Genomic DNA, 40749 nt, shown 5'->3' on the forward strand with positions numbered 1-40749 from the left:
CGGGGAGCCGCAGGACGTCCTGATCGACGGCGAGGTCATCGAGGCGGTCGGCGCCGGGCTGTCCACCGAGGGCGCCGAGGTCGTCGAGGCCGACGGCAAGGTCCTCCTCCCGGGCCTGGTCGACCTGCACACCCACCTGCGCGAGCCCGGCCGCGAGGACTCCGAGACCGTGCTGACCGGCACCCGCGCGGCCGCCTCCGGCGGCTACACCGCCGTGTTCGCCATGGCCAACACCTTCCCGGTCGCCGATACGGCCGGGGTGGTCGAGCAGGTCTGGCGGCTGGGCAAGGAGCACGGCTACTGCGACGTGCAGCCCATCGGTGCCGTGACCGTCGGTCTGGAGGGCAGGAAGCTCGCCGAGCTGGGCGCGATGCACGAGTCGGCCGCCGGGGTGACCGTCTTCTCCGACGACGGCAAGTGCGTCGACGACGCGGTGATCATGCGCCGGGCGCTGGAGTACGTGAAGGCCTTCGGCGGCGTCGTCGCGCAGCACGCGCAGGAGCCGCGGCTGACCGAGGGCGCCCAGATGAACGAGGGCGTCGTCTCCGCCGAGCTGGGCCTCGGCGGCTGGCCCGCCGTCGCGGAGGAGTCGATCATCGCGCGGGACGTGCTGCTCGCCGAGCACGTCGGCTCGCGCGTCCACATCTGCCACCTGTCGACCGCCGGGTCCGTCGAGATCGTCCGCTGGGCCAAGTCCCGCGGAATCCAGGTCACCGCCGAGGTCACCCCGCATCACCTGCTGCTCACCGACGAGCTGGTGCGCACCTACAACCCGGTCTACAAGGTCAATCCGCCGCTGCGCACCGAGCGGGACGTAATGGCGCTGCGCGAGGCGCTCGCCGACGGCACGATCGACATCGTCGCCACCGACCACGCCCCGCACCCGCACGAGGACAAGGACTGCGAGTGGGCCGCGGCCGCCATGGGCATGGTCGGTCTGGAGACCGCGCTGTCGGTGGTCCAGGAGACGATGGTCGACACGGGGTTGCTCGACTGGGCGGGCGTCGCCGACCGCATGTCCTTCAAACCCGCGCGGATCGGCCGGGCCACCGGCCACGGCCGTCCCGTCTCGGCAGGCGAGCCCGCCAACCTCACGCTGGTCGACACGGCATACCGTGGGCAGGTGGACCCCGCGGGCTTCGCCTCGCGCAGCCGCAACACCCCGTACGAGGGACGTGAGCTGCCGGGCCGTGTCACCCACACATGGCTCCGGGGCAAGGCCACGCTCGTCGACGGGAAGCTCACGTGACACCTGTAATCCTGCTCGCCGCCGCAAAGAAGTCGGCGGAAGTCACCGACTGGGCCGCCCGCGTCGGCTGGCTCGTCGGCCTCGCCCTCTTCGTCGCTCTCGTCTACTGGCTGATGCGCGAGGGCTGGAAGTGGCGCGGCACGCTCCAGGGCGACCTGCCCGACTTGCCGAGCGCGCCGGAGGCGCCGGGCGAGGCGAAACTGACGATGAGTGGCCGCTACCACGGATCCACCACCGCCGGGCAGTGGCTGGACCGCATCGTGGCCCACGGCCTCGGCGCCCGCAGCCGGGTCGAGCTCACGCTGACGGACGCGGGCCTGGACGTCGTACGCCCCGGGGCCACCGACTTCTTCGTGCCCGCCGAGCAGCTGCGCGGGGCCCGGCTCGACAAGGGCATCGCCGGCAAGGTCCTCACCGAGGGCGGACTGCTCGTAGTGACCTGGACGCACGGCGACAAGCTGATCGACTCCGGCTTCCGCTCCGACCGGGCGGCCGAGCACACCGAGTGGGTCGAAGCCATCAACTCCATGATCGAAACGAACACCACGGAAGGCGCCGAGCGATGACCACCTCCACCAGGGGAACCGCGAAGGTTCCCGCCGTACTCGTCCTGGAGGACGGCCGGATCTTCCGCGGCCGTGCCTACGGGGCCGTGGGGGAGACGTTCGGCGAGGCCGTGTTCTCCACCGGCATGACCGGCTATCAGGAGACCCTCACCGACCCGTCGTACCACCGGCAGGTCGTCGTGATGACCGCCCCGCACGTCGGCAACACCGGCGTCAACGACGAGGACCCCGAGTCGCAGCGGATCTGGGTCGCCGGCTACGTCGTGCGCGACCCCGCGCGCGTGCCGTCCAGCTGGCGCGCCAAGCGCTCGCTGGACGAGGAGCTCGTCGCGCAGGGCGTCGTCGGTATCAGCGGCATCGACACGCGGGCCCTGACCCGCCACCTGCGCGAGCGCGGCGCCATGCGCGTGGGCATCTTCAGCGGGGAGGCGATCCAGGACGACGCCGCGCTGCTCGCCCGCGTCCAGGAGGTGCCCCCGATGGAGGGCGCCGACCTGTCCGCGGAGGTCGCCACCAAGGAGACGTACGTCGTCCCCGCGCTCGGCGACAAGAAGTTCACCGTCGCCGCGGTCGACCTCGGCATCAAGGGCATGACCCCGCACCGCATGGCCGAGCGCGGCATCGAGGTGCACGTGCTGCCCGCCACCGCCACGCTCGAGGACGTGTACGCGGTGAACCCTGACGGGGTGTTCTTCTCCAACGGGCCGGGCGACCCCGCCACCGCCGACCACCCCGTCTCCGTCATGCAGGGCGTCCTGGAGCGCGGCACGCCGCTGTTCGGCATCTGCTTCGGCAACCAGATCCTGGGCCGCGCCCTCGGCTTCGGCACCTACAAGCTGAAATACGGCCACCGCGGCATCAACCAGCCGGTGCAGGACCGCACGACCGGCAAGGTCGAGGTCACCGCGCACAACCACGGCTTCGCTGTCGACGCCCCGACCGACCAGGTCTCCGACACCCCCTTCGGCCGTGTCCAGGTCTCCCACGTCTGCCTCAATGACAACGTGGTGGAGGGCCTGCAGCTGCTCGACAAGCCGGCCTTCAGCGTCCAGTACCACCCCGAAGCGGCCGCAGGTCCGCACGACGCCGCCTACCTGTTCGACCGCTTCGTATCCCTGATGGAGGGCCAGCGTGCCTAAGCGCACCGATATCCAGTCCGTCCTGGTCATCGGCTCCGGCCCGATCGTCATCGGCCAAGCCGCCGAGTTCGACTACTCCGGCACCCAGGCGTGCCGCGTCCTCAAGGCCGAGGGCCTGCGGGTGATCCTCGTCAACTCCAACCCGGCGACGATCATGACCGACCCGGAGATCGCCGACGCCACCTACGTCGAGCCGATCACCCCGGACTTCGTCAAGAAGATCATCGCCAAGGAGCGGCCGGACGCGCTGCTGCCCACCCTGGGCGGCCAGACGGCCCTCAACACGGCCATCAAGCTGCACGAGAACGGCGTACTGGAGAAGTACGGCGTCGAGCTGATCGGCGCCAACGTCGAGGCGATCCACAAGGGCGAGGACCGCGACCAGTTCAAGGAGGTCGTGGAGGCCGTCCGGCAGAAGACCGGGCACGGCGAGTCCGCCCGCTCCGTGATCTGCCACTCCATGGACGAGGTGCTGGCCGGCGTCGACCAGCTCGGCGGCTACCCGGTCGTCGTCCGCCCGTCCTTCACCATGGGCGGCGCCGGCTCCGGCTTCGCGCACGACGAGGAGGAGCTGCGCCGCATCGCCGGCACCGGCCTCGCGCTCTCCCCGACCACCGAGGTGCTCCTGGAGGAGTCCATCCTCGGCTGGAAGGAGTACGAGCTGGAGCTGATGCGCGACAAGCACGACAACGTCGTGGTCGTCTGCTCCATCGAGAACTTCGACCCCATGGGCGTGCACACCGGCGACTCCATCACCGTCGCCCCGGCGATGACGCTCACCGACCGCGAGTACCAGACCCTGCGCGACATCGGCATCGCCGTCATCCGCGAGGTCGGTGTCGACACCGGCGGCTGCAACATCCAGTTCGCGGTGAACCCCGAGGACGGTCGCGTGATCGTCATCGAGATGAACCCGCGCGTGTCGCGCTCGTCGGCCCTGGCCTCCAAGGCGACCGGCTTCCCGATCGCCAAGATCGCGGCCAAGCTCGCCGTCGGCTACACCCTCGACGAGATCCCGAACGACATCACGCAGGAGACCCCGGCCTCCTTCGAGCCGACCCTGGACTACGTGGTCGTCAAGGCGCCCCGCTTCGCCTTCGAGAAGTTCCCGCAGGCGGACTCCACGCTGACCACCACCATGAAGTCGGTCGGCGAGGCCATGGCCATCGGCCGCAACTTCACCGAGGCCTTGCAGAAGGCGCTGCGCTCGCTGGAGAAGAAGGGCAGCCAGTTCACGTTCGTGGGCGAGGTGGGCGACAAGTCCGCCCTGCTCGACGAGGCCCGGCGCCCCACCGACGGCCGGATCAACACCGTCATGCAGGCCATCCGCGCGGGCGCCACGCCCGAGGAGGTCTTCGAGGCGACGAAGATCGACCCGTGGTTCGTGGACCAGCTGTTCCTGATCAAGGAGATCGCGGACGAGCTGGCCGCGGCGCCCGAGCTCACCCCCGAACTGCTGGCCGAGGCCAAGCGGCACGGCTTCTCCGACCAGCAGATCGGCGAGATCCGCGGCCTGCGCGAGGACGTCGTGCGCGAGGTGCGGCACGCGCTCGGCATCCGCCCGGTCTACAAGACGGTCGACACCTGCGCCGCCGAGTTCGCCGCGAAGACGCCGTACTTCTACTCCTCCTACGACGAGGAGACCGAGGTCGCGCCCCGCGAGAAGCCCGCGGTGATCATCCTGGGTTCCGGCCCCAACCGCATCGGCCAGGGCATCGAGTTCGACTACTCCTGCGTCCACGCCTCCTTCGCGCTGCACGACGCCGGGTACGAGACCGTGATGGTCAACTGCAACCCGGAGACCGTCTCCACGGACTACGACACCTCCGACCGGCTGTACTTCGAGCCGCTGACGCTGGAGGACGTCCTCGAGATCGTCCACGCCGAGCGGCAGGCCGGCCCGATCGCGGGTGTCGTGGTCCAGCTGGGCGGCCAGACGCCGCTGGGTCTGGCGCAAGCGCTGAAGGACAACGGCGTGCCGATCGTCGGCACGTCCCCCGAGGCGATCCACGCGGCCGAGGACCGGGGCGCCTTCGGTCAGGTCCTGGCGGAGGCGGGCCTGCCGGCCCCCAAGCACGGCACCGCCACCACCTTCGCCCAGGCCAAGGCCATCGCCGACGAGATCGGCTACCCGGTCCTCGTCCGGCCGTCGTACGTCCTCGGCGGGCGCGGTATGGAGATCGTCTACGACGAGACCCGCCTGGAGGCCTACATCGCCGAGTCGACCGAGATCAGCCCCTCGCGGCCGGTGCTCGTCGACCGGTTCCTCGACGACGCCATAGAGATCGACGTCGACGCCCTCTACGACGGCGAGGAGCTGTACCTCGGCGGCGTCATGGAGCACATCGAGGAGGCCGGCATCCACTCCGGCGACTCGGCGTGCGCCCTGCCGCCCATCACGCTCGGCGGGTTCGACATCAAGCGGCTGCGGGCCTCCACGGAGACCATCGCCAAAGGTGTCGGCGTCCGCGGCCTGATCAACATCCAGTTCGCGCTCGCCGGGGACATCCTCTACGTCCTCGAGGCCAACCCGCGCGCCTCCCGCACCGTCCCCTTCACCTCGAAGGCGACCGCGGTGCCGCTGGCGAAGGCCGCCGCCCGGATCTCGCTGGGCGCGACCATCGCCGAGCTTCGGGAGGAGGGCCTGCTGCCGAAGAACGGCGACGGCGGCACGATGCCGCTGGACGCGCCGATCTCCGTCAAGGAGGCCGTGATGCCGTGGTCGCGCTTCCGCGACATCCACGGCCGGGGCGTCGACACGGTCCTGGGCCCGGAGATGCGCTCCACGGGCGAGGTCATGGGCATCGACTCCGTCTTCGGCACGGCGTACGCCAAGTCGCAGGCGGGGGCGTACGGTCCGCTGCCGACCAAGGGCCGCGCCTTCATCTCGGTCGCCAACCGCGACAAGCGGTCGATGATCTTCCCGGCGCGTGAACTGGTCGCCCACGGCTTCGAGCTGCTCGCCACCTCCGGCACGGCCGAGGTGCTCAAGCGCAACGGCATCCACGCCACCGTGGTGCGCAAGCAGTCCGATGGCACCGGCCCGAACGGCGAGAAGACCATCGTCCAGCTCATCCACGACGGCGAGGTCGACCTCATCGTCAACACCCCGTACGGCACCGGCGGCCGCCTCGACGGCTACGAGATCCGTACGGCGGCCGTGGCGCGGTCCGTGCCGTGCCTGACGACCGTCCAGGCGCTCGCCGCGGCGGTCCAGGGCATCGACGCCCTCAACCACGGTGACGTGAGCGTACGGTCGCTCCAGGAACACGCCGAGCACTTGACCGCGGCCCGCCACTAGCAGCCCCGAGGGGGACACCGGAAACGGTGTCCCCCTCTTCGTGAGGACTCCTGAGACATGTACAAGCTGTTCTTCCGTCTGATCTTCCAACGGATGGATCCCGAAGCGGCGCACCACCTGGCCTTCCGCTGGATCCGCCTCGCCGCTCGCATCCCCGTGCTGCGCACGTTCGTCGCGGCCGCTCTCGCCCCCCGCTACAAGGAGCTGCGCACCGAGGCCTTCGGGCTGCGGATGCACGGGCCCTTCGGGCTCGCCGCCGGCTTCGACAAGAACGCCGTCGGCATCGACGGGATGGCCATGCTCGGATTCGACCACGTCGAGATCGGCACGGTGACGGGGGAGCCGCAGCCCGGCAACCCCAGGAAGCGGCTGTTCCGCCTCGTCGCGGACCGGGCGCTGATCAACCGCATGGGCTTCAACAACGACGGCTCGCTGGCCGTCGCCGCGCGCCTGGCCTCGCGCACGCCCGTCTTCAAAACCGTCGTAGGCGTCAACATCGGCAAGACCAAGGTCGTGCCGGAGGCCGAGGCCGTCGGCGACTACGTGAAGTCCACCGAGCGGCTGGCGCCGTACGCCGACTACCTGGTGGTCAACGTCTCCTCGCCGAATACCCCCGGCCTGCGCAACCTCCAGGCCACCGAGGCGCTGCGCCCGCTGCTGGGCGCCGTCCGCGAGGCCGCCGACCGCGTCGTGCCGGGGCGCCGCGTGCCGCTGCTGGTGAAGATCGCGCCCGACCTCGCCGACGAGGACGTCGACGCGGTCGCCGACCTCGCCGTGGAGCTCGGCCTGGACGGGATCATCGCCACGAACACCACCATCGCGCGCGAGGGACTCGGTCTGAAGTCCGAACCCTCCCTCGTCAAGGAGGCCGGCGGCCTGTCCGGCGCCCCGCTCAAGGCGCGCTCCCTGGAGGTGCTGCGCCGCATCTACGCGCGCGTGGGCGACCGCATCACCCTCGTCGGCGTGGGCGGCATCGAGAACGCCGAGGACGCCTGGCAGCGCATCCTGGCCGGCGCCACGCTGGTCCAGGGCTACAGCGCCTTCATCTACGAGGGGCCCTTCTGGGGCCGCGCCATCCACAAGGGGCTCGCCGCACGCCTGCGCACGAGCCCGTACGCCACCCTCGCCGACGCGGTCGGCGCCGACGTGAGGAAGGCAGGGGAGACCGCATGAGCGCTCTGGAACCCTTCGGCGCACGCCTGCGCCACGCCATGGACGAGCGCGGCCCGCTGTGCGTCGGCATCGACCCGCACGCGTCCCTCCTCGCCGAGTGGGGCCTGAACGACGACGTGGCCGGTCTGGAGCGGTTCAGCCGCACGGTCGTCGAGGCGATGGCCGACCGGGTCGCCGCCCTGAAGCCCCAGAGCGCCTTCTTCGAGCGCTTCGGCTCGCGCGGCCTCGCCGTTCTGGAGAAGGCGGTCGAGGAGGCGCGGGCGGCCGGGGCGCTGGTCGTCATGGACGCCAAGCGCGGCGACATCGGCTCGACCATGGCCGCCTATGCCGAGTCCTTCCTGCACAAGGACGCGCCGCTGTTCTCGGACGCGCTGACCGTCTCACCGTACCTCGGCTACGGGTCGCTGAAGCCCGCCGTCGAGCTGGCGCGGGAGAGCGGCGCGGGCCTGTTCGTGCTGGCGCTGACCTCCAACCCGGAGGGCGGCGAGGTCCAGCACGCGGTCCGGCCCGACGGCCGCACGGTGGGTGCGACCATGCTCGCGCACCTGGCGGAGGAGAACGCCGGTCAGACCCCGATGGGCTCCTTCGGCGCGGTGGTGGGCGCCACGCTCGGCGACCTGTCGTCGTACGACCTCGACATCAACGGACCGCTTCTCGCGCCCGGAATCGGCGCCCAGGGGGCGACGCCGGCCGATCTTCCGCGGGTGTTCGGCGCGGCGGTACGCAACGTGGTCCCCAACGTCAGCCGGGGTGTGCTGCGTCACGGTCCCGACGTCGTCGCGCTGCGTGACGCCGCGGAACGCTTTGCGGAGGAGATCCGGGCGGCGGTGGCGATCGGCTGAGTCCTCCGACAAGTGCTTCCAGGCCCGCTTGGGTCTGGATACATTCTCAAATCCGGGGCAGTATGTCCTAAATGCCCGTCCTGGCGGAGGCTGACCAGGACTTTTCCGCTGTTCTCGCTGACTCTGGCGGACTTGCCCGCTAGTCTCCGTCGAGAGTGAACGGGCAAGCGTGTTGCTCGTGGCTCCCCAGGTGTGGGGCGACTAGGTTCCTCACCGGTCCGTATCCGACAGTTCGACATCCGAGGTGACGTAGGCGTGGCTCTTCCGCCCCTTACCCCTGAACAGCGCGCAGCCGCGCTCGAAAAGGCCGCCGCGGCTCGCCGGGAGCGGGCCGAGGTCAAGAATCGACTCAAGCACTCCGGCGCCTCCCTGCACGAGGTCATCAAGCAGGGCCAGGAAAACGACGTCATCGGCAAGATGAAGGTTTCCGCCCTTCTTGAGTCCCTGCCGGGCGTGGGCAAGGTCCGCGCCAAGCAGATCATGGAGCGACTCGGCATCTCCGAGAGCCGCCGCGTGCGCGGCCTCGGTTCCAACCAGATCGCCTCCCTGGAGCGTGAATTCGGCAGCACCGGATCCTGAGTCCCGGGCACCCCGGGATTGCTGGAATAATCGCTGCATGAGTGAACGTCCGCGGCTGACCGTGCTCTCCGGCCCCTCCGGGGTCGGCAAGAGCACGGTCGTCGCCCATATGCGCAAGGAGCACCCCGAGGTCTGGCTCTCGGTGTCGGCGACGACCCGCAAGCCCCGCCCCGGCGAGCAGCACGGAGTCCATTACTTCTTCGTCACTGACGAGGAGATGGACAAGCTGATCGCCAACGGCGAGCTGCTGGAGTGGGCCGAGTTCGCCGGCAACCGCTACGGCACGCCGCGTGCGGCCGTGCTGGAGCACCTGGAGGCCGGGGTGCCCGTCCTCCTCGAGATCGACCTCCAGGGCGCCCGGCAGGTCCGCGAGTCCATGCCCGAGGCCCAGCTGGTGTTCCTGGCTCCTCCCTCCTGGGAGGAACTCGTGCGCAGACTCACCGGACGGGGGACCGAGCCGCCCGAGGTGATCGAGCGCCGTCTTGAAGCGGCGAAGATCGAGCTGGCGGCCGAGCCGGAGTTCGATGTGACCCTGGTCAACACCTCCGTCGAGGACGTGGCGCGCGAGCTGCTAGCCTTGATGGACGTTGTGTGATCGTGACTGATCTTTTCCCATCCATCGGAAGGTAGAGCGTGTCCTCTTCCATCTCCGCGCCCGAGGGCATCATCAACCCGCCGATCGACGAGCTCCTCGAGGCCACCGACTCGAAGTACAGCCTCGTGATCTACGCGGCCAAGCGAGCCCGCCAGATCAACGCGTACTACTCGCAGCTCGGCGAGGGCCTCCTCGAGTATGTCGGTCCGCTCGTCGACACCCACGTCCACGAGAAGCCGCTCTCCATCGCCCTGCGCGAGATCAACGCGGGTCTGCTGACGTCCGAGGCCGTCGAGGGCCCCGCGCAGTAAGTCACATCTGCAGACTGCAGTAGGTTTTCCACAGGCCCGGCAGGGGGCACCTCCCAGCGGTAGCTGGGGGAGCGACTGTCGGGCCTGTGGTGTGTCATAGACGCGTACGCCGAGAGCCGCGGCGTGCGTGTGTCGAGTGCGGGGAGGCCCGGTGGGCAAGCCGAAGGTCGTTCTGGGGGTCAGTGGCGGCATCGCCGCGTACAAGGCGTGCGAGCTGCTGCGCAGACTGACCGAGTCCGGGCATGACGTCCGCGTCGTGCCGACCGCGTCCGCGCTGCACTTCGTCGGCGCCGCCACCTGGTCGGCCCTGTCCGGCAACCGCGTCTCCACCGAGGTCTGGGACGACGTCCATGAGGTCCCGCACGTCCGCATCGGCCAGCACGCCGACCTCGTGGTCGTGGCGCCCGCGACGGCCGACATGCTTGCGAAGGCGGCCCACGGCCTCGCCGACGACCTCCTGACCAACACGCTCCTCACCGCCCGCTGCCCCGTCGTCTTCGCCCCGGCCATGCACACGGAGATGTGGGAGCACCCGGCCACCCAGGAGAACGTGGCGACGCTGCGCCGCCGCGGCGCCGTCGTCATCGAACCGGCGGTCGGCCGCCTGACCGGCGTCGACACCGGCAAGGGCAGGCTGCCCGACCCCGCCGAGATCTTCGAGGTCTGCCGCCGGGTGCTCGCCCGGGGCGTCACCGAGCCGGACCTCGAGGGCCGGCACGTCGTCGTCAGCGCCGGCGGCACCCGCGAGCCCCTCGACCCCGTTCGCTTCCTCGGCAACCGCTCCTCGGGCAAGCAGGGCTACGCCCTCGCGCGGACGGCGGCGGCCCGGGGCGCCCGGGTGACGCTGATCGCCGCGAACACCGGCCTGCCGGACCCGGCGGGCGTCGACGTCGTCCAGGTCGGGACGGCCGTACAGTTGCGCGAGGCGGTGCTGAAGGCGGCCGCGGACGCCGACGCGGTGGTCATGGCCGCCGCCGTCGCGGATTTCCGCCCCGCGACCTATGCGACCGGGAAGATCAAGAAGAAGGACGGCGAGGACCCCGAGCCCATCGCCCTGGTGCGGAATCCGGACATCCTCGCGGAGATATCGGCCGACCGGGCGCGGCCCGGACAGGTGATCGTGGGCTTCGCCGCCGAGACCGACGACGTCCTCGCCAACGGGCGGACGAAGCTGGCGCGCAAGGGCTGCGACCTGCTCGTGGTGAACGAGGTGGGGGAGCGCAAGACCTTCGGCTCGGAGGAGAACGAAGCCGTGGTACTGGGGGCCGACGGCAGCGAAACACCCGTCCCGCACGGCCCGAAGGAGGCCCTGGCCGAAACAGTGTGGGACCTGGTGGCGGCCCGGCTCGGCTGAATGCTTCAGTCGGCTGAAGCCTCGCACTTTGGCGTGCGGCGGCTCTGGCCAAGGTCGCTCGGCATTGGGCAGAATGCCCGTGCCGCAGGTCACAGCGCTCCCGAGAGGCGAGACGGGTGGGCCGGTGGTCGAGCGCGACAGATAAACTGTCCTCGGACGACGCAGGCGCAGCCCCCTGCCGTCCGCCCATGATCAGCCAGCAGCCGCTGCAACCCCAGGGAGCGTTGTGTCCCGTCGCCTGTTCACCTCGGAGTCCGTGACCGAGGGTCACCCCGACAAGATCGCTGACCAGATCAGCGACACCATTCTCGACGCGCTTCTGCGCGAGGACCCGACCTCCCGCGTCGCCGTGGAGACACTGATCACCACCGGCCTGGTGCACGTGGCCGGCGAGGTCACGACGAAGACCTACGCGGACATCGCGACGCTGGTCCGCAACAAGATCCTCGAGATCGGCTACGACTCCTCCAAGAAGGGCTTCGACGGCGCCTCCTGCGGCGTGTCGGTGTCGATCGGCGCGCAGTCGCCGGACATCGCGCAGGGCGTGGACGCGGCGTACGAGACCCGGGTCGAGGGCGACGACGACGAACTGGACCGGCAGGGCGCCGGTGACCAGGGCCTGATGTTCGGCTACGCGTCGGACGAGACGCCGACGCTGATGCCGCTGCCGATCTTCCTGGCGCACCGCCTGTCCAAGCGCCTGTCGGACGTGCGCAAGAACGGCACGATCCCCTACCTGCGCCCGGACGGCAAGACGCAGGTCACCATCGAGTACGACGGCGACAAGGCGGTCCGCCTGGACACCGTCGTGGTCTCCTCGCAGCACGCCTCCGACATCGACCTGGACTCGCTGCTGGCGCCCGACATCCGCGAGTTCGTCGTGGAGCCGGAGCTGAAGGCGCTGCTGGACGACGGCATCAAGCTGGACACCGAGGGTTACCGCCTGCTGGTCAACCCGACCGGCCGCTTCGAGATCGGCGGCCCGATGGGCGACGCCGGCCTGACCGGCCGCAAGATCATCATCGACACCTACGGGGGCATGGCCCGCCACGGCGGCGGCGCCTTCTCCGGCAAGGACCCGTCCAAGGTGGACCGCTCGGCGGCGTACGCGATGCGCTGGGTCGCGAAGAACGTCGTGGCGGCGGGCCTGGCCTCCCGCTGCGAGGTCCAGGTCGCCTACGCCATCGGCAAGGCCGAGCCGGTCGGCCTGTTCGTGGAGACCTTCGGCACGGCCAAGGTCGACGCCGAGAAGATCGAAAAGGCGATCGACGAGGTCTTCGACCTCCGCCCGGCCGCCATCATCCGCGACCTCGACCTGCTCCGCCCGATCTACGCCCAGACCGCGGCGTACGGCCACTTCGGCCGCGAGCTCCCCGACTTCACCTGGGAGCGCACGGACCGCGTGGACGCCCTGCGTCAGGCTGTGGGTCTGTAAGTCCGGCGAGGCTCGTGCCGAGGCCCGGTTCCCTGCGGGATGCGGGGGCCGGGCCTCGGCACATCTGCGGAGCAGGGCCGGCCTGCCAGGACTGCGGATCCGTACGCTGCTGATCACCCCTCACCGGTGAGGAACTCGGACGCCGTCGGTTGTCAGTCCCATTTGGTAAGAATGGCAAGTGTGAGCAGCGAGAACGGGTCGGGGGACGGCGGGGCCGCAGGGGCGCCGCCGGAGCAGCTCGCGCTCATTCGGGAGAGTGTGCGGAAGGCGAAGGCGCCGCGCGCCAAGCCGCGGACCTGGCGGGGGTCCGCGCTCGCCGAGGAGCTGCCCGTTGCGCGGGTGCTGGTCGACAAGGGCGTGCTGCACCTCGACCGGTACTTCGACTATGCCGTGCCTGCGGAGCTGGACGCCGACGCGCAGCCCGGGGTGCGGGTGCGGGTGCGGTTCGGGGCCGGGCGGCACCGGGTGCGGGAAGGGCGGCGCGAGGGCGGCGGGCTCATCGACGGGTTCCTCGTCGAGCGGCGGGCCGAGTCCGACTATTCCGGGCCCCTGGCCGCGCTTGCCCAGGTCGTGTCGCCCGAGCCCGTGCTCAGCCCCGAGCTGCTGGCGCTGGCGCGGGCTGTCGCCGACCGGTACGCGGGCAGCGTCGCCGACGTGCTGCAGCTTGCCGTGCCGCCGCGCAGCGCGCGGGCCGAGCAGCGGCCCTCGCCCGCGCCGCTGCCGCCGCCCGCGGTGCCCGAGCCGGGGTCCTGGACGCGGTACGAGCGGGGCGCCGCGTTCCTGGAGGCGCTGGCCTCGGGCCACTCCCCACGCGCCGTGTGGAACGCGCTGCCCGGCCCCGAGTGGAGCGAGGAGCTGGCCCGGGCCGTCGCCGCGACGCTCGCCTCGGGACGCGGCGCGCTCGTCGTCGTACCGGACGGAAGAGCAGCGGCCCGGGTCGACGCCGCGCTGACATCCCTCCTGGGCGAGGGACGGCATGTCCTGCTCACCGCCGACGCGGGACCGGAGAAGCGGTACCGGCAGTGGCTCGCGGTGCGGCGGGGTTCCGTTCGGGCCGTCGTCGGGACGCGGGCCGCCATGTTCGCGCCGGTGCAGAATCTCGGGCTCGTCGCGCTCTGGGACGACGGGGACGACAGCCACAGCGAGCAGCACGCGCCGCAGCCCCATGCGCGGGAGGTGCTGTTGCTGCGCGCCGCCCAGGACAAGTGCGCCTTTCTGTTGGGCAGTTGGAGCTGCACCGTGGAGGCCGCGCAGCTCGTGGAGAGCGGGTGGGCGCGGCCCGTCGTCGCGGGGCGGGAGCAGGTACGGCGCGCCGCTCCGCTCGTCCGCACCGTGGGCGACGCAGATCTCGCACGGGACGAGGCCGCACGGGTCGCGCGGCTGCCCTCGCTCGCCTCGCAGGTGGCCAGGGACGGGCTGCGGCACGGACCCGTGCTGGTGCAGGTGCCCCGGCGGGGGTACGTGCCGCGGATGGCCTGCGCGCAGTGCCGGGAGCCCGCGCGGTGCCGGCACTGCTCGGGGCCGTTGGAGGCGCAGGACGCCGGGGCGCTGCGGTGCGCGTGGTGCGGGCGTGAGGAGTCCGCCTGGCACTGTCCGGAGTGCGGTGCGTTCCGGTTGCGGGCCCAGGTCGTCGGGGCCCGGCGGACCGCCGAGGAGCTCGGGCGGGCCTTCCCCGCCGTGCCGGTGCGGACGTCGGGACGCGAGCACGTGCTGGACACGGTGCCTGGGACCCCCGCGCTGATCGTGAGCACCCCGGGCGCCGAGCCGGTCGCCGAGGGCGGATACGCGGCGGCGCTGCTGCTGGACGGCTGGGCCATGCTGGGGCGGCCCGACCTGCGGGCGGGCGAGGACGCGCTGCGACGGTGGATCGGGGCGGCCGCGCTCGTACGGCCGCAGGGGGCGGGCGGGACCGTGGTCGTCGTCGCCGAGCCGACGCTGCGGCCCGTGCAGGCGCTGGTGCGGTGGGATCCCGTCGGGCATGCGGTCCGGGAGCTCGCCGAGCGGGCCGAGCTGGGGTTCCCGCCGGTGTCGCGGATGGCGGCCGTGTCGGGGCCGGCGGAAGCGGTGGCGGAGTTCCTCGCCGCGGTCGAACTGCCGGGCGAGGCGGAGGTGTTGGGCCCTGTGCCGCTGCCGGTGACACCGGCGGGGCGGCCGCGACGGGCGGGGGCGCCGCCTCCCGGCGAGCACTGGGAGCGGGCGCTGATCCGGGTGCCGCCCGGCAGCGGAGCCGCACTGGCCTCCGCGCTCAAGGCCGCCCAGGCGGCGCGGATGGCGCGGGGGAGCGGGGAGGCGGTCTGGGTGCGGATCGATCCGCCGGACATCGGATGACACCACCGTGGCCGGTACGGCGGCCTGGCTGAGTGCCGGGTTGTGCGTGGGCGTGGCCGTGCGCTGGGTGGGGCGTGGGCTTGGCCGTGCGCTCGGTGGGGCGTGGGCTTGACTGAGTGTTGGGTGGGCCGTGCTTGGTCGAGTGCCGGGTCGGCCGTGGGTCTGGCTGTGTGCTGGGCCGATCGTCGTTGGCCGAGTGCCGGCTTGGCCATGGGCTTGGCCGAGTGCCGGGTCGGGCGTGGGCGTGGCTGTGCGCTGGGTGGGGCGTGGGCGTGGCTGTGCGCTGGGTCGGGCGTGGGCGTGGCCGAGTGCCGGGTCGGCCGTGGGTCTGGCTGTGTGCTGGGCCGATCGTCGTTGGCCGAGTGCCGGCTTGGCCATGGGCTTGGCCGAGTGCCGGGTCGGGCGTGGGCGTGGCTGTGCGCTGGGTGGGGCGTGGGCGTGGCTGTGCGCTGGGTCGGGCGTGGGCGTGGCCGAGTGCCGGGTCGGCCGTGGGTTTGGCTGATCGCCGGGTCGGTCGCGGTGTCCGGGTTCGCCGCCGCCCTCCCGGATGCGTGCCGGGAGGGCGCGGTGGGGGCGGTCAGCCGTTGCGGGGGCCGGGGAAAGCCGTCGGCCTGGCCTCGTCGCGGAGGGACGGGCTGCCCGCCGTCGGCTGGGTCGGCATGGAGCGGGCCGCGGGGACCGTCGGCACCGTGGTGATCCCGGTGCCGACGTTGACCGTGCGGCTGCTCGACGGATCCGGGGTCCGCTCGGCCTCGGCGGCCGGCTGGGCGGCGGCGCGGCGCGCGCCGTAACGACGGTGGACCGCCTGCTTGGTGACACCGAGGGCCGAGCCCACGGCGTCCCACGAGAAGCCGAGTGAGCGGTCGAAGTCCACGGCCGCCGTGACCAGGGTCTCGACACTGTCCCGCAGTTCCTGGGCGAGACGGACCGTCGGGGCGGGGGCGCGTCCGTAGACGACGAAGCCCGTGGAGGGGCCGGAGCGGCGCGGGCGGTAGACGTTGCCCAGCTGGGCGGTGAGCGTGCGCAGCGCGTCCACCTGCCGGCGGACCCGCTCGATGTCCCGCACCAGCAAGTGCAGGCTGGCCCGGGCCTGGGCGTCGTGGGTTGCGTGGTCGGCCATGAACAAGCCTCTCGAACCGGCGTTGAAAGGAATTGGGCCGCGAATGCGGCCCGATGTGGTCAACTCTTTCTTGACCAACGCGTTTTCGCTCCGCTGGTCACGCTGTGGGGGCGCGGCGGCATATGCGTACGCCCCCCGGGGCCGGTGTGTGCGCTGGGTTCCTCGTCGTCGGCGGGTTTTGGTCCGTGGCCATAGACTTGTGCGCTGCCTGCTGTCCACCCCGCCCGAGAGGCCCAAGCCCGCCCATGAAGCTCGTCTTCGCCGGTACCCCCGAGGTCGCCGTTCCCGCCCTGGACGCTCTGATCGCCTCCCGGCGGCACGAAGTGGCCGCCGTCGTCACGCGGCCCGACGCGCCGGCCGGGCGCGGGCGCAGGCTGGTCGCGAGCCCCGTCGCCGAGCGGGCGGAGGAGGCCGGCATCGAGGTGCTCAAGCCCCTCAAGCCGCGGGACCCCGAGTTTCTGGAGCGGCTCAAGGAGATCGCCCCGGACTGCTGCCCCGTCGTCGCCTACGGCGCCCTGCTGCCCAAGGCCGCCCTGGACATTCCGGCCCACGGCTGGGTCAACCTGCACTTCTCGCTGCTGCCCGCCTGGCGCGGCGCCGCGCCCGTGCAGCACGCCATCATGGCGGGGGACGAGATCACCGGTGCCTCGACCTTCCTCATCGAGGAGGGGCTCGACTCCGGGCCCGTCTACGGGACCGTCACGGAGGAGATCCGGCCCACCGACACCAGCGGCGACCTGCTCACCCGGCTCGCCTTCGCCGGGGCCGGGCTGCTTGCCGCGACCATGGACGGCATCGAGGACGGCACCCTCAAGGCCGTACCGCAGCCGGCCGAGGGCGTCACCATCGCGCCGAAGATCACCGTCGAGGACGCCCGGGTCGACTGGGCCGCCCCCGCCCTGCGCGTCGACCGGGTGGTGCGCGGCTGCAACCCGGCCCCCGGTGCCTGGACCACGTTCCGTGGCGAACGGGTCAAGCTGATCCAGGTCGCTCCCGTCCCCGAGCGGACCGACCTCGCCCCGGGCGCGCTCTCCGTCGGCAAGAACAACGTCCACGTCGGCACCGGCTCGTACGCCGTCGAGCTGCTGTGGGTGCAGGCCCAGGGCAAGAAGCCGATGCGGGCCGCGGACTGGGCACGCGGCGTGCGCATCGCGGAGGGCGAGACCCTCGGGGGTGACGCCTGGCGCAGGCTGCGGCCCCCGGCGGGTGACGCCCTGGGCTGGTCGCGGCCCCCGTGCGGGTAACGCCCCGCGCAGGCCGCGCCCCCGTGCGGGCAACGCTCTGCGCACGGCGTCAGTGACGGGACGTACGCTGGGTGCACAGCGCACCCAGACATCCGGAGCACCTTTTTCGTGAGCGACACCTCCCGTCGGCCCCGCAAGCCCGCCAAGCCCTACCGCCGGCCCCAGAAGGACCCCGTCCGCATCCTCGCCTTCGAGGCGCTGCGCGCCGTGGACGAGCGGGACGCGTACGCCAATCTCGTCCTGCCGCCGCTGCTGCGGAAGGCACGGGAGAAGGGCGACTTCGACGGACGGGACGCCGCGCTCGCCACCGAGCTGGTGTACGGCACGCTGCGGCGGCAGGGCACGTACGACGCGATCCTCGCCGCCTGCATCGACCGGCCGCTCAGGGAGGTCGACCCGCCGGTGCTCGACGTGCTCAGCCTCGGGGCGCATCAGCTCCTCGGCACGCGGATCCCGTCGCATGCCGCCGTGTCCGCCACCGTCGAGCTCGCGCGGGTCGTGCTCGGCGACGGGCGGGCCAAGTTCGTCAACGCCGTGCTCCGCAAGGTCACGCAGGACGACCTCGACGGGTGGCTCGAGAAGGTCGCGCCGCCCTACGACGAGGATCCCGAGGACCACCTCGCCGTCGTGCACTCGCACCCCCGCTGGGTCGTCTCCGCCCTGTGGGACTCGCTCGGCGGCGGCCGCGCCGGGATCGAGGACCTGCTGGAGGCCGACAACGAGCGGCCCGAGGTGACGCTCGTCGCCCGGCCGGGCCGTGCCACCACCGAGGAGCTGCTGCGCGAGGAGGCCGCGGTGCCGGGGCGCTGGTCGCCGTACGCCGTGCGGCTCACCGAGGGCGGCGAGCCGGGAGCCGTGGACGCCGTACGGGAAGGCCGTGCGGGCGTGCAGGACGAGGGCAGCCAGCTGGTCGCGCTGGCCCTCGCGGGCGCGCCCCTGGAGGGGCGGGACGAGAAGTGGCTCGACGGGTGCGCCGGGCCAGGCGGCAAGGCGGCCCTGCTCGCCGCGCTCGCCGCCCAGCGCGGGGCCGTTCTGCTCGCCTCCGAGAAGCAGCCGCACCGGGCCGGGCTGGTCGCCAAGGCCCTCGACGGCAACCCCGGGCCCTATCAGGTCATCGCCGCCGACGGGACCCGGCCGCCGTGGCGGCCCGGCAGCTTCGACCGCGTGCTGGTGGACGTGCCGTGCACCGGGCTCGGCGCCCTGCGCCGGCGGCCCGAGGCACGCTGGCGGCGCCGCCCGGAGGACCTGGACGGCTTCGCCCCGCTCCAGCGCGGCCTGCTGCGCACGGCCCTGGAGTCCGTACGCGTCGGCGGTGTCGTCGGCTACGCCACCTGCTCGCCCCACCTCGCCGAGACCCGCGCCGTGGTCGCCGATGTGCTCAAGCAGTTCCCCGGGGCCGACCTGATCGATGCCCGTCCCTATCTGCCGGGCGTACCGGCCCTCGGCGACGGCCCCGACGTACAGCTGTGGCCGCATCTGCACGGGACGGACGCGATGTACCTGGCCCTCATCCGCCGGACCGGCTGACCGGCGCCTCCTCCTGAAGCGACAGCAGGGCTGCCGGCGTCCGCGCGCCAGCCGGTGCGGCCACCACACGCGTCGGCCCACGTCCAGGAACAGCCACGTCACCAGCACCGACCGCACCACGAACGTGTCCAGGAGCACGCCCAGCGCCACCGCGAAGCCGATCTCCGCGAAGGCCACCATCGGCAGCGTGCCGAGGGCGGCGAAGGTGCCGGCGAGGACCAGGCCGGCCGAGGTGATGACCGCACCCGTCGCCGCGAGGCCCGTCACCACGCCGGGGCGCGTGCCCTGGCGGGCCGCCTCTTCGCGGATGCAAATGGTCAGGAAGATGTTGTAGTCGATGCCCAGGGCCACCAGGAACACGAAGACGAACAGCGGGAAGTCGGTTTGCTCGCCCGTGTAGTCGCAGAGGTGCCGGAAGGCGAGTGCGGCGGTACCCAGGGCGGCGGCGAAGGAAAGGACCACCGTCGCGATCAGCAGCAGTGGCGCCTCCAGGGCGCGCAGCAGCACGCACAGGATCAGCAGGACGACCGCCAGGACCGCCGGGATGATCAGGACGTTGTCGTGCGTCGTCGCCGCGTCCATGTCGAGCAGGGCCGCGGTGCCGCCGCCCACCTGCGCATCGGCGCCGGGTACGGAGTGCACGGCGTCCCGGACCCGCTCCACGGTGTGCTTCGCGGCCTCGCTGTCGGCCGGGGCGGTCGTCGTCGCCTCGAACAGCACCTTGCCGTCGTACGACGGTTTCGTCCCGGGCGGGACGGTGATGCCGGCCGGCACCACGCCCTTGGTGGAGGCCACGGCCTGGCGCACCCGGTCGCCCTGGGACTGGTTCGACACGATCACCATCGGATCGCCGCTGCCCGCAGGGAAGTGGCGTGCCGAGACCTCCTGGCCCACGATCGAGTCGGGCCGGCCGGTGAAGGCGTCCGCGTTGCTGCTGCCCTGCGCGCGCAGCTGCAGCAGGCCGAAGGACAGCGCGGCCAGCACGACCGCGGTGGCCGCCCAGACGGCCCGCGGGCGGCGGGCGATACCTGCGGTGCCCCGTCACAAATCCGATGAGTCCCTGGCGCACGTGGCGCCCTTGCCCGTACGTCATGGCCACCCCCGTAGCCCGGCGTGGAGCCGGTGGGCCGCCCAGCATGGCACGTGCCGGGCCGCACGGCACCCGGTTTCCCATGCTGGTACATACCGATGCCGTCCAGCCGGGGACCGCCGCGAACAACCGTGCCCGGGCATGGCAGGCTTGGGGCATGGCCGTGCAGATCTACCCCAGCATCCTGTCCGCCGACTTCGCGCGCCTCGCCGAGGAGGCGAAGGCGGTCGAAGGGGCCGACTGGCTCCACGTCGACGTCATGGACAACCATTTCGTGCCCAACCTCACGCTCGGCGCGCCCGTCGTAGAGTCCCTGGCCCGGGCGACGGACACTCCGCTGGACTGCCACCTGATGATCGAGGACGTCGATCGGTGGGCGCCCCAGTACGTCGAAGCGGGTGCTTCTTCCGTCACCTTCCACGTCGAGGCGGCCGCCGCACCCGTCCGGCTCGCCCGCGAGATCCGGGCCAAGGGCGCCCGGGCCTCCATGGCGCTCAAGCCCGCCACCCCCATCGAGCCGTACGAGGACCTGCTGCCCGAGCTCGACATGCTGCTGATCATGACGGTCGAGCCGGGCTTCGGCGGCCAGGCCTTCCTCGACATCATGCTCCCGAAGATCCGCCGCACCCGCGAGCTGATCAACAAGCACGGTCTGGAGCTGTGGCTGCAGGTCGACGGCGGGGTGTCGGCCTCGACGATCGAGCAGTGCGCGGACGCCGGCGCGGACGTCTTCGTGGCCGGCTCGGCGGTCTACGGAGCGAAGGACCCTGCCGAAGCGGTACGTGCACTGCGCACCCAGGCGGAGGCGGCCACGGCCAAGGCGTCATGGGCATGCGACCACTGAGCCACAGCTACGTGAACGGCGCCCATCAGGGCGGATCAAGTGCGCCGGATCTGCAAGGATGAACGGCGAATCCAGAGTGTGAACAGCAGTGAGGAGATCGCCGTGTCGGGTATGTCGGCGGGCCGGTCAGCCATGCGGATGGGACCCGCTGAGCTGGTGCAGGCGGCGGCCATGGCCCGCCGCTTCTACCTCGAGGGCAAGTCCAAGATCCAGATCGCGGAGGAGTTCGGCGTCAGCCGCTTCAAGGTGGCCCGGGTCCTGGAGACCGCCCTCGAACGGGATCTCGTACGCATCGAGATCCGCGTGCCGGCCGAACTGGACGCCGAGCGCTCCGACGCGCTCCGCGCCCGTTACGGCCTCAGGCACGCCGTCGTGGTCGAGTCCCCGGCCGAGGCCGAGGAGACGCCCGACCCCGAGAACCTCGGCGAAGTCGCCGCCGACCTGCTCGGCGAGCTCGTCAACGAGGGGGACGTGCTGGGGCTGGCCTGGGGCCGGTCCACCATCCACATGGCGGCCGCCCTCGACCGGCTGCCGCCGTGCACCGTGGTGCAGCTGACGGGCGTGTACGACGCCGGGACCTCCGAGCGCGGCTCGGTCGAGGCCGTCCGCCGCGCCGCCCAGGTCTCGGGTGGCGACGCCCACCCCATCTACGCGCCGATGCTGCTGCCGGACGCGGCCACCGCGGCGGCGCTGCGCAACCAGACCGGGATCGCCCGGGCCTTCGAGTACTTCGACAAGGTCACGGTCGCCTGTGTGTCCATCGGCTCCTGGGAGCCGGGCATCTCGACGGTGCACGACATGCTCAGCGAGGAGGAGCGCGCCCACTACGCCTCCCTCGGGGTCGCCGCCGAGATGGCCGCGCACCTCTTCGACGCCGAGGGCCGCCGGGTCGGACGGGACCTGGGGGAGCGGTGCATCACGGTCAAGGCCGACCAGCTCCGCCGTATCCCCGAGGTCGTCGCGATCGCGGGCGGGCAGCGCAAGGCGGCGGCGATCGACGCGGTGCTGCGGTCGGGCCTCGTCACCAGCCTGGTCACGGACACGTCGGCCGCGGACTACCTGATGACGGCGGGACCCACCCCGAAGCCGGCTCTCCATCGCGCGGACCCCGACGGCCCCTGATGGACCACATCGCGCGGACCCGGACGGCTCCTGACGGGCCCCGACGGCAGGTGGTGAGGGGGCGCCGTGGCAGCATCGGCGGCATGTTGCTGCGGTTCGTCCCCCGTCTGCTCACCGGGTTCACGGTCTGTCTCGCCGTCCTGCTGACGGGCTGCTCGTCGACCGCGACGCACACGAGCGCCTCGACGCCGTCGTGGGCGGGGACCATGGCCACGGTCCAGGAGTCCCGGCTGCCCGCCGAGGCCCGCAGGACGCTGGACCTCATCGACAGGGGCGGCCCCTTCCCGTACGCCCAGGACGGTGCCGTCTTCGGCAACGTCGAACGCCTGCTGCCCCGACATCCGCGCGGTTACTACCACGAGTACACGGTGAAGACGCCGGGCTCGCGGAACCGCGGGGCCCGGCGCATCGTCACCGGGCGGGGCGGCGAGATCTACTACACCGATGACCACTACCAATCGTTCAGGGCGGTACTGAGATGACGGACGATCTGGCGGGGCGGCACCTGGTGACGCTGGACCTCGACGGCGTGCGGGACAAGGCCGGCCTGATGGACCGGTGCGCGTCGGCCCTGGGGCTGCCCGACTGGTTCGGCCGCAACTGGGACGCGCTCGCCGACTCCCTCTCCGACCCCTCCGTCTGGCCCGAGCGGGCCGTGGCGCAGGGCCTGCTGGTCGTCGTACGGGGCTGGCAGCCGTACGCGAAGGCCCGGCCGCAGGAGTGGGAAACCGCCCAGGAGGTGTTCGCCGAGGCGGTCGACCGGACACCGGCGCTCTGTGTGGTGCTCGCGCTCGGGTGCGCGGCCGGCTGACCCGCTCGCCATGGAGGTTCCTCCGAAGCGCGCTGTGACCAGCCTGGATGATTCCACCGGGCAGCACGTTCCGGTCGTCATGGGACAATGAAGTACGTGCTTCTTCCCCCCTGGCTGACCTGTCCGGGGGCCACCTTGAGATCGACTGGGATGTGTAGCACGTGCGTTTCCTCAATGACATCCAGCCCGCGTACGACCTGACGTACGACGACGTCTTCATGGTGCCGAGCCATTCCGCGGTCGGCTCGCGTCAGGGCGTGGACCTCAGCTCTGCGGACGGCACGGGCACCACGATTCCGCTCGTCGTCGCCAACATGACCGCGATCGCCGGCCGCCGCATGGCCGAGACCGTGGCCCGCCGCGGCGGCCTGGTGGTCATCCCCCAGGACATCCCGATCGACGTCGTCACCAACGTCATCTCCTGGGTGAAGAGCCGCCACCTCGTCCTCGACACCCCGATCGTGCTGGCCCCACACCAGACGGTCGCCGACGCGCTGGCCCTGCTGCCCAAGCGCGCGCACAACGCCGGTGTGGTCGTCGACGACAACGACCGGCCCGTCGGCGTCGTCACCGACCGGGACCTCACCGGCGTCGACCGCTTCACCCAGCTCGAAGTGGTCATGTCCAAGGATCTGCTGCTGCTGGATGCGGACATCGACCCGCGCGAGGCCTTCAACACCCTCGACGCGGCCAACCGCCGCTACGCCCCCGCCGTCGACAAGGACGGCAGGCTGGCCGGCATCCTCACCCGCAAGGGCGCCCTGCGCGCCACGCTGTACACGCCGGCCACCGACGCGCAGGGCAGGCTGCGCATCGCCGCCGCCGTCGGCATCAACGGCGACGTCGCGGGCAAGGCCAAGCAGCTGCTCGACGCGGGCGTCGACACGCTCGTCATCGACACCGCCCACGGCCACCAGGAGTCGATGATCAGCGCCATCAAGCTGGTGCGCGGCCTCGAGCCGCAGGTCCCGGTCGTGGCGGGCAACATCGTCTCCGCCGAGGGCGTCAAGGACCTGATCGAGGCGGGCGCGGACATCATCAAGGTCGGCGTCGGACCGGGCGCGATGTGCACCACCCGCATGATGACCGGCGTCGGCCGGCCGCAGTTCTCCGCCGTCCTGGAGTGCGCGGCCGAGGCGAAGAAGTACGGCAAGCACGTGTGGGCCGACGGCGGTGTCCGCCACTCGCGCGACGTGGCGATGGCGCTCGCGGCCGGTGCGTCCAACGTGATGATCGGCTCCTGGTTCGCCGGCACGTACGAGTCGCCGGGCGACCTCCAGCAGGACGCCAACGGGCGGCTCTACAAGGAGTCGTTCGGCATGGCGTCCGCGCGTGCGGTGCGCAACCGCACGTCGGAGGAGTCGGCGTACGACCGCGCCCGCAAGGCGCTGTTCGAGGAGGGCATCTCCACCTCCCGCATGTTCCTCGACCCGGCCCGCCCGGGCGTCGAGGACCTGATCGACTCGATCATCGCGGGGGTCCGTTCCTCCTGCACCTACGCCGGTGCCGCCTCCCTGGAGGAGTTCGCCGAGAAGGCCATCATCGGCATCCAGAGCGCGGCGGGCTACGCCGAGGGCAAGCCCCTGCACGCCAGCTGGAGCTGAGCCAAGTTCCTTCCGTGCGGCCCCCGTTGTCCCGTCGTCGTCCGGGAAGATCGGGGGCCGTCGGCGTGTCCGGGCACCTACCGTCGGATGGATGGAGATCACCGTGTGCGGGGCTGCCGACGTGGCCCTGCAGGAGGCGCGGCGTCGGCGTCCCGGAGGTCGGCGGGCTTCGTCAAGACATAACAGAGCATCGAGTCGCAGTACACGCTGCTGACCGTCGTCGCCCGCCTCGACGAGCTGCGCACGCGCGAGTCGCTGGCCGGGGGCGGCAGTGACGAGGAGGCGCTGGACCGGGCCGAGTTGCTGGAGCTCCTCGCGCTGAGCGAGGTGGTGGCGCGCAAGGCCGCGTACGGCCGCCGGCTCACCGTCCGCGCGGCCCGCGAGGCCGGTGCGTCCTGGGCGCAGATCGGGGCCGCGTTGGGAACCAGCAAGCAGGCCGCCTGGGAGGCGCACACCCGCTGGATCGACGCCCAGGAGGCGGCGTACGGCCGGCCCGGTCGGCTGGGCTTCGACACGGCGGACGCGGCCCAGGCGCGGGCGGTCGCGGGGGAGTCGGAGGAGCGCTGAGCAGGCGCGGGCGGTCGCGGGGGAGTCGGAGGAGCGCTGAGCAGGACCGGACGGTGAATCCCAGCCGGCCCGTACGCAACGGTCGAAAGCCCACGCGCAACGAACACGCGTCGCCGTGCGAGGAACGCAACGATCTTGCACAGACGCGCAAGGTTGCTGCATTACGCCCGTGAAGTGCCGCCTCATAGGGTCTGCGCTGTACGTGGCGTGGCGGGGGCCCCGCTCGGTGGGTCTCCGCGGGATGGGGCGCCACCGGTCCCCGCCGCCCAGACCGCAGCGACGAAGGAGCCGCGCGTGCTCGACCAAGGCGCACCCCCGCACAACCGCAGAACCACCGTCCCCCTGTCCACCAGTGCCCGCCTCATGCGTCGCAAGCCGGTGGAACGCCTGGTCGCGGAGGGCGGCCAGGGCGAGGGAGGGACGCTGCGGCGGTCCCTGGGCCTGTGGCAGCTCACCATGATCAGCATCGGTGCCACCCTCGGCACCGGTATCTTCGTGGTCCTCGGCGAGGCCGTCCCCAAGGCCGGTCCGGCCGTCACGCTCTCCTTCGCGATCGCCGGTCTGACGGCGCTCTTCTCGGCCCTGTCCTACGCCGAGCTGGCTGGCACCATCCCGGTCTCCGGGTCCTCGTACTCGTATGCGTACGCAACGATGGGCGAGCTGATCGCCTGGATCTGCGGCTGGTGTCTGGTCCTGGAGTACGGCGTGTCGGTCGCCGCCGTGGCCGTCGGCTGGGGCGAGTACCTCAACGAGCTGCTCAAGGGGACCATCGGCGTCACCATCCCGGCCGCCCTGTCGGCTCCGCCCGGCGACGGCGGTATCTTCAACCTGCCCGCGCTCGTCGTCGTCCTGCTGGCGATGGTGTTCCTGCTGGGCGGCGCGAAGGAGTCCGCGCGTGCCAACACCGTCATGGTCTGCGTGAAGATCGCCGCGCTGGTGCTGTTCTGCGCCATCGGCATCCAGGGCTTCCGCTCCGGCAACTACGAGCACTTCATGCCGCTCGGCATGGCCGGGGTCAGCGCGGCGGGCGCGACGCTGTTCTTCTCGTACATCGGCTTCGACGCCGCCTCGACGGCCGGTGAGGAGGCGAAGAACGCCCAGCGCGACCTGCCGCGGGCGATCATGCTGTCGCTGGTCATCGTGACGGCGCTGTACGTCCTGGTCGCGGCGGTCGCCGTGGGTGCCAAGCCGTGGCGGCGGTTCAACGACTCGGAGGCCGCGCTCGCCCAGATCATGCGTGAGGTCACCGGCCAGACCTTCTGGGGCACCCTGCTGGCGTTCTGCGCGGTCATCGCCATCGCCAGCGTGGTCCTGACCGTGCTGTACGGCCAGACCCGCATCCTGTTCGCGATGTCCCGGGACGGCCTCGTGCCCAAGGTCTTCGCGAGGGTCCACCCGAAGACCGGTGCGCCCCGCGCCAACACGGTGATCGTCTCCCTGTTCTGCGGTGTCCTGGACGCCACCAGCATCGGTACCCTCTTCGCCTTCGCACTGGTCAACGTGGCCGTCGTGGTGCTGCGCCGGACACGCCCGGCCATGCACCGCACCTTCCGGGTGCCGCTGTCGCCGGTGCTGCCCGTGCTGGGCTTCGCCTTCTGCGTCTGGATGATGGGCAGCCTGTCCGCCGTCACCTGGGTGGTCTTCGGAGTCTGGATGGCGGTCGGGCTCGTGTTCTACTTCGTGTACGGCTACCGCCGTTCCCGTCTCGCGACCGACGACGGTCTCGCGACCGACGACGGTCCCGCGACCGCAGACAGTCTCGCGACGGCAGAGAAGTGACCGACCCGAAGAAGTGACACACCCCCAGTGCTGAACGATCTCGACGAACGCATCGTGCACGCCCTCGCCGAGGACGCCCGCCGCTCCTACGCGGACATCGGGCAGCTGGTCGGCCTGTCCGCGCCCGCCGTGAAGCGGCGCGTGGACAGGCTGCGCGCCACCGGAGCCATCACCGGCTTCACCGTCCGGGTCGACCCCGCGGCGCTCGGCTGGGAGACCGAGGGGTTCGTCGAGATCTACTGCCGGCGCAACACCTCGCCGGAGACCATCCAGCGGGGCCTGGAGCGCTACCAGGAGGTCGTGTCCGCGTCCACCGTCACCGGCGACGCGGACGCGATCGCCCAGGTTTTCGCCGCCGACATGCGGCACTTCGAGCGGGTCCTGGAGCGGATCGCCGGGGAGCCGTTCGTCGAGCGGACGAAGTCCGTGCTGGTGCTGTCGCCGCTGCTGCGGCGGTTCTCCTCGGGCTCGCCCACCTGATCCGCGTATGCCTCACCCCTGACCTGCCGCGGACCGCCGACAACAGGCGCCGCATGCCGGCCGCGTGTCCGCCCGTACCGATCGCGAGCCGCCGGTAGAGGCCGCCGGACAGGCCGGGGAAGGCGGCCCGGGTCTCGGCGCGCAGGTGAGTGCCCCGGGCCGGCCGGTTCGAGGCGGAAGATCAGCGCATACGACGAGAAACGGTGCCGTCCGGCCGGCACCAGCTCCCGCCCCGGGACCGCGGCGACCACCCGGAAGCCGGGTACCGTGGAGCGCTTGGCGAGCGGCCGGGGCCCGGACGCCTTGCGGTCGGCGCAGCCGACCAGGCGGGCGTAGCGAGCCGCGCCCCGGCGCGCGAAGCAACGGTCCAGGGCGGCGCCGATCCCGCGCCAGACGGCGTCGGTCTCCGCCGCGACGAGCGTCGAGTGCTCGTCACGTAGGGCAGTGCGGCGAGTGAGCCGGTCCCGGCGATGCCCATGAGGGCCTCCTTCGATCAGTCGGCCGTCTTGCGCGCCAGGGCATTGTTTCCTATCGAGTTGTGCACGCTGAAGCTCACGGCGTCCGAGCGGTAGCGGTCGTCCGACCACTCCACCGGGCGCCCTTGGTGTGTCGTCGTCACCCGGCGGACCCGCAGCAGCGGGCTCGTGCGGCGGATGCCGAGCAGTTCGGCGTCCCGGGCGCCCGCGGCCACCGCGTCGATGACGTGCTCGCCGTAGGCGAAGACCAGGCTCGTGTCCTCGTAGAGCCGCTGGGTCACGGACGGGCAGTCGGGCTCGATCGCCTCGACGGCGGGGGAGATCCAGTCGGCGTACACCGTCCGCTCCAGCAGCACCGGCTCGCCGTCCAGACCGCGCACCCGCAGGACGTGCAACACCGGTGTGCTCTCGCGCAGGTGGAGACGCACGGCGTCCTCCTTAGTCGCCGGGCGGTACTCCTGCGCGACCACGTGGCCCGTCGCCTCCCGCCCCATGGCGCGGGCCCACTGGGCGAAGCTGCGCAGCTCGGTGAAGCTCTGGCTGCGGCGACTGGCCAGTACGACGCGGCGGGCGCCCTGGCGGGAGCCGATGAGCCCCTCGGCGGTGAGGGCCGCGACCGCCTGGCGGACCGTGCCGCGCGAGACGCCGTAGTGCGCGGCGAGCTCCGCCTCGGAGGGCAGCCGGCTGCCGACGGTGTACTCCTCGCGGTCGATCGCCCGCCGCAGTGCGTCGGCGATCTCCTCGTGTCGCGCCGTCATGCTTCCCCTCTGAGTTGGCGGCTGTGCACAGCGTAAGCAGCCTAATCGAGATCCGGCAGTCATCCGTGTCGGCCGGGATTGTGCAGGCGAACGGCGGTCACGGTTTCGCCACTGTTTACGAACGGGACATCATCGACGGGCGTACTGAGGCCAACTTGTTCAGACAAGTTCTCCGCACTGCCTCAACAACCTTCGTGCGTACCCCTGGAGAGACCGTGACCGTGTCCCTGCCGAGAACAGCCGTCCTGGGCGGCTCCCTCGCCGTCGTCGCCGCGTTCGCCCTGAGCGCCTGCGGCGCCGCCCCCGACGACGCGTCGACCACCGCCGACGGCAAGAGCGTCGCCACCGCCACCTCTGCCGCCGACTTCGGCGGGATGGACGCGCTGGTGAAGGCGGCCAAGAAGGAGGGCACCTTGCACGCCATCGCGCTGCCCCGCGACTGGGCCAACTACGGCGCCCTCATCGACGGCTTCCGGAAGAAGTACGGCATCAAGGTCGAGGTGGAGAACCCGGACGGCTCCAGCCAGGACGAGATCAACGCCGTCACCTCCCGCAAGGGCCAGGACCGCGCCCCGGACGTCCTCGACCTCGGCAGCTCCTTCGCGCTGAGCGCCGCACAGCAGGGGCTGCTCGCGCCGTACAAGGTGACCGGCTACGCAGGCATCCCCACCACCCAGAAGGACCCGCAGGCCCGCTGGTACAACGACTACGGCGGCTACATCTCCATCGGCTGCGACGCGAAGCGCGTGAAGCAATGCCCGACCACCTTCAAGGACCTGCTCAAGCCGCAGTACAAGGGCCAGGTCGCCCTCAACGGCAATCCCACCAAGTCCGGTTCGGCCTTCGGCGGCGTGTACGCGGCCGCGCTCGCGAACGGCGGCTCCTTCGACGACATCCGGCCCGGCCTCGACTTCTTCGCCAAACTGAAGAAGAACGGCAACTACACGCCCGTCGAGTCCACCCCGGCCACCGTGGAGAAAGGCGAGACGCCGATCAGCATCGACTGGGACTACCTGAACGCCGGGTACGCCGACGAGTTCAGGTCCAAGGGCGTGGACTGGAAGGTCGCGGTGCCGAGCGACGGCACCTTCTCCCAGTACTACTCCCAGGCCATCAACAAGGACGCCCCGCACCCGGCGGCCGCCCGCCTGTGGCAGGAGTACCTCTACAGCGCCGAGGGCCAGAACCTGTGGCTCAAGGGCTACGCCCGCCCGGCCCTGATGGCCGCCCTGGAGAAGGCCGGCACCCTCGACAAGACCGCCGCCGCCAAGCTCCCGAAGGTCTCCGGAACGCCCTCCTTCCCGACCGAGGCCCAGCAGAGCAAGGCCAAGACGGTCATCGCGCAGGGCTGGGGTAAGGCCGTCTCCGGATGACCGCCGCCCTCACACGGGTGGACGTGGCGCCCGTCGCTTCGGTGAAGCGGCGGCGCCGCGCCCCCGGCTGGCTCGCCGTCGTCCCGCTGCTCGCCTTCACCGCGGTCGCCTTCGGGCTCCCCGCCCTGGCCATGCTGGACGGCGCGTTCACCGTCAAGGACCAGGCCACGGGCGCGACGTCGTACGGCACGGCCAACCTGACGACCTCGCTGCACGGCGCCTACCTGACCGCCCTGCTCGGCAGCGTCAAGCTGTCCGCAGTCTCCGCCGGCATCGGGGCCCTCCTCGGGCTGCCGCTCGCCCAGGCCGTGGTGACCTCCCGCTCCCGCGCGCTGCGCGAGGCCGTGCTCACCGCGTCCGGCGTGCTCGCCAACTTCGGCGGTGTCCCGCTGGCCTTCGCCTTCGTCGCCACCCTCGGCAACGCCGGCGTCCTGACCCGGCACCTGGGCCTGACGAACAAGGGCTGGGACCTGTACAGCTTCTGGGGTCTGGTGATCGTCTACCTCTACTTCCTGATCCCGCTGATGGTCCTCACCGTCACCCCAGCCCTGGAGGGCCTGCGCTCCCAGTGGCGCGAGGCCGCGCAGAACAACGGCGCCACCGCCGTCCAGTACTGGCGGCACGTCGCCCTGCCCGTCCTCGCCCCGTCCCTGCTCGGCGGCCTGGTGCTGCTCTTCGGCAGCGCCTTCGCCGCATACGCCACCGCCGCCGCCATGGTGGGCAGTTCGGTGCCGCTGGTCACGCTGCAGATCGCCGACGCCATCTCCGGCAACGTGCTGGTCGGACAGGAGAATGTGGCGCTCGCCCTCAGCCTCGACATGGTCCTGGTCGCGGGCCTGGTCATGGCCGTGTACCTGCCCCTGCAACGACGGAGCGCGCGATGGCTCGCCTGAAGGTGTGGCGGTGGGCCGTGCTCGGCCTCGCCGCGCTGTACTTCCTGATCCCCCTGGCCGCGTCCGTGGTCTTCACGGTCGACGTGCCCGGTCAGGGCGTCACCTTCGACGCCTACACGCAGATCGTCTCCACCGACGGCTTCGTCTCCAGCCTGCTGCTGTCGCTGGAGCTCGCCGCCGCCACCATCGCCGTCGTCCTGCTGCTGATGGTGCCCGCCATGGTCGCGCTGCGGCTCGGCGCACCCCGGCTGCGGCCGGTGGTCGAGGTGGTGTGCTCGCTGCCGCTGGTCGTGCCGCCGATCGCGTTCGTCGCCGGGATCGCGACCGTGCTCAAGTGGGGGCCCGACCACCTCTCCCGCACACCGCTGTTCCAGACGTTCGTGGCGATCCAGAACCCGAGCTTTCCGTTCGTGCTCGTCCTCGCGTACGTCGTGATGGCGCTGCCGTTCGTGTACCGGGCGCTGGACTCCGGGCTGCGCGCGATCGACGTGCGCACGCTCGTCGAGGCCGCCCGCAGCTGCGGGGCCGGCTGGCCGCAGGCCCTTGTGCGGGCCGTGCTGCCCAATCTGCGCGGGGCGCTGCTGAACGCCGCCTTCCTCACGCTGGCGCTGGTCCTCGGCGAGTTCACCGTGGCCCAGCTGCTGGGCTTCCGCCCCTTCGCCGTGTGGATCTACAGCGTCGGCGGCTCCCAGGCCCAGCTGTCCGTCGCCGTCTCCGTGCTCAGCCTGCTCCTCACCTGGGCACTGCTCCTCGCGCTCGCCGGCGTCGGCGGACGCACCCGAACCGCTTCGTCCCGGGGATGAACCATGACCGCCACCACGCTTGAGAAGGCCGCCTCCACACAGGCAGCCACCGTCGAATTCCGGGGGCTGCGCCGGGAGTTCGGCACCACTGTCGCCCTCGACGGACTCGACCTGACGGTGCGGCCGGGGGAGTTCCTGGCCCTGCTCGGCCCGTCCGGCTGCGGCAAGACCACCGCGCTGCGCATGCTCGCCGGCTTCGAACACCCCGACGCCGGCGAGGTGCTGGTGGACGGCGAGGACGTCACCGGTGTCCCGGCCCACCGCCGCGACGCGGGGATGGTCTTCCAGTCGTACAGCCTCTTCCCGCACCTCAGCGCCCTCGACAACGTCGCTTTCGGCCTGCGGATGCGCAAGGTGCGTGCAGCCGAACGCCGGGCGCGCGCCGTCGAGTTGCTGGAGCTGGTCGGCCTCGCCGACCAGGGGGACCGGTTCCCGCACCAGCTCTCCGGCGGCCAGCAGCAGCGCATCGCCCTGGCCCGCGCGCTCGCCCTGCGCCCGCGCGTCCTCCTGCTCGACGAGCCGCTGTCGGCGCTCGACGCCAAGGTGCGGCTGACCCTGCGCGAAGAGATCCGCAGACTCCAGCAGGAGCTCGGCATCACCACCCTGTTCGTGACGCACGACCAGGAGGAGGCCCTGTCGATCGCCGACCGGGTCGCCGTCATGCGCGCCGGACGGCTCGAACAGTGCGCGGCTCCCGCCGAGTTGTACGGCCGTCCCGCCACCGCCTTCGTGGCCGAGTTCGTCGGCACGATGAGCCGGATACCGGGCCGGCTGTCGGAGGGGGACGTCGAGGTGCTCGGCCGGCGGCTGCCGGTCGGCGGCCAGGCGCCCGCCGTGACCGAGGTGGACGTGCTCGTGCGACCTGAGGCGGTCCAGGTGCGGGCCGCCGAGGACGGCGACGCGCGCGTCGTCGCCACCGCCTTCCTCGGCGCGGCCGTCCGGATCACCGCCCGGCTCGCCGACGGCACCGAGGTGAAGGCCGACCTGCCCGCACACGAGGCCGCCGGGCTCGGCGCCGGCACCCCGATCAGCGTGTCGCTGCCCGAGCGGCCCGTCCTCGTGGCAGAACGTACGAACCACTCGTGAAAGAGAACAACGTGACCCCCCACCCCCGACTTCCGCTCCAGGCCGTCCTGTTCGACATGGACGGCACGCTCGTCGACACCGAGCGGCTGTGGTGGGAGGCGGTGGAACACGTCGCCCGTCGACGTCTGACCGAGGCGGACCACCCGGAGGTGCTCGGCCGGCCCGTCGAGCACACGGCGCAGTGGCTCGCCGAGGCCACGGGCGCGCCGGCCGCGGACATCGCCCGGGAACTGCACCGGGAGTTCACCGGCCGCGTCCGCACCGGCACCGTGCCCCGCCCCGGCGCCCTCGACCTGCTCGACGCCCTCGCCCGCGACGGCGTACCCACCGCCCTGGTCACCGCGTCCCCCCGCGCCGTCGCCGACATGGTGCTCGACGCCCTCGGCCGCGGACGCTTCGCCGTCTCCGTCACCGCCGACGACACCGACCGCACCAAGCCCGCCCCCGACCCCTACCTCGCCGCCTGCCGCGCCCTCGGCGTCGACCCGGCGGCCTGCGTGGCCGTCGAGGACACCCCGACCGGCGTCAGCTCCGCCGAGGCGGCCGGGTGCGCGGTGCTCGCCGTACCCTCGCTCGCCCCGATCGACGCCGCACCCGGCCGGACGGTGCGCGAGAGCCTGGTCGGGGTCACCCCCAAGGAGCTGCGCGCGATGGTCACCCATGAACTCCGCGTCATGAGCTGGAACCTCTGGCTCGGCGGCACCAAGGTCGACGACCACCGGGCCAAGCAGCTCAAGGCGATCCTGGAGACCGGCGCGGACGTCGTGGGCCTGCAGGAGACGGGCGGCACCGCGGCCCAGGAGCTCGCCGAGGCCCTCGGCTGGCACCATCACCGGGCCGGCGAGAACCTCGGCATCATCAGCCGCCACCCCATCACCGCCCGCCTCGGCGACCCGGACGTCGGCTTCTATGGAGCCGCCGGGGTCCGCATCAGGATCGCCCCGGGCCGCGGGGTCGACGTCTGGACGGCCCACCTCCACTACACGCCGTACGGCCCTTACGCATCCGCCTTCGACGGGCTTTCGGCGGCCGAGCTGATCGCCCACGAAGAGGTGCGGCTCGCGCAGATGCGGGACACGCTGCGGTGGATCGCCGGGACGAGCCTCCCGTCGGTTCCCGTCGTCCTCGTCGGCGACTTCAACTGCGCCTCCCACCTGGGCCGGCCGGACGTCGAGTGGCCGGTGACCAAGGCGGCGGAGGCGGCGGGCCTGAGCGACTCCTACCGCGAGGCACACCCGGACCCCGTCGCGGACCCCGGCCCCACCTGGTCGCCGATCCACCCGGTGCACGAGGACGGCAGCGGGCGGCCCGAGCCTCAGGACCGCATCGACTACGTCCTGCACCGGGGCCTGACGGTGCTCGACTCCTGGACGTACGTCAGCGGCACCCCGCGCCCCTGGCCCGACGTCGCCCGGAACGACTGGCCCTCGGACCACGCGGCGGTGGTCACCACCTTCGCGGTGCGAGCGGCGAACCGACAGGCGGTTACTCGCGGTAACCATTGCGGTCGGGGTGGCTGATCACGTAGGTTGTGCCGCACTCTACTGACTGGTAACCGGCAGGTAAACCATGCGCTGGCCCATCGGCCGTCCCACCACGGTCCGCGCCCGAATCGTGGCGCTCGCACTCGCTCCGGTGATCGCGCTGATGGTGCTGTGGAGTTTCGCCATGGTGTCGGTCACCGGTGAACTGCGCGCCCTCATCCGGGTCCAGGGGGTGTACGAGGACTTCGGCACGCCCGTCGACACGGCGATCGGACAGATCCAGATCGAACGGCGGCTCGCGGCCGCGTATCTGGGCGGCGGCCCGCGCACGCAGGCCGGTGTCGACCTGCTCGAGCAGCAGCGCCGTACCGACCGCGCCGTCACCGCCATGCGCGACGCGATCCGGGACGGGGACCGCAGCAGGCTGTCCGACCGGCAGCGACAGGTCCTCGGTGCCGCGCTGACCGCCGTCGACAAGTTGGAAGGGCTGCGCGAGCGCGTGCTGTCCCGGCGCATCTCGTGGGACCGGGCGGTGACCGAGTACGGCGCCCTGGTGGAACCCGGTTTCGAGGTCCAGTCCGCTCTCACCGCGCTGCAGGCCGGGCAGATGGCGCGCGAGGCGCAGGTCATCGTCGAGCTCGTTCGGGTACGGGAGTTCGTCTCCCGCGAGGACGCGCTCGTCGCCGGGGCGCGGGCCGCCGGCACCCTGACCGACCGACAGTACGACATGCTCACCGCGACGATCGAGGACCGCCGCGTCTTCGAGCGGACCTACGTGCCCGCGCTCCCGTCCGACTCGCGGGCGCTGTTCGAGGAGTTCCAGCGCGGGGACGTGCACCGGGCGCTGACCCGGGGGGAGGACGCCCTGCTGCGGGCCGGCGCGGCGGGCGCGGGCCGGGCCGTCGCGGCCGACTCCTGGCGCACCACCACCGACCGGGCGGTCAAGCGCTACATGCAGCTGTGCACGCGCGCGGCCGAGAACTCGGCCGCGCGCGGACGGGCGTTCGCCTACCGGGAGCTGGCCAAGGCCGCCGTCGTCGGCGTGCTCGGGCTCGCCGCCGTGGGACTGTCGCTGTGGTTCGCGGTGCGCGGGGCCCGGCGCATCTCGCGCCGCCTGGAGACGCTGCGGGACTCCGCCGACCTGCTGACGACCCGCCAACTGCCGGACGTCATGGCACGGTTGAGCGCGGGCGAGGAGGTGGACGCGACGGCCGAGGCGCCCCCGCTCGCCGACGAGGAGCTCAGGCCCGACGAGATCGGCCAGGTCGGCCGGTCCTTCAACGCCGCCCGGCTCGCCGCCGTCGAGGCCGCCGTCAAGCAGGCCACCCTGCGCCGCGGGCTGTTCGCCGTGCTGCTCAACATCGCCCGGCGCAACCAGGCACTCGTCCACCGCCAGCTGAAACTCGTCGACACTCTCGAGCGGCGTACCGAGGACCCGGACACCCTTCAGGAGCTGTTCCGGATCGACCACCTGACCACCCGTATGCGGCGCCACGCGGAGAGCCTGATCATTCTCTCCGGAGCGGTGCCCGGTCGCAGATGGCGGCGGCCCGTGCCGGTCGCCGACGTGGTGTCCTCCGCAGTCAGCGAGATCGAGGACTACGCGCGCGTGGAGGTCCCGCCGATGCCGGAGGTGGGCGTCGCCGCGGACGCCGTCGCCGACGTCGTGCACCTGATCGCCGAACTCCTCGAGAACGCCACAGTGTTCTCGCCGCCGCACACCCGGGTCACCCTGCGCAGCGGCCGGGCGCGTGGCGGATTCGTCCTGGAGATCGACGACCGCGGTCTCGGCCTCGGCCCCGACCAGATCGAGGAGGCCCACCGCACCCTCACCCGCCCCGACGACTTCGACCCCACGCGGCACGAACGGCTCGGCCTGTACGTCGTGGGGCGGCTCGCCGCCCGGCACGGCATCGGGGTCACCCTGACCCGGTCGCCGTACGGCGGTACGACGGCGGTGGTGCTGCTGCCGGAGGCGGTGCTGGCGGACGTGGTGCCCGAGCCGCCGGTGCGGGAGGCGGAGGCGCAGGTGCGGGCGCTGCCCTCACGGAGGGGGACGGCGGCGCTCGCGCAGCGGTGGGAGACGAGCCGTGCGGGCGGCGGGAACACGGGTCGCGCGACCGACAGGGCTTCGGACGCGGAAAGGCCGGGCCGCCCGGATGTGGAGACGCCGGGCCCCCCGGATGTGGAGAGGCCGGGCCCCCCGGATGTGGAGAGGCCGGGCCACCCGGACGCGGAGACGCCGGGCCGCCCGGATGTGGAGAGGCCGGGCCGCCCGGATGGGGAGAGGAGGCCGGGCCGCCCGGACGCGGAGACGCCGGGCCGCCCGGATGTGGAGAGGCCGGGCCGCCCGTACGTGGAGACGCCGGACCGCCCGGACCCCGCGGACCCGTCCCCGGACGCCTCCGAGTCGACCACCGGTGCCATCGCGACGCCTGGAGCCCGCGTCTGGACCAGCGGCGCTGCCGCGACGCCGGGCGCCCCTGCATCCACCGGTGGCGCTGCCGCGACGCCGGGCGCCCCTGCATCCACCGGTGGCGCTGCCGCGACGCCGGGAGCCCCAGCCCCGGCACCGGAAGCCCCTGCCCCGACTCCGAAAACCCCTGCCCTCCCGACCCGCGTGCGCCAGACCTCCCTCGCCCCCGCCCTGCGCACCGAGGCCCCGCCTGCCGACGAGCCCCCGGGGCGCGAGGTGAGTGCCGAGGAGGTCCGCGCGATCTTCGGCGCCTTCCAGCGCGGCCTCGACCGCGGCCGCAAGGGCCTGCTCACGGGGACCGACCGGAGCAGCCCCACGGACGCCCACCAGGGCGGCGCCGGGGACATCGGCTGGGACGGCCCCGGGGACATCGGCTGGGACGGCCCCGGGGACACCGGCCGGGATGGCTCCGGGGACACCGGCAGTGGTGGCCCCACGAACACCGGCCGGGACGGCCCGGGGAAGACCGGCCGGGACAGCTCACGGGACACCCGCCAGGGCGGCCCGAGGGACACCGATCCGGGCGGCCCCCCGAGTACCAAGGAGCGAACTCCCACCGAGGAAGGGACGGACGCCGACGATGCGCCGTGACGAGACCCCCGAGCACCCTGTCGAGGCTTCCCAGCCGCCCGGCACGGACCTCGGCTGGCTGCTCGACGACCTCGTGGCCAGAACCGACCACGTCCGCCAGGCCGTGCTGCTGACCGCGGACGGCCTCCCCCTGAGCTGCTCGGAGGGCATGCTCCGACGGGACATCGAGCACCTGGCCGCCGTCTGCTCGGGCTTCCACAGCCTGGCCCGCTCCGCGGGGGAGCGGTTCGCGGCCGGAGAGGTGCGGCAGACCATGGTGATGCTCGACGACGCCTACCTCTTCATTACCCCGGCTGGCGACGGCAGCCGACTGGCCGTGCTCAGCGAGGTGCAGACCGACGTCGGGCAGCTGGCCCACGAGATGGCCCTGCTCGTGCGCCGGGTCGGCCGCCACATGGACGCCGCCGTGCGCTCGGCCGAGGGCCCCACGGGACCCTGATCCGGCCGTGACCGACGACCACTGGTACGAGGACGAGACAGGGGCGATGGTGCGCCCCTACACCGTGACCCGGGGCCGTACCCGTCCCTCCGACCGGCACAGCATCGACCTGATGTCCCAGGTCACCGCCCTGGCCCCGGACGGCGGGCAGCCGGGCGTCGACCATGCCCGCGCGTCCCTGCTCGACCTCGTGCGACGCGGCCCCCGGCCGGTCGTCGAACTCGCCGCGGACGCCGACCTGCCGCTGACGGTGGTCCGCGTGCTGCTCGGCGACCTGGCGGAGGCCGGGCTCGTCCGCATCGACGAGCCGCGACGCGTGGCGCCCGGCGGGCCGGCGGCCGACCCGGAGCTGCTGCGGGAGATCGTGGCGCGGCTGCGCGAGCTCTAGAACCGCGGGTGCCACGGCACGGCCGTCAAGTCGCCCGTGCCCTGCCTCACCTTCTCGAAAGGGGCCGGGTCCAGCTGTAGGCGAGCCGGCCGTGGTGGCCGAGGTCGTGGAGCCGCTGTGATCTGCGCCTCCAGGGCGACCGGAGGGAAGACCCCGGGTGCGCAACGAATCGCCGCCCGACCGGTGGGGGACGCAACGATCCGCTCACCGGCGCGCAACGGGTTCCGCTTGTCCGCCCGCGGCCGCCGACCGTACCGTCTAACTGACCCCAACCCCTCCTTACCGGTGAGGACCACGCATGCGCACCGCCCTGCTCCAGAGCTCCGGCCGCCCCGGCTCCGTCGCCGAGAACCTCAAGGTCCTCGACGCCGCGGTGGGCCGCGCCGCCGCCGCGGGCGCCGGGCTGCTGGTCGCGCCGGAGATGTTCCTGACCGGGTACGCGATCGGTGACGACATCGGCCGTCTCGCCGAGCCCGCCGACGGCGAGTCGGCGGACGCGATCGCGGAGCTCGCCTCCCGGCACGGCCTGGCGATCGCCTACGGCTACCCGGAGCGGGACGGCGAGACGGTGTACAACTCCGCGCAGCTGGTCTCCGCCGACGGCACGCGCCTTGCGAACTACCGCAAGACCCACCTCTTCGGCTGTTTCGAGCGTGACCACTTCACGCCGGGCGAGCAGCCGGTCGTGCAGGCCGAGTTGAACGGCCTGACCGTCGGCCTGATGATCTGCTACGACGTGGAGTTCCCGGAGAACGTGCGCGCCCACGCCCTGGCCGGCACCGACCTGCTCGTCGTGCCGACGGCGCAGATGCACCCGTTCCAGTTCGTCGCCGAGTCTCTGGTCCCGGTGCGTGCCTTCGAGAACCAGATGTACATCGCGTATGTCAACCGGGTCGGCCAGGAGGGCGAGTTCGAGTTCGTCGGGCTCTCCACCCTCGCCGGTCCCGACGGGGTCGCGCGCACCCGCGCCGGCCGCGGCGAGGAGCTCGTCCTCGCCGACGTCGACCCCGCCTTCCTCGCCGCCTCGCGCGAGGCGAACCCGTATCTGAAGGACCGCCGCCCGGGCCTCTACGGGTCCCTCATCTGAACCCTCCAGAACTCCCCCTTTTCAAGCTTTTCGTGCAAGGAGTCCGTACCCCATGACGTCCACGGTGCCCAACGCCGTCGAGCACGCAGACGAGCAGCAGCCGCCGATCACCATGTTCGGCCCGGACTTCCCGTACGCCTACGACGACTTCCTCGCCCACCCGGCGGGCCTCGGCCAGATACCCGCGACCGAGCACGGCACCGAGGTCGCGGTCATCGGCGGCGGACTGTCCGGCATCGTCGCCGCCTACGAGCTGATGAAGATGGGCCTGAAGCCCGTCGTCTACGAGGCCGACCAGATCGGCGGCCGGCTGCGCACGGTCGGCTTCGAGGGCTGCGACCCGTCGCTGACCGCGGAGATGGGCGCCATGCGCTTCCCGCCGTCCTCCACGGCCCTCCAGCACTACATCGACCTGGTCGGCCTGGAGACCAGGCCGTTCCCCAACCCGCTCGCGGAGGCGACCCCGTCGACCGTCATCGACCTCAAGGGCGAGACGCACTACGCCGAGACCCTCGACGATCTGCCGCAGGTCTACCGGGACGTGGCGAACGCCTGGAACCGGTGCCTGGAGGAGGGCGCCGACTTCTCCGACATGAACCGCGCCATGCGCGAGCGTGACGTCAAGCGCATCCGCGAGATCTGGTCCAAGCTCGTCGAGAAGCTCGACAACCAGACCTTCTACGGCTTCCTCTGCGACTCCGAGGCGTTCAAGTCCTTCCGGCACCGCGAGATCTTCGGCCAGGTCGGCTTCGGCACCGGCGGCTGGGACACCGACTTCCCGAACTCCATCCTGGAGATCCTGCGCGTCGTCTACACCGAGGCCGACGACCACCACCGCGGCATCGTCGGCGGCTCCCAGCAGCTGCCGCTGCGGCTGTGGGAGCGCGAGCCGGAGAAGATCGTGCACTGGCCGTACGGCACCTCGCTGAAGTCCCTGCACGTGAACGGCGAGCCGCGCCCGGCCGTGACCCGGCTGCACCGCACCGCCGGCAACCGGATCACGGTGACGGACGCGAACGGCGACATCCGCACCTACCGGGCGGCGATCTTCACCGCCCAGTCCTGGATGCTGCTGTCCAAGATCCAGTGCGACGACGCGCTGTTCCCGATCGACCACTGGACGGCGATCGAGCGCACCCACTACATGGAGTCCAGCAAGCTCTTCGTCCCGGTCGACCGGCCGTTCTGGCTGGACAAGGACGAGGAGACCGGCCGGGACGTCATGTCGATGACGCTCACCGACCGCATGACCCGCGGCACCTACCTCCTCGACAACGGCCCGGACCGGCCCGCCGTGATGTGCCTGTCGTACACCTGGTGCGACGACAGCCTGAAGTGGCTGCCGCTGTCCGCCAACGAGCGGATGGAGGTCATGCTGAAGTCGCTGTCGGAGATCTATCCGAAGGTCGACATCCGCAAGCACATCATCGGCAACCCGGTGACGGTCTCCTGGGAGAACGAGCCCTACTTCATGGGCGCGTTCAAGGCCAACCTGCCCGGCCACTACCGCTACCAGCGGCGCCTGTTCACGCACTTCATGCAGGACCGCCTGCCCGAGGACAAGCGGGGCATCTTCCTCGCCGGTGACGACATCTCCTGGACGGCGGGCTGGGCCGAGGGCGCCGTGCAGACCGCGCTGAACGCGGTCTGGGGCGTCATGCACCACTTCGGCGGGGCCACCGACCCGTCCAACCCCGGCCCGGGCGACGTCTACGACGAGATCGCGCCCGTCGAACTCCCCGATTCCTAATGGAGATGTCAAGCGGCGGACGTGACGGGCGGTATGGGGTCGTAGCACCGTCCGTCACGCAGGAGGGCCCACATGACGTTGACCC

Annotated in this window: 34 protein-coding genes and 2 pseudogenes (1 of these 36 cut by a window edge); 32 read left to right on the top strand and 4 right to left on the bottom strand. The window is 72.0% G+C overall.

Annotation, left to right across the window (positions count from 1 at the left end; all coding sequences use genetic code 11):
* The 12 genes from ABZV31_RS28545 to ABZV31_RS28600 form a co-directional block, all read left to right on the top strand.
* Window positions 1-1249, top strand: the 3' portion of a protein-coding gene (locus tag ABZV31_RS28545) for a dihydroorotase (protein ID WP_355899448.1). It extends 38 nt beyond the left edge of the window; the window shows 1249 of its 1287 coding nt (coding positions 39-1287); its start codon lies beyond the left edge, outside the window; it ends in the stop codon at window positions 1247-1249.
* Window positions 1246-1815: a hypothetical protein gene (locus tag ABZV31_RS28550; protein ID WP_355899450.1), complete on the top strand. Its 570-nt coding sequence runs from the start codon at window positions 1246-1248 to the stop codon at window positions 1813-1815. Before ABZV31_RS28545 ends, ABZV31_RS28550 begins: the two co-directional genes overlap by 4 nt.
* A complete protein-coding gene (carA, locus tag ABZV31_RS28555; RefSeq protein WP_355899452.1) occupies window positions 1812-2954 on the top strand; it encodes a glutamine-hydrolyzing carbamoyl-phosphate synthase small subunit in 1143 nt (380 codons plus the stop codon). The genes ABZV31_RS28550 and carA overlap by 4 nt, the downstream gene beginning before the upstream one ends.
* Window positions 2947-6255: a carbamoyl-phosphate synthase large subunit gene (gene carB / locus ABZV31_RS28560; RefSeq protein WP_355899455.1), complete on the top strand. Its 3309-nt coding sequence runs from the start codon at window positions 2947-2949 to the stop codon at window positions 6253-6255. Before carA ends, carB begins: the two co-directional genes overlap by 8 nt.
* A gap of 57 nt (window positions 6256-6312) precedes the next feature.
* Window positions 6313-7428 carry a quinone-dependent dihydroorotate dehydrogenase gene (locus tag ABZV31_RS28565; protein ID WP_355899457.1) on the top strand — a complete coding sequence of 372 codons (1116 nt, stop codon included), beginning with the start codon at window positions 6313-6315 and terminating at the stop codon, window positions 7426-7428.
* Complete coding sequence (gene pyrF / locus ABZV31_RS28570; protein WP_355899459.1) at window positions 7425-8270, top strand: orotidine-5'-phosphate decarboxylase; 846 nt, start codon at window positions 7425-7427, stop codon at window positions 8268-8270. Before ABZV31_RS28565 ends, pyrF begins: the two co-directional genes overlap by 4 nt.
* A gap of 255 nt (window positions 8271-8525) precedes the next feature.
* On the top strand, window positions 8526-8849 hold the full coding sequence (locus ABZV31_RS28575; protein ID WP_003977346.1) for an integration host factor: 324 nt from the start codon (window positions 8526-8528) through the stop codon (window positions 8847-8849).
* Between the two features lie 37 nt (window positions 8850-8886).
* The gene (gene gmk / locus ABZV31_RS28580; RefSeq protein ID WP_355899460.1) at window positions 8887-9444 is read left to right on the top strand and encodes a guanylate kinase; all 558 of its coding nucleotides are present in this window, start codon (window positions 8887-8889) and stop codon (window positions 9442-9444) included.
* A 38-nt stretch (window positions 9445-9482) separates the two neighbouring features.
* A complete protein-coding gene (rpoZ, locus tag ABZV31_RS28585) occupies window positions 9483-9755 on the top strand; it encodes a DNA-directed RNA polymerase subunit omega (RefSeq protein WP_003988945.1) in 273 nt (90 codons plus the stop codon).
* A 151-nt stretch (window positions 9756-9906) separates the two neighbouring features.
* Entirely contained in the window at window positions 9907-11109 is a 1203-nt protein-coding gene (gene coaBC / locus ABZV31_RS28590; protein ID WP_355899462.1) for a bifunctional phosphopantothenoylcysteine decarboxylase/phosphopantothenate--cysteine ligase CoaBC, read from the top strand.
* 226 nt (window positions 11110-11335) lie between these two features.
* Window positions 11336-12544, top strand: a complete 1209-nt coding sequence (gene metK, locus ABZV31_RS28595; RefSeq protein WP_355899464.1) for a methionine adenosyltransferase — start codon at window positions 11336-11338, stop codon at window positions 12542-12544.
* A 180-nt stretch (window positions 12545-12724) separates the two neighbouring features.
* Entirely contained in the window at window positions 12725-14872 is a 2148-nt protein-coding gene (locus tag ABZV31_RS28600) for a primosomal protein N' (protein WP_355899466.1), read from the top strand.
* A gap of 577 nt (window positions 14873-15449) precedes the next feature.
* Here ABZV31_RS28600 and ABZV31_RS28605 read toward each other — a convergent pair.
* Window positions 15450-15992 (bottom strand): hypothetical protein, encoded by a 543-nt coding sequence (locus ABZV31_RS28605; RefSeq protein WP_355899467.1) that lies wholly within the window; start codon window positions 15990-15992, stop codon window positions 15450-15452.
* 245 nt (window positions 15993-16237) lie between these two features.
* Between ABZV31_RS28605 and fmt the strand changes: the two genes are divergently transcribed.
* Together fmt and ABZV31_RS28615 are read left to right on the top strand one after the other, a co-directional pair.
* Complete coding sequence (gene fmt, locus ABZV31_RS28610) at window positions 16238-17236, top strand: methionyl-tRNA formyltransferase (RefSeq protein WP_355899469.1); 999 nt, start codon at window positions 16238-16240, stop codon at window positions 17234-17236.
* Between the two features lie 108 nt (window positions 17237-17344).
* Window positions 17345-18763 carry a transcription antitermination factor NusB gene (locus tag ABZV31_RS28615; RefSeq protein ID WP_355899471.1) on the top strand — a complete coding sequence of 473 codons (1419 nt, stop codon included), beginning with the start codon at window positions 17345-17347 and terminating at the stop codon, window positions 18761-18763.
* Between the two features lie 42 nt (window positions 18764-18805).
* Here ABZV31_RS28615 and ABZV31_RS28620 read toward each other — a convergent pair.
* Window positions 18806-19789, bottom strand: a pseudogene (locus ABZV31_RS28620) (MMPL family transporter); the annotation flags it as partial.
* Window positions 19790-20010: 221 nt separating this feature from the next.
* Here ABZV31_RS28620 and rpe point away from each other — a divergent pair.
* The 8 genes from rpe to ABZV31_RS28660 all read left to right on the top strand — a co-directional run bounded on the left by rpe (window position 20011) and on the right by ABZV31_RS28660 (window position 27060).
* Entirely contained in the window at window positions 20011-20697 is a 687-nt protein-coding gene (gene rpe, locus ABZV31_RS28625) for a ribulose-phosphate 3-epimerase (RefSeq protein ID WP_355899472.1), read from the top strand.
* A gap of 78 nt (window positions 20698-20775) precedes the next feature.
* Complete coding sequence (locus tag ABZV31_RS28630) at window positions 20776-21819, top strand: sugar-binding domain-containing protein (RefSeq protein ID WP_355899473.1); 1044 nt, start codon at window positions 20776-20778, stop codon at window positions 21817-21819.
* An 83-nt stretch (window positions 21820-21902) separates the two neighbouring features.
* On the top strand, window positions 21903-22301 hold the full coding sequence (locus tag ABZV31_RS28635; RefSeq protein WP_355899475.1) for a ribonuclease domain-containing protein: 399 nt from the start codon (window positions 21903-21905) through the stop codon (window positions 22299-22301).
* Window positions 22298-22630, top strand: a complete 333-nt coding sequence (locus ABZV31_RS28640) for a barstar family protein (RefSeq protein WP_355899477.1) — start codon at window positions 22298-22300, stop codon at window positions 22628-22630. The genes ABZV31_RS28635 and ABZV31_RS28640 overlap by 4 nt, the downstream gene beginning before the upstream one ends.
* Before the next feature lie 161 nt (window positions 22631-22791).
* Window positions 22792-24234: a GuaB1 family IMP dehydrogenase-related protein gene (locus tag ABZV31_RS28645; RefSeq protein ID WP_355899479.1), complete on the top strand. Its 1443-nt coding sequence runs from the start codon at window positions 22792-22794 to the stop codon at window positions 24232-24234.
* A gap of 300 nt (window positions 24235-24534) precedes the next feature.
* Window positions 24535-24801, top strand: coding sequence for a hypothetical protein (locus ABZV31_RS28650; RefSeq protein ID WP_355899481.1), 267 nt, complete (start codon window positions 24535-24537; stop codon window positions 24799-24801).
* A 294-nt stretch (window positions 24802-25095) separates the two neighbouring features.
* Complete coding sequence (locus ABZV31_RS28655; protein ID WP_355899483.1) at window positions 25096-26580, top strand: amino acid permease; 1485 nt, start codon at window positions 25096-25098, stop codon at window positions 26578-26580.
* Between the two features lie 27 nt (window positions 26581-26607).
* On the top strand, window positions 26608-27060 hold the full coding sequence (locus ABZV31_RS28660; RefSeq protein WP_355899485.1) for an Lrp/AsnC family transcriptional regulator: 453 nt from the start codon (window positions 26608-26610) through the stop codon (window positions 27058-27060).
* A 19-nt stretch (window positions 27061-27079) separates the two neighbouring features.
* Here ABZV31_RS28660 and ABZV31_RS28665 read toward each other — a convergent pair.
* Both ABZV31_RS28665 and ABZV31_RS28670 read right to left on the bottom strand, forming a co-directional pair.
* Window positions 27080-27538: pseudogene (locus ABZV31_RS28665) on the bottom strand (hypothetical protein); the annotation flags it as partial.
* Window positions 27539-27553: 15 nt separating this feature from the next.
* On the bottom strand, window positions 27554-28294 hold the full coding sequence (locus tag ABZV31_RS28670; RefSeq protein ID WP_355899487.1) for a GntR family transcriptional regulator: 741 nt from the start codon (window positions 28292-28294) through the stop codon (window positions 27554-27556).
* A gap of 215 nt (window positions 28295-28509) precedes the next feature.
* On the opposite strand from ABZV31_RS28670, the gene ABZV31_RS28675 reads away from it, so the two are divergent.
* The 10 genes from ABZV31_RS28675 to ABZV31_RS28720 all read left to right on the top strand — a co-directional run bounded on the left by ABZV31_RS28675 (window position 28510) and on the right by ABZV31_RS28720 (window position 40664).
* Window positions 28510-29667 (top strand): extracellular solute-binding protein, encoded by a 1158-nt coding sequence (locus ABZV31_RS28675; protein WP_355899489.1) that lies wholly within the window; start codon window positions 28510-28512, stop codon window positions 29665-29667.
* Window positions 29664-30560 carry an ABC transporter permease subunit gene (locus ABZV31_RS28680; protein ID WP_355899491.1) on the top strand — a complete coding sequence of 299 codons (897 nt, stop codon included), beginning with the start codon at window positions 29664-29666 and terminating at the stop codon, window positions 30558-30560. The genes ABZV31_RS28675 and ABZV31_RS28680 overlap by 4 nt, the downstream gene beginning before the upstream one ends.
* The gene (locus ABZV31_RS28685) at window positions 30548-31363 is read left to right on the top strand and encodes an ABC transporter permease subunit (RefSeq protein WP_355899493.1); all 816 of its coding nucleotides are present in this window, start codon (window positions 30548-30550) and stop codon (window positions 31361-31363) included. Before ABZV31_RS28680 ends, ABZV31_RS28685 begins: the two co-directional genes overlap by 13 nt.
* A gap of 3 nt (window positions 31364-31366) precedes the next feature.
* Window positions 31367-32449 (top strand): ABC transporter ATP-binding protein, encoded by a 1083-nt coding sequence (locus ABZV31_RS28690; protein WP_355899495.1) that lies wholly within the window; start codon window positions 31367-31369, stop codon window positions 32447-32449.
* A gap of 11 nt (window positions 32450-32460) precedes the next feature.
* Window positions 32461-33969, top strand: coding sequence for an HAD-IA family hydrolase (locus tag ABZV31_RS28695; RefSeq protein ID WP_355899511.1), 1509 nt, complete (start codon window positions 32461-32463; stop codon window positions 33967-33969).
* Window positions 33970-34018: 49 nt separating this feature from the next.
* Window positions 34019-37000, top strand: a complete 2982-nt coding sequence (locus ABZV31_RS28700) for a nitrate- and nitrite sensing domain-containing protein (protein ID WP_355899497.1) — start codon at window positions 34019-34021, stop codon at window positions 36998-37000.
* Window positions 36990-37439 carry a roadblock/LC7 domain-containing protein gene (locus ABZV31_RS28705; RefSeq protein WP_355899499.1) on the top strand — a complete coding sequence of 150 codons (450 nt, stop codon included), beginning with the start codon at window positions 36990-36992 and terminating at the stop codon, window positions 37437-37439. Before ABZV31_RS28700 ends, ABZV31_RS28705 begins: the two co-directional genes overlap by 11 nt.
* 7 nt (window positions 37440-37446) lie before the next feature.
* Window positions 37447-37827 carry a DUF742 domain-containing protein gene (locus ABZV31_RS28710; protein ID WP_355899501.1) on the top strand — a complete coding sequence of 127 codons (381 nt, stop codon included), beginning with the start codon at window positions 37447-37449 and terminating at the stop codon, window positions 37825-37827.
* Between the two features lie 298 nt (window positions 37828-38125).
* Window positions 38126-38914: a carbon-nitrogen hydrolase family protein gene (locus tag ABZV31_RS28715; protein ID WP_355899503.1), complete on the top strand. Its 789-nt coding sequence runs from the start codon at window positions 38126-38128 to the stop codon at window positions 38912-38914.
* Window positions 38915-38966: 52 nt separating this feature from the next.
* Window positions 38967-40664 (top strand): NAD(P)/FAD-dependent oxidoreductase, encoded by a 1698-nt coding sequence (locus tag ABZV31_RS28720; RefSeq protein ID WP_355899505.1) that lies wholly within the window; start codon window positions 38967-38969, stop codon window positions 40662-40664.
* Window positions 40665-40749 lie beyond the last annotated feature (85 nt).

Source organism: Streptomyces sp. NPDC005202 (genome assembly GCF_040608235.1).
Taxonomy (GTDB): domain Bacteria; phylum Actinomycetota; class Actinomycetes; order Streptomycetales; family Streptomycetaceae; genus Streptomyces.

Excerpts from the sequence above, each read along its gene's own strand:
- carA (WP_355899452.1), top strand. The coding sequence starts at position 1,812 with ATGACCACCTCCACCAGGGGAACCGCGAAGGTTCCCGCCGTACTCGTC.
- ABZV31_RS28565 (WP_355899457.1), top strand. The coding sequence starts at position 6,313 with ATGTACAAGCTGTTCTTCCGTCTGATCTTCCAACGGATGGATCCCGAA.
- pyrF (WP_355899459.1), top strand. The coding sequence starts at position 7,425 with ATGAGCGCTCTGGAACCCTTCGGCGCACGCCTGCGCCACGCCATGGAC.
- gmk (WP_355899460.1), top strand. The coding sequence starts at position 8,887 with ATGAGTGAACGTCCGCGGCTGACCGTGCTCTCCGGCCCCTCCGGGGTC.
- ABZV31_RS28605 (WP_355899467.1), bottom strand. The coding sequence starts at position 15,992 with ATGGCCGACCACGCAACCCACGACGCCCAGGCCCGGGCCAGCCTGCAC.
- fmt (WP_355899469.1), top strand. The coding sequence starts at position 16,238 with ATGAAGCTCGTCTTCGCCGGTACCCCCGAGGTCGCCGTTCCCGCCCTG.
- rpe (WP_355899472.1), top strand. The coding sequence starts at position 20,011 with ATGGCCGTGCAGATCTACCCCAGCATCCTGTCCGCCGACTTCGCGCGC.
- ABZV31_RS28635 (WP_355899475.1), top strand. The coding sequence starts at position 21,903 with ATGTTGCTGCGGTTCGTCCCCCGTCTGCTCACCGGGTTCACGGTCTGT.
- ABZV31_RS28640 (WP_355899477.1), top strand. The coding sequence starts at position 22,298 with ATGACGGACGATCTGGCGGGGCGGCACCTGGTGACGCTGGACCTCGAC.
- ABZV31_RS28670 (WP_355899487.1), bottom strand. The coding sequence starts at position 28,294 with ATGACGGCGCGACACGAGGAGATCGCCGACGCACTGCGGCGGGCGATC.
- ABZV31_RS28680 (WP_355899491.1), top strand. The coding sequence starts at position 29,664 with ATGACCGCCGCCCTCACACGGGTGGACGTGGCGCCCGTCGCTTCGGTG.
- ABZV31_RS28685 (WP_355899493.1), top strand. The coding sequence starts at position 30,548 with ATGGCTCGCCTGAAGGTGTGGCGGTGGGCCGTGCTCGGCCTCGCCGCG.
- ABZV31_RS28690 (WP_355899495.1), top strand. The coding sequence starts at position 31,367 with ATGACCGCCACCACGCTTGAGAAGGCCGCCTCCACACAGGCAGCCACC.
- ABZV31_RS28700 (WP_355899497.1), top strand. The coding sequence starts at position 34,019 with ATGCGCTGGCCCATCGGCCGTCCCACCACGGTCCGCGCCCGAATCGTG.
- ABZV31_RS28705 (WP_355899499.1), top strand. The coding sequence starts at position 36,990 with ATGCGCCGTGACGAGACCCCCGAGCACCCTGTCGAGGCTTCCCAGCCG.
- ABZV31_RS28715 (WP_355899503.1), top strand. The coding sequence starts at position 38,126 with ATGCGCACCGCCCTGCTCCAGAGCTCCGGCCGCCCCGGCTCCGTCGCC.
- ABZV31_RS28720 (WP_355899505.1), top strand. The coding sequence starts at position 38,967 with ATGACGTCCACGGTGCCCAACGCCGTCGAGCACGCAGACGAGCAGCAG.